Source organism: Pedobacter aquatilis (genome assembly GCF_032678425.1).
Lineage (GTDB): Bacteria > Bacteroidota > Bacteroidia > Sphingobacteriales > Sphingobacteriaceae > Pedobacter > Pedobacter aquatilis_B.
On sequence record NZ_JAVTSG010000001.1, the window covers coordinates 1,038,087 to 1,095,757 of the forward strand.

Below are 57,671 nucleotides of genomic sequence, written 5' to 3' on the forward strand. Positions count from 1 at the left end.
TATATTGTTTTCGAATCCCAGCTCCAATTGTCTACTTCATCGGCGGCATCATTAAAAGTAAGTTGCTTAATATCGCCACCCGCCAATGGCATTACATAAACATCATAATTTCCAAATTGATTAGAAGAAAACGCCATCCATTTCCCATCTGGAGATATTTTTGGATTAATTTCTTCACCTTGCATAGCTGTTATGCGTGAAGCAACACCACCGCTAACCGGCACTTTCCAAATATCACCATCGTAAGCAAATACTATTGTTTGTGCATCGGGCGTTAAAGCTGGGTATGCTGCAAAATAAGTTTGACCTTGAGAAAATGAATTAAACGGCAACAACAAAGCTATTGCTGCTAGCGATTTAAATAGTTTTTTAATCATGATTTTGTTTGTTTGGCTTTCGAAGGTTGAAAATACGCAACAGTTTTTATAATCGTAAACAATAAAATGTATTTTTGAGTGATTTGAAAGTTGTACATCTAAATACCTATGACGGAAATGGCGGAGCAGGAAGAGCCTGTTTGCGCTTAAGTGATGCCCTTAATGCAAGCGGTATCGATTCGAAAGTATTAGTTTATTACAAGTTTGGGCAAAACCCGGCGATAGATACATTTAGTAAGTCGCCATTTCAAAAAGCTAAAGCTGTTTACAATATTTTTTCTGAAAGATATTATGCCAAGTGGTTAAGCAAATCGGTTAAAACGCCTTTCAGCTTGCAATGGTTTGGTCGTTCTGTCATTAATCATCCTGATGTTAAAAATGCCGATGTTATTCATCTACACTGGGTAAATCATGGTTTTTTAAACCCTAAATTTTTAGCACAGCTTGATGAATTGGAAAAACCCATTGTTTGGACTTTTCATGATAGTAATGCATTTACCGGTGGTTGCCATGTGCGTTATGGCTGCGAAAATTTTCATCAGCAATGCGGTAATTGCCCAATTTTAAAAATAAGTGGCGTAAATGATATTTCACATAAAACATGGTTACGCAAGCAGAAAGCTTATACTGAAGTAAATTTTCATATCGTTGCACCAAGTAAATGGATGGCAGGCTCGGTAAAGTTTAGTAGTTTATTGGGCACACGGCAAACATCAGTAATCCCGAATACTATAGAAACCAAAATTTTTAAGCCTTACGTTAAATCAGAAGCTAAAAAACTACTAAAAATAAATCCTGAAAAGTTTGTTTTGATGAGTGGTTTTATGCCTTCAAAAAATGATAAGCATAAAGGAACACCTTATTTAATTAATGCGTTGGAAATTTTATCACGCCGGGCTGGAATAAATAAGGAAGATATCGAATTGGTAATTTTTGGTAATAAAGAAAATGCTGAAATGCCGACATTTCCCTTCAAAACCACCTTTTTAGGAACTATTAACAAGGATGAACATTTGGCTAAATGTTATTCGGCTGCTGATGCTTTTATAACGCCATCGCTCGAAGATAATTTGCCGAATACCGTAATGGAAAGTTTGGCTTGCGCTACTCCAGTGATTGCCTTTACAACTGGCGGAATTCCAGATATGGTTAAACACATGCAAAATGGCTATTTGGCAGAATATAAAAACGCAGAAGATTTAGCCAACGGAATTGAATGGCTTTACCATCGTCCAAATAAAGAAGAACTTCATAAGGCTGCCAGACTTAGCATTTTAACAGATTTTTCGGAAGAAGTAATTGCAGCTGAACACATACATTTATATGAAACGTTGATTAATTTGCAACCGAAGTAATTTTTGTTTGTAAACTTCATGTTTTTTAGTCCGTGAAATCAACTTATTAATATTTTTTAAATTTACGTAAAAGCTAAACTTACACACTTGCCTAAACTAACCGTAATAACAATCGTTTATAACAATGTTCGAGATGTAGAGCGAACGATAAAATCTGTTATTAACCAAACTTTTAAAGATATTGAATACATTATTATCGATGGTGCATCTAACGATGGAACACTTGAAGTAATAGAAAAATACCGTAATCATGTAGCAAAAATTGTTTCTGAAAAAGATAGAGGCATTTATGATGCCATGAACAAAGGACTTGCTTTGGCAACCGGAGATTATGTATTGTTTATGAATTCTGGTGATGAAATTTACGATGTGCAAACTGTTGAAGATATTTTCAAGACAGCAGAAGGTGCTGATATTTACTACGGCGAAACTGAAATGTACAATGATAATTGGGAAAACTTAGGAAGGAGGCGACATGAAGCTCCGGAAAATTTCACCTGGAAAAGTTTTAAATATGGCATGAGCATTAGCCATCAGGCGATATACATACGCAGAAGTATTCTTACTCCTTACGATTTAAATTACAAATACAGTTCGGATATTGATTGGATTATCAAGGCGGCTAAGAAAGCATCAAACATTGTAAATGTTCATCGTTACGTGGCTAAATATTTGGTTGGCGGAATGAGCAAAAAGAAACATCGCGAGAGTTTAAAAGAACGTTTTCAGATTTTTACTAAGTATTATGGTTTAATTCCGAATATTTTTAACCATTTTATTATTGCAGGAAATTTGGCTTTTTATTTTTTAAAGAATAGAAGAACGAATGATTAACATTTGTTAATTTTTGTAATTATTAAACTACAGAAAATGAGTTTTTTAAAACAAAATCTTATTTACTAATGTCTTAATTACATCATCCTATTAAAAAATAAATGAATTGAGTCTTTGAAGAAAGTGCTAAAGAATTTGGACGCTCTTTCTAGATTACTCAAAACGGCTGACCTTGGTTGGCCGTTTTTATTTACCTCTGCGGATAAGAAAATGGCAAACCTGCTAAATGCCTGCTAATTTTTCGATAAGGATAATCTCCAGCACCACGGCTTGCGAATTGAACAATAATTGTATTGGTTTTAGGGTCGAGATACAATCTTTGTCCCAACATACCTTCGGCAGCATAATCACCATTATCGCCTTCTTGCGGAATCCACCATAAAAAATGATGAGCAGATTTTTGCCAACCTTTTGCAGATGCAGCTTTTTCTGAATCAATATTTATGGATTGTTTTACCCAGTTTTCAGAGATTATTTGCTTGCCGTTAAAATTCCCTTTATTTAAGAATAATCTGCCGATTTTTGCTAAATCAATTGCAGTAACCTGAAAGCGGCTTGCTGTATTTGCCAATCCGTTTTTATGGTCTAAACCGAAACTTGCATTATATTCTGTGCCTAAATCTTTCCATATATTTTCTTCGAAGAAATTGGCAACAGATTTACCGGTAGCACGCTCTAAAACCCAGGCTAAAAGAATAGGATCAATACTTTTATATTGCCAAAGTGTTCCCGGTTTATTTACAAGCTTAACTTTCATCAGCTCAGCTTTCATATCATGGGTATAGAAATATTTAGCTTCATCAGAAAAGAATGCTTTTGTAATCCCCCCTAATGCATCTTGAAATTTTAAACCCGATTTCATATCAAGCAGGTTTTTAATGGTAATTTGTTGATAAGCAGAATTAGCTTTTAATTCGGGAATGTAGTTTATTACCTTTTCATTTAAGCTTTTGATGCTGCCATTATCTAAAGCCTTTCCAATCATTATTGAAATGATACTTTTAGCACCCGAAAATATTGTAGTTAAGGTACTGTCTGAATAACCGTTATCATACTTTTCATAAAGCACGGTATCGTTTCTAATCACTAAAAACGCATTAATTTCACCATTTTTAAAATAATCTTTAAAGCTGATGAATTGATTTTTTGCATCAAATACATGAAGTGTATCTAAATCATTTCTTTTGTTAGTAGTTTTAATAAAATGAAATGCAGAATCACTTTTATGAACAAGAGCTTGCGGAAAAATTTTATAGGTATTTGCATCGGGTGTTCGGTATTGTAAAACCCGAATAAGATAAGGCTTCCATGCAAAAAGTGTAATTGCAGCAATTAAAACTATGGTAATCAGAACCGCAAATATTCTTTTGAAAACTTTCATCAATAGCTTTTAAAGCAAATATAATTTTAAAAATATAAAGCTTTTGAATTTACAAAATTAGCTTGCGATGATTTTAAGAACGACTTAAAAGCGATTCATTATTCAAGTCACCCAAATCAATCTTGGGTAAGTTAATATCCGGTTTATATTTCCATCGCCTATGGCTCCATAACCAATAAGCAGGCTGCTCTTGAATCATGTTTTCTAAAAACCTGGTATGCAATTCAGTTATTTCAAACTCTGCCGTTTCTTTAGGATGTAAGCAAATCGGCACGCAATCAACTTCGTAGTAACCTCTTTTTAAATAATTTATTTTAAGGTAAAATACTGGCCGGTTAGTCTTTTTTGCGATCTTTTCTATACCAAGCTGGATAGAAGTTTCCTGATGCAAAAAGTTGGTCCAGTAAATTGATTCTTCTTTTGATGGCGCTTGGTCGCTGCCGAAAGTAAACATACTTGCACTGTTTTTATTGGCCTGTACAGCCCTTAAAGTTTGTCGCATAGAAACCATGTTGTTGCCAAATTTGCTTCTCATGTTAAAAAACCAATTATCAAAAGCTTCACTACTTAAGGGTTTGTAAATTGGGTAATGTTGACCAGAAAAGTTTAAACCGATTGCCATACAAACCCATTCATAGTTGCCATAATGCGATGAACAGAACAATACACTTTCATTGTTTTGCAAATAAGCTTCAACTAAATCGGTGTTTTTAAACTTAACACGCTTGTTTAATTGAGCTTTAGAGATACTTTTCATTTTTATCACTTCTACAAAGAGTGACGATAAAAACTTATAATATTCTTTTTCTATTGCATTTAGTTCGGCTGCAGATTTTTCGGGTAAAGCGTTATATAAATTCTCTTTAACCACCTTTCTACGATATTTAAACACGTAAAAAATTAATAAATAAAAAGCATCGGCTAATCTATATAGTAGAAATAGTGGTAAAAGAGAAAGTGCGTTTAATAAAAAAATCCCAATCCGAGATAAAATCTTATTAATCATAAGGCCTTTGATTAGTTTAACAATGCAAATTTAGATGCATGTTAAAAATCAATTGCCATGAAATTGTTAGATTTTTATTCCTTTTAGTTGTTTTGAAATTCCGCTGACGAAAATTCAATCAAGTGATTAACTTTTGGCGTTTTACGTGGTTGCTTTGTTCTGTGTACAGACCAAATTTATTAAACCTTATTGCAGCGATATACTTTTTTAATTGTACAACCATAAATTTTCATGCCATGCTGAGGCACGAAGCATCTCTGAGCGATGAAAAACACATCTTTTATGCTCCGAATTACTGAAGTTTAAAAAAGATTAAGCGGAAAGAAGGACGGACACTGAAAAGAGTGTTGAAACCTGATTTTCAAAAACCTCACCCAAGTTACTGCTTTGGCAAATTTCTTAGGTGGTAAAAACTGCGAAGGACTTAAAAACGAACCTAAATTCCCTCTCCTTAAGGATAGGGAAAGCATAAAATTTTCATCAATTGGTTGCTTTCACAGGGTGAGGTACAAAAAAAGCCCATCTCAATTAAGAAATGGGCTTCAGTATTTAAAATCCCTTTGGGGGAGTTTTTAGTTATTAGTTTTTGCTACCGTTTGCTTTACGTTGTTGTTCTGTTAAGAAGATTTTACGTAAACGCATACTTTGAGGCGTAACTTCGATGTACTCATCAGCCTGGATGTACTCCATAGATTCCTCTAAAGAGAATTTAATTGCCGGTGCAATACGGGTGTTATCATCAGTACCAGAAGCACGCATGTTAGTCAAAGCTTTTCCTTTAACGATGTTGATTACTAAATCGTTATCGCGGATGTGCTCACCTAAGATTTGTCCTTCGTAAATATCAACACCTGGATCTACAAAGAAACGACCTCTATCTTGTAATTTATCAATTGAATAAGCAGTAGTTGTACCTTTATCCATTGAAATTAAAACACCATTTAAACGACCAGGAATTGTACCTTTCCAAGGCTCGTAAGCTTTGAAACGGTGCGCCATAATCGCCTCGCCAGCAGTTGCAGTTAATACGTTGTTACGTAAACCGATAATACCACGAGATGGAATTTCAAATTCTAAGTGTTGTAAATCGCCTTTTGGTTCCATAATTAACAACTCACCTTTACGTTGAGTTACCAATTCGATTACTTTACCAGAAACTTCAGCAGGTACATCAACAATTAAAGTTTCAACCGGCTCATGTTTTTTACCATCAATTTCTTTAACAATTACCTGTGGCTGTCCAACTTGCAATTCGTAACCTTCACGACGCATAGTCTCGATTAGAACAGATAAATGGAGAATACCACGGCCATAAACCAACCATGAATCTGCACCTTGAGTTTCGACAACTTTAAGGGCAAGATTTTTTTCCATTTCTTTAATCAAACGGTCTTTAATACGTTGAGAAGTTACCAATTTACCCTCTTTACCAAAAAATGGTGAATTGTTAATGGTAAACAACATATTCATTGTAGGCTCATCAATGCTGATAACTGGTAATTGCTCTGGATTCTCGAAATCAGCAATTGTATCACCAATATCAAAACCATCAATACCAACAACCGCACAAATATCGCCAGATCTTACTTCAGTAGCTTTTACCTTACCTAAACCTTCGAAAGTATATAATTCTTTTACTCTTGATTTAACAATCTTGCCATCGCGTTTAATTAAAGTTACCGGTTGGTTTTCTTTAATTGTACCGCGGTGTACACGACCAATAGCAATACGACCTACAAAAGATGAATAATCTAACGACGTAATTTGCATTTGTAAGCTACCTTCGTTAATTGGTGCAGCAGGAATATTATCTACAACAGCATCTAACAAAGCAAAAATATCAGTAGTTGGTTTTTGCCAATCTGTACTCATCCATCCTTGTTTAGACGAACCGTAAATAACTGGGAAATCTAATTGATCTTCAGTAGCTTCAAGGTTAAAGAACAATTCAAAAATTTGCTCGTATACCTCTTCAGGGCGACAGTTTTCTTTATCAACTTTGTTTACAACCACAATTGGTTTTAAACCTAAAGCCAAAGCTTTTTGCGTTACGAAACGCGTTTGAGGCATTGCACCTTCAAAAGCATCGCAAAGTAAAAGTACACCATCGGCCATTTTCAAAACACGCTCTACCTCACCGCCAAAATCCGCGTGACCAGGTGTATCGATAATATTGATTTTTACATCTTTGTATTGAACAGAAACGTTTTTAGACACGATTGTGATACCACGCTCACGCTCTAAATCGTTGTTATCCAATATTAACTCTCCTTTTTGCTCGTTGTCACGAAATACAGAACAAGAGTGTAAAATTTTATCAACCAATGTAGTTTTACCGTGGTCAACGTGTGCTATAATAGCTATATTTCTAATCTTTTGCATAAATGCGCCTCAAATTTGGCGCAAAGATAATGTTTAGAAATGAATTTTCTACTATGTAGCCTACTATTTAATGCTATGATAATGTTGTAATTATCTCATTTATAATTAGAAAAGCAAATGCAGTAACATTTAGGTTTGGTTCGGCCCCGCTTTCCATTACAATCTTTTTAAACTTCTGTCATTCTGAGGAACGAAGAATCTGTTTCATCGGTGGCAGATGCTTCGTGCCTCAGCAAGACAAGCATATTCAGGTCACTACAAACAAAAAGTATTTTCATTTCAATCGGGTTTAAAGTATAATATGTGTGTTGCTATTAATTTTACTTGCAACCTTTGTAAGAAATTAAACATCTTTGAGCGTACACACAATTATGAAAAAATTAATATTATTTATTGCTTTGGCATTTTGCATCGCCAAAAAGAGTTCAGCTCAAAACAACGAAGTAGATAGCCTAACTTTTGGCACCGAAAAGGGATTATTAATTTTTGAAGGCTATCTAAATGGAGTTAAAACCGATTTTGCATTTGATACCGGAGCTGGAATGGGCGTATTAAACAGCGAAAATGTCAGTAACTCAAATATTAAACGAAAAGGTTCTACGAAAATAAACGATAGTCAAAAAAACTCCGCTAAATTAGATCTTGCGAAGATAAACGATTTAAAAATCGGCTCGTATAATTTTCAAAACATAACGAGTGTTGTGGCCGATATGCCGTTCCTCTATTGCAACAATGCTTATTTACTCGGTGGCGATGTAATTAACAAGTTAAACTGGAAGTTCGATTTTCAAAAAAATAGAGTTTATTTTTCTAAAAAGCCTTTTACACCTCAAGAAAGAATGACAGAAATGCCTTTTAAAATAATCGGAAATCGCCATTTTTCTAATTTAATTGCTCAAGGTTCTGTTATAGATAGTGTTCTAATAGATTTTGGTTTTGCTGGGAACTGTACAATGGATTTAAAATTTAGCAGTACCAAAGAAATTATGAGCAAAATATCGCCAGAGAATATTTATGCCAGCAAGAGTTCTTCAATGGGTTTAAATTCAATGTCGATTGGCAAAACAACTAACTCCTTTTTTCTTGATTCAGTAGTTTTTGGCGGAGTTGCTGTAAACAATTTTAAAGTAAATGCAATGAATGATACACACAATAAAATCGGATTATCATTCTTAAAAAAGAGTTTTAGTGAAATAATACTCAATAATACAGAACTAAAATACTGGCTACAACCGAACAGCATTGTCCCACAAAAACAAACCAGCTTCGATGCAGGATTTCACTTTAATGATAAAAATAAAATCGAAGTAGTTTCATTAAATGGTGCTGCAAATCACACCGCACAGTCATTAAATATCGGACAGACCATACTGGAATTAAATGGCCGAAGTGCAGAAAGCTTTACCGATAAATGTGAATTTTTAATATGGTATGCTGAGCAAGCTAAAAAGGAAGAGTTTGGTATACTAACCGATAAAGGTGAAAAATTAACGATTAAAAAATCGGTTTTTTAATCGTTAAACCCGTTATCTATTTAAACCTCAAAAGCCCAATTTAAAAAGGCGGGCATTGCATTTTCCCAAGTCGGAACATCATGCTTGCCTCCAACTTTTTCGTAATAGAAAATATGCTCAGGGCGCTTATAATTTTTCTTCATTAATGATTTTACAACATCAATTGTATCATCAATAGAATCGATAATAAAGTTTTTATTACGATCCGCCTTTTCATCTTCCGTACCGGTCATCAACCAAAATTTCATATCTGGTTTTGAAGAGGTGGTATCAATAAGTTCGTGCATAATTCTATCGGCATCGGTGTAACCATCTGCCAAATCTTTTTTACGCCACCAAAAAGCACCAGAAAAAACACCAATCGCATCAAAAACCGATGGATTTTTCCAGGCGATATCAAAGGCCGATAAACCACCTAAAGAAAAACCTGCGAAAGCTACTTTACCACTAATTGGCATCGCAATTTTTTTCTTAACAAAAGGCAGTAACTCTTTAATAACAAAATCAGAATATAAATCCGCCTTTGCACCACGACCTTTAAAATCTGGCACTCCGGCTACGCCATATTCCATTAAACGCTCAACTGAAGCTTTAATCGCCACAACAATTAAACGATGATTCCTTTTGTTATGATGCGCATCTTGCAAAATTTTCGCAAAATCCATTTTTGCAACATCCTGCCCATCGTTTAGAAGCAATAACTCTATTTTTTCATTCCCTAAAATACCTTCAGGGGCATATATATCAATTTCAACTTCGTGCTTTAAATAAGCCGAAGGAATTTTAAAATGACTGGTATTAACTTTTACTGATAAAATTGTAGTATACATAATATTCAAATCCCCTATCACCTGGCAACCGCCTCAGAATTTTGGGCAAAGTTACAAATCTTGCTAAACTATTAATTATCAGTTGCCATTTTTTACACTGAGCTTTATTAAAATCAAAACCATTAAATTTTGTAGAATTAAATTTATATCTTAAAGCATTAAATTTTTTGTATGGTTAAAGAAGAACATAAAAAATGGTACAGCCCAAATTTAAGTGCTGAAATCGACATGCTCATCTTTGGTCACGGTGGTATCCCTATTCTACTGTTCCCAACGAGTATGGGGCGATATTTTGAGAATAAAGATTTCAAATTGATAGATTCTGTTGAAGGTTTTATCAACGAAGGAAAAATCAAAATTTATTGTCCGGATGGCATTGATAAATTAAGCTGGTACAACAAAAGCATACATCCCGCAGATAGAGTAAAAAATCATATTTGGTATGATAAGTATCTTTTAGAAGAAGTAGCACCTTTAGCCAGACATGAAACCGGACATAGTAAAATCATTACGGCTGGTTGTAGTTTCGGGGGTTATCATGCTGCAAATTTTGCTTTCCGCCATCCTTGGTTAGTAAGCCATATGTTTAGCATGAGTGGCGCATTTGATATTACCGGTCAGCTCGATGGATTTTATAATGATGATGTTTACTTCAATAATCCTGTTGATAACCTAATGAACAATAGCAACCCTGAACTTCATTATATGAAAATAGTTTTGGGCACAACTGATAGAGATATGTGTAGAAATGATAATGAGAATTTATCGCGTATTCTATCTCAAAAAGGCATAAATCATTGGCTGGATATCAGGCAAAATGCCGACCATGATTGGCCGATATGGAGGGAAATGTTTCCGAATTATATTGCACAGTTATAGTTACTTAAAACAATTTAACGATAAAACAATTAACTAGTTATACATTATAACCAGTTACACAATTAAACTAAATTACGAATGAAAAAAATAGGGATCTTATTTGGTCAGGAGCGCTCATTTCCTGAAGCCGTAGTCGAAAGGATTAATCAAAAAGCGGAGAAAGGCATTACTGCCGAAGCCGTTAAAATAGAGAAGATATTGCAAAACCAATCTTTGGGTTATGCTGTAATTATTGATAGAATATCTCAGGATGTGCCATTTTATCGTGCATCTTTAAAAAACGCAGCCATTACCGGAACTGCTGTAATTAATAATCCATTTTGGTGGAGTGCCGATGAAAAGTTTTTTAACAATTCGCTTGCCGAACAAATTGGCGTTCCCGTACCTAAAACAGCTTTAATTCCATCAAGGCAACATCCAACTGGTACTACCGGAGATTCATTTTCGAACTTAACCATGCCTTTAAATTGGGATGAGATTTTTGATTATGTTGGTTTCCCTGCATATATGAAACCTTTTGACGGTGGTGGATGGAGAGATGTGTATAAACTTCACGATAAAGAAGATTTCTTTGATAAACATAGCGGAACTGAGCAACTGGTTATGTTACTTCAAGAAGAAATTATTTTCGACGAATATTTTAGGGTTTATTGTATTGGCGGAAAACATGTTCGCATCATGCAATACGATCCGCGTAACCCGCATCACTTACGCTATGCGGTGGATACAAAACCATCGAGCGAAAAATTATTAAAAACCGTTGAAGAATATACCTTAAAACTTTGCCAATATTTAGGTTACGATTTTAATACCGTAGAATTTGCCGTTCGTGATGGTGTGCCTATTGCAATTGATTTTTGTAACCCTGCGCCAGATGCAGATATTAAAAGCGTAGGACAAGAAAATTTTGATTGGGTTGTAGAAACTACTGCAAATTACGCCATTGAAAGAGCCAAAGCTCAAAAAGATGGTCAGGATAATTTAACATGGGGAGAATACATTAAAACTTCTGTTGCAGGGAAACCGCTTGTTGCAAAAGCCGCACCTAAACCAGCTGCGAAAAAAGCACCAGAAAAAACAGCTTCAGAAAAAGCTCCGGCAAAAGCTAAAAAACTGGCTGCAAAAAAATAAAAGGGATTTAGAATTTAATAACCATTAGGATGAATGAATTTACGCTTGGTATAGAGGAAGAATACATGGTAATTGATCCCGTTACCAGGGAACTTACCTCGCACGACCAAAAAATTGTTGAGGCAGCGCAAAAAATACACAAAGACCAGGTTAAAGCAGAAATGCACCAGGCTGTTGTGGAAGTTGGAACCGGAATTTGTAAAACGACAAGCGAAGCCCGAAAGGAGATATCGCAATTACGTTATACAGTTTCACAACTTGCAGGCGAGCAAGGCCTACGCATCGGCGCTGCCGGAACACACCCATTTTCGCATTGGGAAAAACAATTGATAACTGAACATCCCCGTTATAATGAAATTGTTAACGAACTACAGGAAGCTGCACGTTCAAATTTAATTTTTGGCTTACATGTTCACGTTGGCTTTCAATCTCGTGAACTAGCTATACATATTGCAAATCAGGTTAGGTATTTCCTGCCTCACGTTTTCGCTTTATCAACCAATTCGCCTTTTTGGGAATCGAGAAATACAGGTTATAAATCCTTTAGAACAAAGATTTTCGACAAATTTCCACGTACAGGAATTCCTGATATCTTTAATAGCATTGAGGATTACGACAACTACGTAAAACTCCTTATCAAAACAAATTGCATGGATAATGCAAAGAAAATTTGGTGGGATATACGTGTTCATCCGTTCTTTGATACCGTAGAGTTTAGAATTTGCGACTGCCCGATGCTAATCGACGAAACTATGGCTTTTACCGCTCTGTTTCAGGCCCTTTGTGCTAAGTTGTATAAGCTTCGCTTACAAAATATGACTTTCATTAACTACTCTCGTGCTTTAATAAACGAAAATAAATGGCGGGCTGCAAGGTATGGAATTGATGGAAACCTAATCGATTTTGGTAAGGAAATGGAAGTAAATTGCCGTAACCTGGTTTTAGAACTTTTGGATTTTGTGGATGATGTAGTTGACGAATTAGGTTGCCGTGAAGATATAAATTACGTACATAAAATATTAGAACACGGTACAGGCGCAGACAGGCAGTTGGCAGTTTACGAACAAACTGGTAACTTTGAAGCCGTGGTAGATTACATTACCACACAGACACTTATAGGTGCAAAGTAAAAATTATTATGGATAAAAGGAGCTTAAGGGTCGCCGTTATTGATATGAATAACGGTGCTCCAAATCAGGGCATGCGGGGAATACAGGAAATTTTATCCCGTTATAAAAATGAAAACAATATTGATTTAACATTCAATATTTTTGATTTAAGACAAAAAGGTGAAATTCCTGGCATTGATTACGATGCTTACATTTCAAGTGGTGGTCCGGGAAGCCCGATAGAAAGCAAGGGCGAAAAATGGGAGAATGATTTTTTCAATCTCCTTGACCAAATTGAAAACTTTAATGCTGCGCATGAAGAAAAGAAGTATGCCTTTCTAATTTGTCATTCTTTTCAGTTGGCCTGCAGAAAATACAACTTGGGTAATGTAACCGAAAGGCGTTCTAACGCCTTTGGTATTTTTCCAATTACGCTTACAAATGATGGTGAGCAAGATGAAATTTTCGAAGGCATTACAAATCCTTTCTTTTCTGTTGATAGCAGAGATTGGCAAGTTATAGAACCAAACGTAGAAGCTTTCGAGGCAAAAGGGGCAAAATTATTAGCCATTGAAAAAGAACGCAAACATGTTGATTTGGAACGTTGCATGATGTCTATTCGCTTTACTGATGAAATAATTGGAACCCAGTTTCATCCGGAAGCAGATCCTGTTGGTATGAAAATGTATCTGCTACAAGAAGAAAAGAAAAAAGTTATCATCGATACGCATGGCGAAGCAAAGTATTTTGATATGCTTAACAGTTTGGATGATCCGGATAGAATTGTACTTACTCAGAGTGTTATTCTGCCAAATTTTTTAAACAAAGCGATAGGAAATTTACAGGAGGCATAGAAACAATTATTTAAGTTGATTTTACGCACTCGTCATTGCGAGGCACGAAGCAATCTCTATCAATTTAGATTGCTTCGTGCCTCGCAATGACGATATTATTAAATGAAAGCATATGATACCTGCTCAACGTCAAGAATTTAATCAGCAATTTACCGAAGAAAAATATAAAAACTTCTTGACCGACTTGCAGGAAGGATATCCCGAAATTCCTTTTAGAGTTGCTGAAACGCCAATATTTATTCCGAAGGAATTAAAAGAAAAACTAATCGCCGCAGGCGAAGAAATCATAAAACTGATTAAACAACCAAATTTTAAAGAGCTAACTAAAAATTCTATTCCGATAGATTGGAACGTGCCAAATGAAAACGAGCAGCCTCATTTTTTAACCTTCGATTTTGGAATTTGTAAAAACGACAGTGGAGCATTAACCCCAATGTTAATCGAAATGCAAGGTTTTCCATCATTATATGGATTTCAAAATCATCTTGCTAATACTTTTAAAAAGAACTACAAATTAGATAGTTCTTTAAACTATTTTTTTAATGGTTTCGATGAGGATGAATACATTAAGCTTCTTAAAGATGTTATTATTGGCCAACATAATCCACATGAAGTTGCCTTGATGGATGTTGACGCACCTAACCAAAAAACAGCAATCGATTTCTTTGTAACGCAAAAAATGCTAGGTATTAAAATCCTGGCTTTGGAAGACATCAAGAAGATTGGTAAACAACTTTTTTATGAGGAAAACGGTCAGCAAATTCAATTGAAAAGAATCTACAATAGATTGATATTTGATGAAGTTGCAAACAACGCTGACATTTTTAAAAATAGTTTCGACCCTCGTGAAGAACTTGATATAGAATGGGTAACACACCCCAACTGGTTTTACAGAATCAGTAAATACACCATGCCATTTTTAAACAGCGAGTTTGTTCCCGAAACCAGGTTTTTGAATGACGTAACATCAATTCCTGAAGATTTAGAAAATTATGTACTAAAGCCTTTATTTTCTTTTGCTGGCATGGGCGTGATTATTGATGTAACAGAAGCTGATATTAAAAATATTTCAGACCCAGAAAACTGGATTTTACAGCGAAAGGTAACTTACGAACCAGTTGTTCAATCACCCGATGGTGGTGTTAAAGCCGAAATTAGAATGATGTATTTATGGCCTGATGGTGGCGAACCGCAGCTCTGTATAAATTTAGCTCGGTTAAGTCGTGGCAAAATGATTGGTGTTCGGTACAATGCAGATTTTGATTGGGTTGGCGGAACGGTTGGTTTTATGGAAGAATAAAAAAAATTGTTAGTCTTAGCCTGTCGAAGACACTGATATTGTCTTTCGACAAGCTCAAGATGACATCACATTAAAACCTTTTTACATTAAACTGAACTCAAAACCCACTAAGCAACTTATATTTGTATTATGAATACTCAAACGATTTTAGTCTTTTTACTTTTTGCGGTTGCATTGGTATATGTGGGCCGTTTGGTTTATAAATCTTTGCAGGTTAAAAAAGATGGTTGTGGCGGCAATTGCAAATGTGGTGTAGATTTTTCTGATATTAAACCTGTAAAAAAGTAATTCACATTCTACATGATTGATCAGTTTAGAAATTATCTCAAAGAGAAAATACAAATTACAGACGATCAATTCGACGATATATCGACCGATTTAAAGATAAAAAAGTTTGATAAAAACGAAATTATCCAATATACGGGTGATATTACAAAACACGGCTTTTTCGTTTGTAAAGGCTTATTAAGAGCATACTCTATAGATTCTAAGGGCAAGGAACATATTCTACAATTTGCACCTGAAAATTGGCTAATGTCTGATAGAAACAGTATGAATAATGAAGCTTCTGTATTCTTTATTGATGCTATCGAACAAACAGAGGTGGTAATTATGCCTAATGATTTTATGGAACAGGCGGCAATTAAAGTTCCATGTTTGCAGCCTATGCAAACCAGACTGTTAAATAATTCCATTCGATTTATGCAAAAGCGAATTAACATGCTTTTGAGCGCCACAGCCGAAGAAAGATACCTTGATTTCATTAAGTTATATCCAAATTTAACCCTACGCGTTCCTCAATGGATGATTGCCTCTTACCTTGGTATTACCCCCGAATCTCTAAGCAGAGTAAGAAAAGAATTAGCAAATAAGCATTTCAGAGCTAATTAATTATTGAATGAGAGAGTTTTGAATTAGAGAATGGTAGCAAATCATCAAAGTTCAATTACTCGATATTCTAGCCATCGAATAATTCTATCATTCACTCCTTCTATCAATCATTATTTAATTACCATACATCAATATCAAACCAAACCCCTTGCTTTACTTTTGTGTTGTAATTATTAAAAATCAAAACCAAAAGATATGGCAACTACAAAATGGACATTAGATCCAACCCACAGCGAATTACAATTCAAAGTTAAACACCTTATGATTACTACGGTAACAGGTAATCTAAAATCTTTCTCTGCTGAATTAACATCAGAAGGTGATGAATTTGAACAAGCACAAATTTCGTTTACTGGAGATATTAATTCTTTAGATACTGGAAATACTGACCGCGATAATCATTTAAAAAGTGGTGATTTCTTTGATGCGGAAAAATTTTCGACCATAGAATTCAAATCTTCTTCAATGGAAAAAGATGGTAGTGACTACATTTTGAAAGGCGATTTAACCATTAAAGGTGAAACTAAACCGGTAAAATTAACGGCAGAGTTTGGTGGTATAGCAACCGACCCATGGGGAAATACTAAAGCAGGATTTACATTAAGCGGAAAAATTAACCGTACTGATTTCGGTTTATCTTGGAATGCAGCTTTAGAAACTGGTGGTGTGATGGTAAGCGAAGAAGTTAGAATTTTGGGCGAATTACAATTCGTTAAACAAGCATAATTATTAAAATAATTCAATCGGTAAAAACGAGTCTTAATTATTCCGGATATGGAAAATAGAGCAGTTGCAGAGGTATTTGACGCACCGGCACCACATATGGTTGGCGATGGTTTTAGAGTACACAATTTTTTCCCTAGTGGATATAAAATTGACATGAATCCATTCTTTTTGATGGATTACGGCTCGAAAATAGAATTCTCTGCCCGAAAAAATCCCCGCGGTGTTGGCGTTCACCCGCACCGCGGATTTGAAACCATTACTATTGCTTATCATGGTGCAGTTGCACATCACGATAGTTCGGGAAATAGTGGTGTTATTTACCCCGGAGATGTGCAATGGATGACAGCAGCCAGCGGTATTTTGCATAAGGAATATCATGAGGCAGAATATAGCCTTAACGGAGGACCATTTCAAATGGTACAATTATGGGTTATCTCCCAGCTAAAGATAAAATGAGCAACCCGAAATATCAGGCCATTAAACAAGCCGACATGTCTGTTTTTAATTTACCGGATGATGGTGGGAAAATTGAAATTATCGCTGGAAATTATGAAGGTATACAAGGTTCAGCAAGTACATTTACACCAATTGAGGTTTACAACGCCCGGCTTCACAAAGATGGAAAAGCAAGCTTCAATTTCTCAAAAGAAAATAATACTGGCTTTATGGTTATTGAAGGTTCTATTATCATTAATGGTAAGGAAAATGCAAAAGCGGATGCGTTTGTTTACTTTAAAAACCAAGGAGAATTTATTTCAATTGAAGCAGAAGAAAATAGCGTTGTTTTAATTTTAAGTGGATTACCGATTAACGAACCCATTCACCAGTATGGTCCGTTTTTAATGAATACTGAAGCTGAAATTCATCAGGCAATTGCGGATTACAACCAAGGAAAATTCGGTTATCTAGAAGAGTAAACAGGTTTAAAATTTATAGTCCGAAAGCGGGGTAAGCAATAGTTTATCTGCTTTTTTATGTTAAGGTTATGGCCTTTCTATCAAACAAACCGCATACGCTACAACACCTTCTTCTCTCCCAACAAATCCCATTTGCTCATTAGTTGTTGCCTTTATAGAAATATCTTCAGTAGAAATCCCGATGGCCTCAGCAATATTCTGCTGCATTGCTGGTATATGAGGATTTATTTTTGGCGCTTCAAGGCAGAGCATTGCGTCAATATTCCCAACCTGCCAGTTTTTCTCATTTAATAATTTTACAGTTTCTTTCAACAAAATAATACTGCTTATTCCTTTCCATCTATCATCCGTATTTTTAAAATGAAATCCGATATCCCTCAAATTCGCAGCACCAAGTAATGCATCGCAGATTGCGTGAAGCAATACATCTGCATCAGAATGACCGTATGCTCCTTTATGATGTTCGAGTGTTACACCGCCAACCACGAAAGGATGTTCATTTTTTAGCTGATGAACGTCAAACCCGAAACCTACTCTAATTTTCATAATGAATTAAATAACTGTGGCACGAAAATGCCAAAATATTTCGAAACGAGGTTATCTAAATACCTTTTTATCGCCGAAATTAAAAAGAAGACTGAAGCGCAAAGTATTTGCCAGCGGACTGGTTTGAGCATTTGCAATTAAGTAGGCAAAATCAATATTGAAAACATTGTATTTCAAACCTGCACCTAGAGTAAAATACCTGCTATCACCTTTTTGCGGACTTTGATAATTATATCCGCCACGTACCGCAAATTGTTGATTATACCAATATTCAAAACCTGTAGAAATTCCAACTTCTCTTAGCTCTTCGCTAAAACCTCCCGGAGCATCACTAAATGAACCAAAAATTGCTGCAGGCACCGAACGGTTAGGGTTTTTTCCTTTAACAATATTATTATTAGAGTCGTAAATTGGCTGCGTTGGAACCAATAATTTGTTAAAGTCTAAAGCAAACGTGAAGGTATTGAAATCATCAATTTCTATTGTTGATGCTCCACCTAGCTTAAAGTTTGTTGGCAGAAAATAATTTTCGCCGCCATCAGAATAACTCATTTTAGTGCCAATGTTCGAAATATTTGCACCGGCAGAAACGATTGCATTTTTACCAAACATTGTGGTTGATGTTTTATACAATCCGGCAATATCTATCCCTAATGCACTGCCTGCCCGAACTTGTCCGGTTGACGAAAATTGACCAGAAGCCAGGTTTGAATAAATATACCTTAACGAGCTTCCCAATGAAAATTCTTTTCCGAAGTTTCTGGCAAAGGTAACATCAAATGCAAGTTCATTAGGATTGGCAATGCCCAAATCCTGTTGGTTAATATCCGTAAGTTGTATTTGCCCTAAAGAAAAATACCTTAACGAAGCACCAATTGTATTTCTATCATCCAGTTTATAAAAACCACTTACATAAGCCAGATTAATGTCTGGAGCCAGGCTTTTTAACCAAGGACTGTAAGAAAGCGCAAAACCATATGGTTTTTCAAGAAAAGCCAGTTTTGCAGGGTTTATGCTTGCAGAGTTTGCATCGCCAGTTATGGCAACACCAGCATCACCCATTGCACCAGCCCTTGCATCGGGTGTAATTAATAAAAATGGAACAGCAGTAATGATGTTATTGGACTCACTACCGTTTGTTTGTGTATTACCTATTGTAACTTGTGCATTCGCTTTGCCAAATACCAAAACAGCCGACAACGCAGAAAAAGCAAGTTTACAAATGTACTTGAAATTCATCCTTAGGGTATGTATTTAAGATTTCAGGTAAGTTAATACTTTTAAAAGATATAATCATCAAACGTGAAAGCTCAATTTATATTTTACAGTAAACTTACGATTTTTAGAGTTTAGACTAACTAAAACTACATTTTTTTGTCTTAAATGAACCCCTCTCTACATCAAAACCAACAATTACCTAATACAAATTGAAATAACCCTTAATTATTACTCTTCTTTTTAAACAAATTATTCAATTTATCAGCGATAGCATCTTTAACTTTTTCTGTTGCTTTTGCCCTAACCGTATCTATTTTTGCTTGTGCTTTAATTTCCAATTCAGCCTTCTTCTCGGCTAAAACTGAATTTACAGCTGCCTTGGCAGATGACTTTGCATCAGCCAAACCATATTTTAAATTAATAGTGGGCTTTAAAAATGTACCGCCTAAAACAGCATCAACTTTTACATTTTCACTCATCGCAACATTTGTTCCGGCCTTGCTGTTTAATTTACCTAACATGGTATTAACCGCTTCATTTGCTTTGCTGCCGAGCATTGCTCGTGGTAAATTTAGTGCAAGATTATAATCCATCGTTTGGTCTAAACCATTTGAACCCTGAACATTCATAACAATTCCATCTTTCTTTATATCAAAAGGCGAAACATTTAACCTTCCATCTTTGATTTTAAACTTGGTAATTACATTATTTAACTCCAATTTCTTCAGCTTATCAGAACTGAGCGACGAAGCCAATTTATTCAATGGTTCAAAACCATCTATCATGGCCTGGATAATGTTGGTTAAACCTTCAGCATTTATGGTAGAATAAACAGGCTTCATATTTTCATCCAAATCAGAGTTATATTTTAAATCTGTAGAAAAAGAGCCTTTCGTAAATTTCGCTATTGGAGCTAATAATTTAACTGTATTAAACGCTTGAAAAGCCTTTTGAATGTTCATATTATCGATACCGAAGTCAACATCTACCTTTGGCTTTTTAGGATTTATTGTAGCATAAGTTCCATCCATACGAAGCCTGCCGTCGAGCATGTTCATGCCTAAATTTTTAAAAGTGATGGTTCTATCTTTTACCAGTAATGTCCCAATCGCATTTGTAATATCATAATTATCATAAATTACCTTATTTGCCTTTGCTGAAATATTAAAGTTTACCTTATCTGGAACTTCAAATACGGTTAGTTTAGATTGCGATGCCGTTTCTGAAGTCGTCGCTTCTGCAGCTTTTGGTCCCATCAACTCGTTAACGTTAACCAAGTTCGAGCTCATGTTAAAATTACCTTGCAGCGATTGATTTTTATTAAAGAAATAGCTTAAATAATTATTCAAAGCACCATTAGCAGTAAAATCACTACTTCCAATTTTAGCAGCGAGGTTACTTAATGTAATATTTTTCGGACTAAAAATTAATTTGGCAGATGGAACGCTAACCGACATTGGCACATTTTTTCCGGCATAATTAAAGTTATTAGCAATAATTTGCCCCGATGCTTTAAATGCTTCGTATTGTTGTTTATCAATTGAAGATTTTCTACCCGCCGCCTTAACATCAGCATCTAGAATACCGCTTAAAACCATATCTTTCATCGGAAAAATAGTTGTCAACTGCTTCAAATCTAATTTTCCTTTTAAAGCCATATCCACAAAAGGATCTGAAACAGGGTTTTTGAGCTGTAATCTACCATCAACAGGAACTTGCCCAAACTCCAAATGAAATGAAGGAACATTTACAACAGTATTGTCAATTACGCCATTTGGGTTGCTGATTTGAGATTTAATCTGAATATTATTAATTGCAGAGGGCAACGATGGATATTTAATTTTGCCATTTTCTACTAATAAATTAACATTAAAAGATGGCAAAGATTTTTCATTATAAATTCCTTTCACATTTCCATTCATCGAAAATTTACCTGTTGCCTCCAAATCTTTAAAATTTGCAGCATAAATTGATGGAATTAAGGACAGAAAATTTTTGAGTTCCGATTGCTTTGCATCAAATTTAAAATCCATAGCAATATCGGTTTCATTTGGCATAGATAAGTAGCCTATGGCTGATAAAAGCAATTCATTTAACTTAATTTTATTATCGGCAAAAGTAAACTTCATATTTTTTAAATCCATTTGAATAGGAAGCTCAGCATCTAATCTAACCCCATTCAGGTACGGAATTCCACCATACTTTACCGTTAACTTTTCAATTTCTGATTGCGTATCTAGCGTAAATAAATCCTGCGTAAAATCTCCCTTTCCAGTATGATTAAAACTATCCAGTTTCATATAAAAACCTAATGATGCATCATCATAAATAACAGTGCCCTGCGCTATCGAATATTTTTGCAAAGCAGCCTTGAAGGTACTTTTTGAAGAATCTACAGGAACTTGACCAGAGTCGGGCTTCATAATATCCCAATTTGCAACACCACTCTTTAATACTTTGGCAAATATTTTTGGTTCTTCCAGATTTATGGAGTTGATTTGATAGGTTTCACCCTTTAAAACACTTAATAAATTAACATTTAATTGAAGTTGCTTAACATTTGCAAGTGTATCTTTAGCAAAACTATCTACACCACTAATAGAAAGGTTGTTGATTTTTATGCCCAGGTTGGGGAATGATGAAATTAATGATAAATCGAGTTCTTTAAAATCGACCTTGGCATTTACATTTTTATTTATGGATGATTTAATTTTCGCATTAATTTCCTTTTTGAAAAACATCGGAATTGCCGCCGCTGCTGCAATTAGAACAATAAATAGCGAAAAAACTATAATTAATATTTTCTTTAACATAACCTAAACCTTGTAAACTAACTTATTTGAAAATTACATATGGCAATAAACACACCAAATTATGTGAATAACCTCAATAAAAAATACATTTTCAGAAATTTTTAACAAAACACAATACATTGATTATTAATACGTTTTGCTTAAAAAAAGATATCCAAAACAATTATTAACACAAATTTTACTAAATCATTTAAATTTCCGTAAATTTATCGGTTGAATAAGCCCTAATCATGATATTGCATCATATGAAAAAACAATTACTATATTCTATTGCCTGCATTGCTGTTGCTACACTTTTATCTTCATGCGGAGGAAACAAAGGTGGCGTATCAAGTAAAACAGGCATTCCTTATGCTGATAAAAACAACAAGACGTATGGAAGTTTTGCTGTTGCTACTAAGTATAAACGTGCACCCGGCCCAGGTTTAATTCCAATTGAAGGTGGTGTTTTGGTTGTTGGTGGCAGTGCTATCGAAGTAGCTGGTGTTGAGCCAAACATTTACAATTACAAAAGACAGGTTACCGTTCCCTCTTTCTATATGGATGAAACGGAAGTTTCTAATACTGATTGGCTAGAATATTTACACTGGATTAGAACAAGTTATCCTGAAGACAGAGAATATTATTACAATGAACTTCCGGACACATTGGTTTGGCGTCGTGCTTTATCTTACAACGAACCTTACGTAGATAACTATTTAAGACATCCGGCTTACAGAGATTATCCTGTAGTTGGTGTGAGTTGGGAACAAGCATCTCGCTTTTGTGAGTGGAGAACTTCTCAGGCTAACGAATATATTCTTCGTCAGAAAGGTATTTTAACAGATTACAAAACGCTTGCTCAAGGTAACAACCCTGCAAGTGGTAATACAACTACCGCCGCTACAACTGCAAGACCAGATAAGCCTTTTAATACAGATGCTTACTTAAACGGCCAGTATGATGATAAAGGTAGGAATGCCCCGAAAGACTATAATGCAAAAGCCGGCGCATCTGTTGGCGCTGCAGGCGGAAGAGGTGGTAACGCAACACCAACCAGAAATGCAACTTTAGAAGATGGTGTTATTATGCAGCCATATCGTTTACCAACTGAAGCAGAATGGGAATATGCTGCACTAGGTTTAATCGGTAATACGGAATACGAAAACATTAATCAGAATAAAATTTATCCATGGAACGGTTTAGGTGTTAGTTCTGCTAGCAAAAAAACCAGAGGTTTAGTACAAGCCAACTTTAAAAGAGCACCTGGTGATTATATGGGTGTGGGCGGTTCATTAAATGATAAGGCAGATTTAACTGCTCCGGTTCTTTCCTACAATCCAAATGATTTTGGTTTGTACAACATGGCTGGAAACGTTAATGAATGGGTAAACGACGTATATCGTACAGGTACTTTTACCGATGCTGAAGCTTTTAACCCTTATCGTGGTAACCAATTCCAGGATAAACAATTGGCTGATGCTGCAAACGGCAAAATTGCTTTAGATAAATATGGCAAGCCAATTAAAGCAAATGCTTACTCAGGTAAAAAGTTAACCTGGGCAGAGAAACAAGCTTTGGCAAAAAGAGCAGATTCGATTGCTAAATCTCCAGACCCAACTTCAATGGTAACTTCTTACCAGGCAGATGAGCGTGGCTATCGCGACAGACAAAATAAATTACTAAATGATGAAGGTATTTCATTAGTAAATGATAAATCGAGAGTGTTTAAGGGTGGTTCTTGGAACGATATGGCTTACTGGTTAAATCCGGCAACCCGCCGTTTCTTGCAACAAGATGAAGCTTCTGCAGAAGTTGGTTTCCGTTGTGCGATGACCATGCTTGGAGCACCTGAAATTAGTACAGCAGGTAAGCGAAACTTTAAACAAGCTAAGCCAAAGCAATTCAATCCGAAAAGATAATAACATAAAAAGCCCCGAAAATATCGGGGCTTTTTATTTGAATGCATTTTATTTAAAAAGCAACAGAACCTGATTCTTTTCTACTTTATCGCTTTTATTAACCGATATCTTTTTCACTACGCCGTCAGTTGGTGATTTTATAATATTCTCCATTTTCATTGCTTCCAATATCAAAAGATTATCCCCCTTTTTAACTTCCGAACCTTCCTCAACAACTACATCTAAAACCAAACCTGGCATAGGCGCTTTTACTTCCGCAATTTTAGCTGATGCCATATTATCTAAACCTAGCTGCTTTAATAACTGATCAAATTGGTCTTCAACCTTAATGGAATAATTATTTCCATTAACCCGCACCACACAAGTTTTTTCAGCTTTATTAATCGCCACAACTTCTGTATTGAAAGATTTGTCATTATAAATGATGTTGGTAGCGTTATTGGAGATAACACTTAAATCAACATTTAATTTCGACCCATTTAAATAAAAATCATTTGAAGATTCTTCAAGCTCAAAATGAAAATTATCGTTAACTTTTACTTTATACATATTTATTGCGTTATGGCATATTGAACAAGGTTAGCGCCCATTTTCAGCGCTCTTGAACGGGTTTCTTGTGTATCCTCTGGGTACGTACCAAAATCTTCCCAACCATTACCTAAATCGCACTCGAAGGTATAATAACAAACCACACGACCTTTATAAATTAAGGCAAAGCCTTGAGGTCTTTTATTATCATGTTCATGGATTTTTGGCAAACCATTAGGAAATTTAAACTTCTGATTATAAATGCTATGATTAGCAGGCAATTCTACAAAGCTCAATTCGGGAAAAACCTTTTTCATTTGCGGACGAATAAACTTATCCAAACCATAGTTATCATCAATATGAAGAAAACCTCCACCCGTTAAATATTGTCGCAAATTCTTAGCTTCCTGATCGCTGAACACAATATTACCATGTCCGGTCATATAAATAAATGGAAAGTTGAACAACTCCTTACTTCCAACTTCAACAATACTTTCCTCAGGATAAAAATTCGTTTTTAAATTTGAATTACAAAAAGCAATTAAGTTCGGAAGCGCTGTTCTGTCTGCATACCAATCGCCGCCACCGCTGTATTTTAACTTCGCCATGCGATAAGATGGAGGAAAACTAAAAGAAGAGAGAATAAGGATTAAAGAACAAAGAACTAGAAAAGATAACAGAAGTAGAATAGATTTTTTCTTACTTGATTTCTTGCAATCGTAAATCGTAAATCGTAAATCGTAAATTAAACTCATCTGTTTAGGTAATTGATTTCGAAACAGGCCGCAAGTGCTGCAGTTTCTGTCCTTAATCTGTTATTACCTAAAGTTAGGGCTTTAAAGTCTTTATTCAAAGCTTCTTCAACTTCGCTAGGCGTAAAATCACCCTCCGGACCAATCAAAATTAAATATTTTTGAAATGGACTAACCAAGTCAGAAATGTATTTTTTCTCCCCTTTATCAATACAATGCGCAATTAGCTTATTGCCTTCAAATGGTTGTTTCATAAAATCACCTAAAGAAATCGCCTCATTCATTTTTGGATGATAAGCTTTTATAGATTGCTTAACGGCAGAAGTAATCACTTTATTTAAGCGGTCTTCCTTAACCACTCTGCGCTCTGATCTATCTGAAATAATTGGCGTGATTTCATCAATCCCAAGCTCTGTAGCTTTTTCCAGAAACCACTCTAAGCGGTCGATATTTTTAGTTGGGGCAACCGCAATGTGTAGATAATGATTTCTTTTCCCGTATTCGGTTTCTACCTTAATTATCTTAAGTGTAACACGCTTAGGATTATCTGAAGTAATTTCGGCTGTATAAAACCCACCTACTCCATCAACCAGATAAATTAATGCGCCAATAGGCAAACGAAGAACCCTTGCACAATGCTTACTTTCCTCTTCATTTAGTGTATAGAAAGAATCAATTATATCAGGCGTGTAAAAAATATTCATAGTTGAAATTAGTGATTATCAACCATATCTTCTTTATTGAGGACTAATTCTAACTTAACGGTTTCGATATTTTGCTCTGTTTTTTTAAGGATGGTAAACAGATAACCGTAAGATTCATTGCTCTCACCAACCTCAGGGATTCTTTCAAAAACATGAGAAACCAAGCCTCCCATAGTATCAAAATCTTCATCTTCTGGCAAATCATGTGGCAAATGCTCATTCACATCATAAACCGTTGCAAAAGCATTTACAATAAATTCGTTGTCTGAGATTTTTTCAACCAAAGGTTTTTCCTCATCGTACTCATCTTGAATTTCACCAACGAGTTCTTCAACAATATCTTCAAGGGTAACCATTCCGGCTGTACCACCAAACTCATCTAAAACAATAGCAATTTGAATGCGATTACTTTGCAGCTCACTCATCAAATCATTAATTTTTTTTGTTTCTGTAACGAAGTAAGGTTTACGAATAATATCGTTTAATGTCCAATGTTGATTACCAGATGCAACCAATGGCAAAATATCTTTGGCGTGTATAATACCAACAATTTTATCCATGATTTCATCATAAACAGGTAAACGGGAATAACCTTCCTTGATGACCTTATCGATAACATCTTCTTTGGTTGAGGATAATTCGATACCCGAAATTTTGGTTCTGGGTACCATGATGTTTTTTACAACACGCTCATTAAAGTCGAATACGTTTTTGATAAGCTCGTGCTCATTATTGTCCAGTGCACCACTTTCTTTACCTTGGTCGAGCAGGTATTGCAATTCTTCGGTACTATGCAAAGATTCGTGTCCGGCAGAAGTATCGATACCAAAAGGTTTTAAAATTACAGCTGCAAGGCTATTTAAAGTCCAGATGAACGGTTTAAATACAACGTAAAAAATTTGAAGCGGAACCGATACAAAAAGTGTAGTTGCAACGGGTCTTTGAATTGCAAATGATTTAGGCGCTAACTCACCAAAAACAATATGCATAATCGTAATAAGCGAGAATGCTACAATTGTCGATGCTGAGTGGATAAAAGCATCGCTAAGACCCCATTCCAAACTATCGAAAAGGTTTTTAAAGATGGTATGCATAACGCCTTCACCAACCCAACCCAAGCCAAGTGATGCAAGCGTTATACCTAATTGTGTTGCGGCTAAATAACCATCCAGATTATGGATAATTGTTTTAGCCATTTTACCTACTCTGCTGCCTGATTTTGCTTTTATTTCGATTTGTGATGCCCGAACTTTAACAATTGCAAACTCTGCTGCAACGAAAAATCCGTTTAAAAGGACTAAAAATAATGCGAAAAATAACCGCCATCCAACTGATGTTGTATCAGTTTCCTGTAAGGCAACCATCGCCAGGTTTGATGATGGAAGGATTGCGCTTAACTTTAAATTTAAAATCAAACAGACCGTGGGTAAATCCATTAAGCTAATTCTCTAAATGTTGTATTGTAAAGTTCTATACTTTCTCTTATCACTTTGTGCGCATAGCGAACACCTAATAAATGTTCGATAGTTACATTTTTCTCTTCTAATGCTTTGTAATCTTGAAAGAAACGAACAATTTCTTTCATCGTATGTGGAGGCAATTCATCTAAATCATTGATGTAATTAACTGACATATCGTTTTTAGCAACTGCAATAATTTTATCATCCTGCTCGCCATTATCAACCATATGCATCACACCAACAACCTTAGCTTCAATAACCGTCATTGGATAAACATCTACAGAGCAAAGCACTAAAATATCTAATGGGTCTTTATCATCACAATAAGTTTGTGGAATAAAGCCATAGTTTGCAGGGTACATTACTGATGAAAAAAGAACCCTGTCTAACTTAATTAAACCAGATTCTTTATCTATTTCATATTTGGCTTTTGAGCCTTTTGGAATTTCTATAATCGCATTTACAATTTCTGGAACGTTTGCACCAGGTGATACGCTATGCCAAGCGTGGTTTTCTTCTTTTGCCATTTTTAATTTAAATCTGTCTTTTCCTCTTCAGCGGTTGAAACTTTATTTTTTACAAAGGTAATTAATAATGGTATAGTTGTGATAAGGATGAAGCCAATAATAATATATAATAAGTAATCGTTAATTTGTTTTTCAAATCTTCTGCCCAAAAAGTAACCCAATAAGGTTAGCGAGCAAATCCAAAGTAATGCACCAACGATGTTATAAAGTGCAAATTTCTTAAAATCTAACTTTACAACACCAGCAAAAATCGGGGCAAAAGTTCTTACGATTGGTACAAACCTGCCCATTATTAATGCAAATGCGCCTTGCTTGTTGTAATAGTTCTCGGCAGCTTTCAGGTATCGTTTTTTAAAGAAAAAGCTATCTTTCCTGGTGTACAATAATGGCCCTGTTCTACGCCCAAACCAATAACCGGTAAAATTACCTGAAATTGCAGCAACACATAGGCCTGCTAACAAAACAGCGATGTTTACATCAAGTTTGCCTGTTGCCACAAACATGCCGGCAAGAAATAATAAATAATCTCCTGGAAGGAAAAAGCCAAAGAATAAGCCCGTTTCTGCGTATATAACAAATACAACAAGATAGAATCCGCCCTCCCTCAATAATTTTTCGGGTGAGATAAGATGCTGAAGGTTAGTCCAAAAATCGTGCATATTCAATTATTCGTAAAACTACAAATAATTATCTAACAAGTTATACCTATATCAGGTTTAAAATAATTGCTGGATAAATACCCAAAATCAGTGTAATCGCAACTGAAACTGCTAATACAACTTTATATTGAACTGGGGTAGATAATTCAATTTCTGCTCCATCTTTAAACCACATCGCTACAATAACCTTGAAGTAGTAGTAGAAACCTACCAAAGCATTCAGGATAGCAAAACCTACTAATAAAGTTTGATATTCGCCCATTACGTTCAGGAACATCAGATACTTCCCGATAAAACCAGCCGTTAAAGGAATACCCGCTAAAGATAACATCGCAATGGTTAATGAAATCGCCACCAATGGATTTTTCTTTCCTAAGCCGTTAAAACTCTCAAAGCTATCGCTTCCCGTTTTTTGTTTAACCAGAATTAAAACTGCAAAAGCGATGATTGACGCAAAAGTGTAAGCTGCTGCATAAACCAAAACACTGTTTTGTGAATTTGCACCGATAACAACTAGCGAGAACAACAGGTAGCCAGCGTGTGATATACTCGAATACGCTAACATACGCTTAAAGTTCTTTTGGAATAATGCGGTAACGTTACCAATAAACAAAGTGATGCAAACGATTACGATTAAAGGCACAACCCAAAAATCATGAAGTGGTGCAAAAGCATCAGCAAATAACCTTAAGAAAGCTGCAAAACCTGCCGTTTTAACCACAGTACTCATAAAGGTAGTAATTAATGTTGGCGAACCTTCGTAAACATCTGGTGTCCAGAAATGGAATGGAGCAGCACCAACCTTAAAACATAAGCCTATCATCATCAGGATTACGCCTGGATAAAAGATTGGTGAAATTGCTTTGCTGTTATCAACTAAATAAGCCTGGATTTTATCTAAGTCGAATGAACCCGTAGCACCGTAAATTAAAGTAATACCAAACAACAAAAAGCCTGTCGAAAATGCACCCATTAAGAAATATTTTAAGGAAGCCTCATTCGAAGCAAAATCTTTTTTACGGATGCCCGCGAGAATATACAAACTCACCGACATAATTTCCAGGCCTACAAACAACATCGCCATGTTTTTGTACGATACCATCATAATCATCCCCGCAAGGGCAAAAAGAATTAAGGTATAATATTCGGCAATGTTATCGCTTTTAGCGTGGAAATAGTTTTGGGTTAATAAGAAAATTAAAAGCGTTCCGATAATACAAACACCTGAAAATGCCAAGGCAAAATTATCGGTTTGCATCATGCCAAAATGAACAGCATTACCATTCCATGCGGCACCTACAAAACCCAATGCAGTTAATAAGCCAACAACGGTAAGCGGCAATAAGGCTTTCTTTACTTTAAACAAACCTGCATAAAGCACAATAAAAGCGGTTATACTAATGGTTATAATAATATTCATTGCTTATTTTACTGATGTTAATTTTTGATTTACCTGCTCTAACAAATGTTGTACAGATGCCTCTGTTAAGTGCAATAATGGTTTCGGGTAAACACCTAAAACAATAATTAAGGCACAAATTATATAAAGGACCAATTTCTCCGTTCCTTGAATATCTGTGAAAGTGATGGTTAATTCGTTTGTTTTGCCAAGCATTACATTTTGATACATGCGCAACATATAAACAGCTCCGAATATAATGGTCAATCCTGCGATAGCAGCAGCCCAGATTCCATAATTGTAAACACCCATCAATAACAAGAACTCTCCAATGAAACCATTTGTACCTGGTAAGGCAACTGTTCCTAAAACAATGATTAGGAAAGTAATGGCCAATTGCGGTGCTGATTTTGCAATACCGCCCAATTCTTCAATTTTGTTGGTTTTGGTACGAGAAAAAATGATATCTAAAACAAAAAATAATCCAACAACATTAATACCGTGACTTAGCATCTGCACCATTGCACCCTGTAAACTTTGCTGGTTCAATGCGAATATGCCTGCTGAAATTAAGCCGACGTGTGCAATAGATGAATAAGCAACTAATCGCTTTGCGTCTTTCTGCGTGAAAGCAATTATAGAGGCATAAACAATACCAATAATAGATAGCACCATGGCTAAGCATGACCAATCTTGCACACCAGCTGGTACTATAGGCAATAACCATCTGATTACGCCATAAATACCCATTTTTAACATAATACCTGATAACAACATCGTTCCCTGAGTTGGAGCAGCCGTGTAGGTATCTGGTTGCCAGGTATGGAAAGGGAAAATCGGCATCTTGATCGCGAAAGCAATAAAGAAAGCCCAGAAAATCCAGCCCTGTTGTGCGCTATCTAAGTTTAACTTATAAAATTCTGCAATTTCAAAGTTGTTCGCAGGATTTTGCAGGTATAAATAAATAATACCCATCAGCATAAATAATGAACCCGCAATCGTATAAACGAAAAACTTCATGTTAATGCGTATTCTATCTTTTCCACCCCAAAAAGCGCAAATAAAATAGATCGGAATTAAGGCCGCTTCCCATCCGATGTAGAATAAGAAAGCATCCATGGCTGTAAAAACCAACAACAAGCCACTTTGCATAAAAAATATCAGGGCAAAAAAGGCCGATTGGTTTTTATATTCTCGGTTAAATGTTGTTAATATAATAATTGGGACAAGTATGTTGGTTAATAAAACCAGAAGCATACTAATACCGTCGATACCTGCGTGAAAATTAATACCTAAATCTTTAATCCAAGGTAAATTAATTTCAAATTGCGTAATCGCGTTAGCTTCAAAACGAAACAACAACTGAATCGTTAAAAGAAGTGGAAATAGTGATAAAGCAACTACTGCACGCTTACTTGTTTTTTGATTTCCTAATAAAGCCGAAATCAAAGCACATGCTAATGGTAAAAATATAAGAATAAAAAGTTCCATCTATTTTGTTTTGAACGACTAATTAAATGTAATAAAATGTATAAGCAAGCAATGCGATGATACCAATAACCATCATAAAAATATAGAAACCTACGTTTCCGCTTTGTAATAAACGAACGCCTTTACTTGCTTCGTTTGTACTCCAACCCAATCCGTTTACAATTCCATCAATAAATTTGGTATCGATAATTCTGTAGAAAAATCTCGAAAATGCATCTAATGGTTTTGTGATGATGAAATCGTAAATCTCATCTAAATAAAATTTGTTGTATGATAATTTTGCCAATGCAGAACGAGGTGCTTCATCAGCTACAGGCACACGTGCACCTTTTACATATCTAGTATAAGCATAAAGCAATGCTACAATGGCAGCCACAACGGAAACACCCATTAAAGTGAACTCGGTAGAATGGCTTAAATCCAATTCGTGCTGAGCAACACCTGCGCCAGTCAACCAATGTGCCAACCATTCGTTTCCACCGAAAACGTGAGGAATGTTAATTGCTCCACCAATGGCTGCCAAAACAGCTAAAATTACCAAAGGAGTAGTCATTGCTGCTGGCGATTCATGAACATGACTCTCTTCATGGTGTGTTCCACGATATTTTCCGGAGAAAGTAAGAAACATCATTCTGAACATATAAAACGCTGTTAAGAATGCGGTAACTACGCCAATACCCCAAAGTATAGGACTTGCCTGAAAAGCATGTGCTAAAATTTCATCCTTCGAAAAGAAACCCGAGAATGGTGGTAAACCTGCTATGGCAATTGTACCAATCATCATCGTTAAAAATGTAACCGGAAGTTTCTTTCTCAACCCACCCATGTGGCGCATATCTTGTTCGTGGTGCATGGCATGAATTACCGAGCCTGCGCCTAAGAATAATAATGCTTTAAAGAATGCGTGAGTTAATACGTGAAAGAAAGAACCCGTATAAGCACCAACGCCTAAGCCTAAAAACATATAGCCTAATTGTGATACTGTTGAATAAGCCAATACTTTTTTAATATCGGTTTGCGTTAAGGCGATAATGGCAGCAACTAAAGCGGTAGCTGCTCCAACAATAGCAATGATATGTTGTGTATATGGTGCAAGGTCGAATAATATACTTGAACGTGCAATCATGTAAATACCGGCTGTTACCATCGTTGCCGCGTGGATCAATGCAGAAACTGGTGTTGGACCCGCCATCGCATCAGGCAACCATGTAAATAATGGCAACTGAGCCGATTTACCACAAGCACCAATAAATAACAATACCGTAATCAGAAATAAAGTATTTTGTCCAGATAACATATTTGCCGCCTGAGGAAAAACTTTAGCAAACTCAACACTTCCAAAGGTATTGAAGATTAAAAACACCCCTAACAAAAAGCCTAAATCGCCAATACGATTCATTACGAAAGCCTTTTTAGCTGCCGATGCATAAGCGCTATTTGTGTACCAGAAACCGATTAAAAGGTATGAGCATAAACCTACACCTTCCCAACCGATAAACATGACGATGTAGTTCGAACCCAATACCAATAAAAGCATGAAAAACACGAACAGGTTTAAGTAAGCAAAAAATTTACCAAATCCTGAATCATCATGCATATAGCTGGTAGAATATAAATGGATTAAGAAACCTATTCCGGTAATAATCAGAAGCATGATTGAACTTAATGGGTCAACCAAAAATGATAAAGGAATGTGGAGTGTGCCTGCGCTAATCCAATCAAATAAAAATACTTCGTGAGATTTTTGTGTATCGCCTTGTAAACTAAAGAAAATAACCACGCTGATAATGAAAGAAGCTAAGATAACGCCACTACCAATAATACCAACAAGCCCCTTAGATAGAGAGTTTCTGCCCAGTCCATTAATTACAAACCCTAAAAAAGGAAGTAACGGAACTAACCAAATCAATTGTTCTATTGTCATTCTTATTATATATTTACCACTTAAGGCGATTTAAAACATTAATATCTATCGATTTCGTATTTCTGTAAACCATTACGATAATCGCCAAACCAACTGCAACTTCTGCAGCTGCAAGCGCCATAATAAAGAATACGAAAACTTGTCCTGATGGGTCATTACTATGAACAGAGAAAGCGGTTAAAAGCAGGTTTACTGCATTTAACATCAACTCAACAGACATAAAAATTACGATTGCATTTCTGCGGGTTAATACACCAATTACACCTATCGTGAAAATAATTGCACATAAGTAGATGTAGTGATTTAGTGGAACGCCTGCCATTTGTGTAGTTAAATTTTCCATTATGCTTCTACCTCATCTCTTTTAGATAATAAAACGGCTCCAACCATTGCGGCCAACAGTAATAGAGATGATAATTCGAACGGCAATAAAAATGGCCCGAAAAGTTCCTTGCCTAAGTTTTCTACCAAACCTAGGCCTTGGTTTTTCAAAATTAAAGGGCTATTAATACTTGCTGCTTTGAACGAACCTACTAAGGTTACCACTAAACAACAGCCTGCGATTACACCCACAATTTTAATCAATGGCGATTTTACAGGCTCTGTTTCCTTGTTTAAATTGAGGAGCATCAGCACGAATAAAAATAAAACCATAATGGCACCCATGTAAACAATGAAGTTTACTACGGCCAGAAATTGTGCATTCAACAATACATAATGTACAGTGAATGTGAAAAAGGTAAGAATTAAGTACAACACGCTATGGATTGGATTTTTTGCAAAAATCACCATCAGCGAAAAGATGATACTTAATGTGGCTACGAAATAGAATACTTGTGTACTCATTAATTTATTATTTGTTTTTGTTTATTTCTTCGTCTTCATTGCGACGAACGGTTTATCCCGATTCTTCGGGAAAGCAATCTTTAATTTCGTCACCCTGAATTTATTTCAGGGTCTCAATTGAATAGATGCTGAAATAAATTCAGCATGACGATTTTGTCTATTTTTTCATCTCCAACGGAGCCTCAACCAACTTATCTTTTCCGTAAATAAAATCTTTACGTAGATAATCAGCTGGAACAATCGGTCCGTCCAAATAAATCGCTTCTTTAGGACAAGCCTCCTCACACAATCCGCAGAAAATACAACGCAACATATTAATTTCATAAGTTGCTGCATATTTCTCCTCACGATATAAATGCTTTTCTTCGTTCTTGCGTTCTGCAGCAATCATTGTAATGGCTTCAGCAGGGCAAGATAATGCGCATAAACCGCAAGCCGTACAACGCTCTTTACCGTTCTCATCACGTTTTAGCGAGTGCATGCCTCTAAAGTTCGCAGAAAATTCTCGTTCTACCTCTGGATATCTTACTGTAGCCTCTTTTTTGAATAAGTGACTAATGGTAATGCCCATACCTTTTGCAATTGCAGGCAGGTACATACGCTCCATAAAGCTCAGAGGCTTTTGTTCCAGTACTTTTTTCTTATTACTTAATGATTCCATAATTAAAACTTCTCAATAATCGCAATCACAATACCTGTTATTATAATGTTGGCAATGGCTAATGGAATTAAGCCTTTCCAACCTAAATTCATCAATTGGTCATAACGGAAACGAGGGATTGTCCAACGTACCCACATAAAGAAAAAGATGAAGAAAATGATTTTAGCAAAGAAAATAGCCGTTCCAAATAATGGTGCCCAAGTTGGTCCCAATAAGGTTGCCATATAATCCATTCCCGGATAATTATATCCGCCAAAATATAAAGTGGCCATTACTGCTGAGGATACAAACATGTTGATGTATTCAGCAAATAAATAGAACCCCAATTTCATGGAAGAATATTCAGTGTGGTAACCACCTATCAGCTCCGTTTCACACTCCGGTAAATCGAAAGGTGCACGGTTTGTTTCGGCAAAAGAACATACCATGAAAATTAAAAATCCTAATGGTTGATATAAAACATTCCAATGCCAGCCATGTTGCTGGTCAACAATTTCTTTTAAGCTTAAAGTATTGGTCATTAAAAGCAAAGCGATGATAGACAAACCCATTGCGATTTCATAACTAATGTTTTGCGATGCAGCACGAATGGCACTCAACAACGAATATTTATTATTCGATGCCCAACCACCAATCATCACACCATAAACACCTAAAGAAACGACGCCAAAAATGTATAAAACGCCTACATTAATATCAGCCACTTGTAAGGGCACCATCTTACCGCCAATTTCCATCGGGCTACCCCATGGAATAACGGCTGTACCAATACAAGCACAAAGTAAGGCTAAACCCGGACCAACAATAAATAACCATCTGTTTGATGAAGCAGGAATAATTTCCTCTTTCATAAACATTTTAACACCATCAGCTAATGGTTGCAAAATACCAAAAGGACCAGCTCTATCCGGACCTAAACGGTCTTGCAAATAGGCTGCAACCTTACGTTCTGCATAAGTAGAATACATGGCTACAACTAAACTGATGCCGAAAATTACGGCAACCAGGATAAATTTTTCTATAACAAAACTTAACTCCATTAGTATTTTACGGTTTTATGTAACTCAATTTCATTAGCCGCTTGTAATGCCGCATTTGGCTTAATTACTGGAAGTGGTTTTAATGTTTCGTAATGGTTTGACGCAATTACTGAAGTATCATCAATATGCGTTGGGTGCTCGATTGTCCAATCTGAAGTAGCCTTTTTATCGAAACGACAAGTGTTACAGATAAATTCTTCAACCTCACCAAATTGATCCTTACGAGCAGTAACACGGATAACATCCTCTCCCTTATACCAAAGTGTTACTTTACCATTGCACTTTTCGTGGTCACAATTGCGGTGTGCATCTACAGGTTTAGTAAACCAGACACGGTTTTTAAAACGGAAAGTTTTATCGGTTAAAGCACCAACCGGACAAACATCAATTACGTTTCCAGAGAAATCGTTATCAACGGCCTGTTGGATATAAGTAGAAATTTCTGAATGGTCGCCACGATTTAAAATACCATGAACACGTTTGTTTGTAATCTGATCGGCAGTGAAAACACAACGGTAACACAGAATACAACGATTCATGTGTAACTGAATTTTATCACCAATATCAATACGGTCGAAAGTACGTCGTTCAAATTCGTAACGCGTTTTCTGCAAACCGTGTTCGTAACCTAAGTTTTGTAAATCACACTCACCAGCCTGATCGCAAACCGGGCAATCTAAAGGGTGGTTGATTAATAAAATTTCCACTACACCTGCACGTGCTTCTAAAACTTCAGGCGAGGTAATGTTCAACACTTCCATACCATCCATTACAGTAGTACGGCAAGATGCAACCAATTTCGGCATCGGACGAGGGTCTTTCTCCGAACCTTTTGTTACCTTAACAATACAGGTACGGCATTTACCACCACTGCCTTCTAACTTAGAATAATAGCACATCGCTGGCGGAACAATTTCACCTCCAATTTGCCTCGCAGCATTAAGGATAGTGGTTCCATTGTCAACCTCTACTGTTATTCCGTCTATCGTAACCTTAACTTTTTCACTCATGGTTAATGATAATCTTTATTTTTTATGCCTTTTGCCGTCATTGCGAGGCACGAAGCAATCTCTTTGTTTCTTACGCCTATTGCTTTAGGATTGCTTCGTTCCTCGCAATGACGTGATGTATATTTAAAAATAATTATGCTAGATAATTACTTTTCCTCCGTCACCGGAGCCTTCTCAATCGGCACTGCATAATTTGCAATACCATAATTTTGTGTTTGACTGTTAACTGGTTCTTTAATGTGCCATTCAAATTCATCTCTGAAGTGACGGATTGCACTAGCCACCGGCCAGGCTGCAGCATCACCTAACGGACAAATTGTATTGCCTTCAATTTTACGTTGAACATCCCATAATAAATCAACATCTTCCATGCTTCCATGACCATGTTCAATTTTATGAAGAATTTTTTCCATCCAACCCGTACCTTCACGGCATGGCGAACATTGTCCGCAACTTTCGTGGTGGTAAAAACGAGAGAAATTCCAGGTATTGCGAACAATACATTGGTCTTCATCAAAAGCAATAAAACCACCCGAACCCATCATGGTTCCGGTAGCAAATCCACCTTCTGACAAAGATTCATAACTCATTAAACGCGGTTCGCCATTCGCATACTTTAAAGTTAAGTTTGCTGGTAAGATTGGCACAGATGAACCACCTGCAACAGTTGCTTTTAGTTTTTTACCATTAGCAATACCACCGCAATATTCATCAGAATAGATAAATTCCTCTACTGGCAAGCCTAATTCAATCTCATACACGCCTGGTTTAACCAAATTACCAGAAGCTGATATTAATTTTGTACCTGTACTTCTACCGATACCTATTTTCGCGTATTCATCGCCACCATCATTAATAATTGGTACAACAGCTGCAATCGACTCCACGTTGTTTACTACAGTTGGGCAACCGTACAATCCTGCAATTGCAGGGAAAGGTGGTTTAATTCTTGGGTTACCTCTTTTACCTTCAAGCGATTCCAACAATGCAGTTTCTTCACCGCAAATGTAAGCCCCACCACCCGGCTGAACATATAATTCTAAATCGTAACCTGTTCCTAAAATGTTCTTACCCAACCATCCGGCAGCTTTTGCTTCAGCAATTGCTTTTTCCAGAATACGGATTTGAGGCATCATCTCTCCACGAACGTAGATGTAAGAAACCTTTGCACCTAATGCAAAACTTGAAACAATCATTCCCTCAATTAATGCATGAGGAATGTATGTCATCAAATAACGGTCTTTGAAAGTTCCAGGCTCAGACTCATCTGCGTTGCAAACCAAATAACGTGCAACACCTTCTGGTTTAGCCAAAAAGCTCCATTTCATTCCGGTAGGGAAACCCGCACCACCACGTCCGCGTAAGCCTGATTTCTTAACTTCTTCGACAACCTCTTCAGGTGTTAAAGTTTTAAGGGCTTTTTCCACGGCACGGTACCCACCTTTTTGGCGGTAGACTTCAAGTGTATTGATGCCTGGTACGTTTATATGCTCAAGTAACAGTTTTCGAGACATTTCAATTAGTCTATAGTCTGTAGCCTATAGTCTATAGTCCAAGAATCATAAAGACTCCCGACTCCAGACTTTTGACTTAGGACTTAATTTTCAAATCTTCAATCAATTTATCTACACTATCGGTAGTTAGGTTTTCGTAAAAAGTGTATTCCGGACTAATTTGTAATACCGGCCCGAAACCACAAGCAGCTAAACATTCAACTCCTCTAAAGCTGAACAAGCCATCGGCTGTAACTTCACCCTCTTTAACACCTAACTTAGCTTCTAAGTGGTCTAATATTTTTTCAGCGCCAACTAAACAACAGGGGCCAGTACGGCAAACCTCCAAAGCATATTTACCTTGTGGCTTTAAAAAGTACATGGTGTAAAAAGTTGCAACTTCGTAAACTTCAATTGGTTGAATGTTTAAATATTCAGCAACTTTATCCATTGCAGATGTTGGCACCCAAAGAAATTCGGCCTGTACCAAATGTAATAATGGCAACAAAGCTGACTTATGTTTTCCTTCAGGATAACGGCTTTTTACTTCATCAAATTTGGCAAGCAATTCTGATGAAAATTCTACAGGTGTTTGTTCTTCTACTTTAAGCATCTAATTCTCCTGCAATAATATTCATACTACTCATGTTGATAATGGCATCAGATAATAACATACCCTCGCTCATTGGCGCAAACATTTGGTAATTTATAAAACTTGGTCTGCGGAAGTGCAAACGGTAAGGTGTACGGCCTCCATCATTAATCAGATAAAAACCTAACTCTCCATTTCCGCCTTCAACAGCATGATAAACTTCTGCCTTTGGTGCATCAATTTCACCCATCACAATTTTGAAGTGATAAATTAATGCTTCCATATTATTGTAAACCTCTTGTTTTGGAGGCAAATAAAATTCCGGAACATCAGCGTGGAAGATGCCTTTTTCTTCAGTTTTTAATTTCACAAGTGCTTGTTCGATAATGCGCAAACTTTGCCACATTTCTTCGTTACGCACCAAATATCTATCGTAAATATCGCCACTTGTACCTACCGGAATCTCAAAATCAAAATCCTGATAAGAAGAATAAGGATCAGCAACACGAACATCATAATCTACACCGGCAGCACGAAGCAACGGACCAGTCCAGCTATATTCTAACGCCGCTTCTTTGGTAACCTCAGCAACACCAGCGGTTCTATCGATAAAAATACGGTTACGCGTTAGAAGGTTTTCAAACTCCTTTAAGGCAACCGGAAACTCTTTTAAAAATTTATTGATTTTTGCAAAAGCGATATCGTTAAAATCTCTTTCAAAACCACCGATTCTGCCAATGTTTGTGGTTAAACGAGCACCACAAACTTCTTCAAAGATTTCGTAGATATGTTCACGAAACTGAAATAAGTAAAGGAATGTTGTGGTTGCACCTGTATCCTGGCCAATAATTGTATTACAGATAATATGATCGGCAATACGCGAAAGCTCCATAATGATAACGCGAAGATAATCTACGCGTTTAGGCATCTGGATATTTAATAATTTCTCAACCGTCATGTGCCATCCCATATTATTAATAGGTGATGAACAATAGTTTAAACGGTCGGTTAATGGTGTAATCTGATAAAACGGGCGATGCTCGGCTATTTTTTCGAAAGCACGGTGAATATACCCAATTGTAGAAACGCCGCTAACAATACGTTCGCCATCTAATTGCAAAACGTTTTGAAAAACGCCGTGTGTTGCAGGGTGCGTTGGACCTAAGTTTAGGGTTACCAGCTCACTTTGCGGGTCGTTATCTGTAAATACCGGATGGTTATGATTCATATAAATTACCTTCCAAAAAATTCGTCCTTTTTATCTACTCTGTTCGGGTCTTCCAACGGATATTGTTTCAACATTGGGTGAACACCTAAATCATCCATATTTAAAATACGGCGTAAATCCGGGTGCCCTTCAAATTTAACCCCAAACAAATCGTAGGTTTCACGCTCCATCCAATTCGCACCTTTCCAAACGGTGGTTGCCGTCGGAATGGTTGGATTTTGTTCTGAAATAAAAACCTTCACCCTGATTCTTACACGCTCTACCATATTGTTTAAATGGTAAACTACAGCAATACCATGGTCTTTACCAGGGTAGTGAACCGCTGTAATATCCGTTAAGAAATTGAATTTTAATTCTTCTTTAAGATGCGAAAGCACATTGATGATAACATCTTTATAGGTTACGATCGTTAACAAACCATAAGGCTCAGAAACAGCAGTAGCTTTTTCACCAAACTTTTCAGTCAGCTTAACGTGAATGTCGTTATTTAATGTCGTTTCTTCCATTATTTAATGCCGTATTGACCTAAAAGTTCTTTGTAATAATCTGAGTTTCTTCTTCTGCCAGATTCGTTTTTAACCAAATCCTGAATGCGCTGAAAACCATCTAAAATAGCTTCTGGTCTTGGCGGGCAACCCGGAACGTAAACGTCAACCGGAATAACCTCATCAATACCTTGTAAAACAGAATAAGTATCGAAAATACCGCCACTACTTGCGCAAGCACCAACAGCCATTACCCAACGTGGCTCTGCCATCTGGATATAAACCTGTTTAAGCACTGGAGCCATTTTTTTAGCGATAGTACCCATCACCATTAAAACATCGGCCTGACGTGGAGAAAAACTCAAACGCTCTGCACCAAAACGACCTAAATCGTAGTGAGAACCCATGGTTGCCATAAACTCAATTCCGCAACAAGAAGTTGCAAACGGTAGAGGCCATAATGAATTTGAACGAGCCAAACCAATCACTTTATCTAAAGAAGTGGCAAAATAGCCAGGTCCTTCGGTTCCTGGAGGCGCATCAACTATATTAATTTCACTCATGTTTATAAACAAAAAATGCTCATCCTTTTACGGAATGAGCAACAAATTTACAATATTTAAAAGGCAATTAAACTAGTTTAACTTGATTTAGAACCTTTCTAAATAAATTGAAACTTCTTTAGTAAGTGTATGTGATACACTACAGGTTTGAGCTAAAAATTGTAGAATTTGAATCAAAATTCAATCCCAAAAAATAAACTCCAAACTTAAACTAATTCCAATCCAATACTTTTTTCTTGATTACGTAAACGAAACCTAATAATAAGGTTCCCATGAAAATGAACATTTCAATCATACCGTCCATTTTAAGTTCGCGGAAGTTTACCGCCCATGGATACATGAAAATCACTTCAATATCGAACAACACAAATAGAATCGCTACTACGAAGTATTTAATTGAGAATGGCTGACGAGCATTACCAATCGATTTAACACCAGCTTCGAAAACTTCAAGCTTATCACTTGTTTTACGTTTTGGACCTAAAAAGTGAGTAGCAACCAATGTGGTTACCACAAAACCTAAAGCAACAATTACTTGAAATATAATTGGTAAAAAATCTATAGAGGTACTTTGCGCTTGCATAATTATTATTTTCTGATGCAAAAGTAAAAGAAAAAGGCAGAGTAACCAAACTCTGCCTTTTCTAAATTATTTAACTATGGTAATTATTTACCTTTTGCTTTTGGAGCTGGAGCAGCTAACTCTTTCAACTTACCTGCAGCAAAGGTTCCAGAAGGATAAACAGCCACACTCTTATCGAAGTATTCTTTAGCTTTAGTTTTATCCTTATAGAAATAATAACCGCCTAAAGTATCGTATGCCTCAGAAAGTCTTTTAGCATATGCCGCTTGAGAAGCCAATTCAGGCTTTTCTGTTACTCTTTTGATATATTCTTCATAAAAAGGAACCATCAATCCTTTTGGATCTTTATCATCATCTAACAAACTGTTAATACGAGCTCTTGTTAAATAAGCATCATAAGTATCCGGCGAAATTTGAGTCACTTTAGCAATTGCAGAATCTGCTCTAACCAAAATGTCTTTAGAAGGATTTTGTTTTGCGCTGTATTTTGCACCGTAATCAAAATAATTTGCCATTGCATTATAATAGTAATTATACAAAGAACCTTTACCATTTGGATTAGCCTTGATCGCTTTTTCATAAACCTGAGCGGCTTTAGCATATTTCTTTGCATCGTATAAGCTCTTCGCTACTTCAGATAATGCATCAGCATTTGTTGAATCTTTCTCAACGGCTTTAGTAATGTTGATTAAAGCCAAACTATCCTGACCACCTTTTAACTGCGCTTTACCTAAATAAAGATAATCGAAACCAAGGTTTTTGGTAGTATCTTTTTGTTTAGCAAAATATTCAGTCATGTTAGTTAAAGCCTGAGGATAATTTTTATTCTCATAAGCCGACCAACCTTTTAATCTTGAAACGATGATTCCTTTCGGATCGTTAGCAGGAACCTGAACTGATGATGCAACTTGCTCTAACGCCGCGAAATCTTTAGCATAGAATAAAAACTGCATGTAACGTAACTGAGATTCTAGTGATTTGTCAGTTAAGTCCATATATTTTTTATAAAGTTCTACACCTTTAGCTGCTTTTTCTTTATCAGTACCAAAGCTACTCCACTGTAAGTATAACTCACCTAATTCACGGTAAGCCGGACCATAATTAGCATCAGCAGCAATTACTTTGTTTAATTCTGCTTCACCTTCAGGGAATGAACGTGCTTCTTTATACATTTTACCAACCTGTGTACCTGCTCTTCTGTTTGTAGCATCAATATCTGCAACACGGAAGTATGGGCCAATAGCTTCAGAGTTTTTCTTTTGCAAAGCATAAGCATCACCTAAACCGATGAATACTTCAGCATCTTTGTCTTTCGAATCTAATTCGTCAGCTTTAGTTAAATTAGCCAAAGCATTTGCAAAATCTGGTTTAGAAACATCGTCGCTAGGTTTATCCTGAGCTAAATATGCCTTACCAATCGCTAAATAAGTTTTATAATCTTTCGGTGCTACTGAAACTGCTTTATCAAAATTTGTTTTAGCAGATGTTGCATTATTTGATAATAAATCAGCCTGACCTAAACCTGCAAAGTTTGATGCATTTTTTGGATCGGCAGTAGTACCTTTTGTAAATACCGCTCTTGCTGAATCGATATAACCGGTTCTTAAATACACCAGACCAAGGTTATAATAATTATCACCATTCGACGCTTGAGAGTTTACCAATGTTTTAAGCATTGATGTTGCTTTCTGGTATTGTTCAGCATCAATCGCTTTTTTCGCGTCGTTTAAACTTTGAGCAAAAACTGCAGAACCCATCAACACCAAACCTACATTCAAGGTTATTGCTTTCTTTAAAATTTTCATAGTTCTTTTTTTGTTTTTTTAATGGTTATCATTTTATATAAGCTTATGCAAAGCTTCATCTGATATTTTTTTTTGACTACCTAAAGTAATCGTGGTTCAATTTATTGTTTTTTTGTAATGTTAAGTTCTCTTGGCATTAATTTATGTGGAGCCAGTTCAGATTTAAGTACAATTAACTGTCCTCTTTGGCTCCTTAACCATGTTGCAAATCCTGTGCCTAAACCGCCCTTTCCTTCGCAATCAATAATATTAATATTTCTCAAAAACGGATATACCCCATTAGTTAAGTTTTCTTTGGTCGGTTTATAATACTTATCATCGCCTAAAGCGCCTTTAATATTCTTAACACCCAACACCTTTATCCTATCCTTATTTCTAGACATTTCCGGGTTCTTTTCAGAAAGCCAGTTGACACCTAAAATACCAATAAAACTTTTATCCTCTGCGATGAGCTTAATCACCTCATTACTCGAATTTTTAGAAAACACACCTTTTTGGGGGAACTGACTGATATGAGCCAGTTGTTTAAAGTACTTAAAAGTACTGGAATAAGCGTTATCAAATACCAATTTTTTACCCGAATCCTTGCCCTGCAATATATCAATAATTTCTTTAACGTTAATTGTACTGTCAATATTGCCTGCGTTTGTAATTAATGCGATCCCATCAACAGCGAAACGCGAAGTATTGATTTTAATCTGACGTTGGTTGTAATATTTTTCCTCCTGCTTAGTTAACATTCTTGGCAAAACAATAACCCTAACGCTATCATTCAAAAATGCCGGCATTAACTTCTCCTCAGGTTTTACCGTCGTGATAAATGTGGCCTGCGGATAATCTAATTTAAAAATATCAATTTCCTCCTGAACAATCGGACCTACGGTTTCATCAACCAATATTTTTAAAGTTCCGCTTGTTCGGGTTTCTTTAATCTCCTGCGCCTCTTTCTTACGTTTACACGATGAAAAAGTAATTAGCGCCAGTAATAATATTAAGATATTTCTCATTGATTTTAATCTCGTCTTCCTAAGCTTAACAATCTGATAAATGCATAAACAATAAGAAATATTCCAATTGCAACTTTGTACGGATAGGCAATATTTAAGGGAAGGTCTTTCCAGAAGATGCATGCTAAACCTATAACCAGGTAAAACATAAACATGATAAGGCCTAAAATGAGCAAAAACCGCTGTTTAGGCGATTTTTGCTTAAAAATATCAAAATTTAACATCTTAGTTACTAAGTGTAAAGTTTACTTGGATGTTGTACTTTACCCTAACTGGTTTACCATTTTGAATACCTGGAATCCAACGCTTACTTGCTTTAAGTACACGTACAGCTTCCTCATTGGTACCACTACCTGGGCCACGAATAACATTGATATCGGTTAATGAACCATCTCTCTCTACTACGAAAGATAATGATACCTTACCTTGCACGTTATTTTCTTGTGCCATTGGCGGATATTTAATTGCACCACTTAAGTATTTGTAGAAAGCTGGCATACCACCTGGGTATTCAGGAACCTTTTCGATACTAACGAAGTCATAAACCTTGTTATCATCAACCGCTACTGCAGCTTCTCTTTTTGGTCCTTCACCTACAGGTTCTGCGATAACAATATCAGCCGTTGGGTCACCTTTAATATCTTTCTGTCCTGGGTCAGCCTCCTTAAGTTTTTCAACTGTAGGTGGTTCATCCTGAACTTCAATATCCGGTTTTACAATCGGAGGTGGCATTTTTACCTGATCCACTTTTGGTGGAGGTGGCTCTACAGGTGGCGGTGGAGGTGTTTCCGGGTTAACCGGAGGTGGCGGCGTAAGTACTACTTCCTGTGCAAGTTCTTCTTTTTCCTCTGGTAACGAACCTTTGATAAGGCTGTAAAGCTTTGGAGAGAAAAATAACACCAGAAATACTACCGAGCCATAAATTAGTGCCTTTGTGGTATTAACCGGAGAGGTCTTACGTAACTCGTAAGCACCGTAGTTTTTGTTTTTACCTTCAAAAACTACTTCCAGCCATTCCTTTCTAAATATATCTAATTTCGACATGATTACTGGTTTAATTAATTATAAAATACCTTGTTGCGTCATGAATTGTTTTTCATTATCAAGGATGTTGTCGTCATCAATCTGACGTGCATTTACCTTTAATATTTCCAATTCATCCATAATATCAACAAAGTTCTGGAACGTAGAGCCCGAAGTTGGTTTTACCAACACAACAAATGGATCTTTTTCCGTTTCGTTTGATGCTTTTCTATTCTTTAGGATTGAAGCTTCAACTTCTTGAAATGACTCAATAGTTGGAGAACTTTTTCCTGCTTCACCCATATACCATGCAACTTTATTGTTTTTACCCAACAAAATTGTCATTGTTTTGGTTGCTTTTAGCGCCAATCTGTTCTCTGGCAAATTATCGTCTTTATCCGGCTTAGTGATATCCATTGCTTGCGGCGTAGATATACTAGTTGTTAAGATAAAGAAGGTTACCAAAAGAAACATTAAATCCACCATCGGAGTCATATCAACCCTTGGTGTGGCTTTCTTCCCGCCTGTGTTTAATTCTGCCATTTCTTATTTTCTTGGAGCTTCAGAGTTTGTTACTAACAAAAATTTATTCACTTTTTGTTTTTGCAAAACATCGATAACTTTTTTAACTACCGGATATTCTTCTTTCGCATCGCCTTTGATACTTACACGCATTGCTGCGCCGTTAAGTTCTTGTGTAGCTTTACGGGCATTTAAAACCCATGAGTTTAACTGATTGTCAGTTGAATCCGTAGGGATACCCGGTTGAGCACCTGGTTTCATACGGTCTGCACCAGACATACCAATAAACTGTTTAAGGTTTGAAACAGGAACGCCGAATGAGCCAACTACAGAAAACCTGGTAATCTCATCAGGAGTGAAAGTAACTTTGTACTGCTCTCCCATTAACTGCAACGTTCTTGCCCTTACTTTTTGTCCTGCTACTTCAAAGAAAACCTTACCTTGACCGATTGTTAAAATCGCATTATTTTCGGCAGGCACCTTAAATACATATGTAGATGAAGGTGTTGATACCGCTAATGGTTCAGGTTGCTTAGCCGTAGCAGTTAATATGAAGAACGTAAGTAACAGCGCAGCTACGTCGCACATGGCGGTCATATCTGTTACCGTACTGGTTCTTTTAACTTTAATTCTAGGCATAATATTTAATACTTTTTAATAATGATGATCTTTTTTCCGGTTTTCCATAAAGCCGGTAAAAATTATTTTCATTTTTTTATTTATGCGTAGAAGCATAAGTTTGAACGATGCTGAAACCAGCCTCATCAATAGCATAAGTTAACTTGTCAATTTTCGAAGTTAAGATGTTGTACATGATGATCGCTAAAGTAGAAACAGAGATACCTGTCATTGTATTGATAAGTGCCTCAGAGATACCTACCGCTAATGCAGCTTGATCCGGAGCACCTGAGTTAGCTAAACCAGCGAATGCACGAATCATACCTGTTACCGTACCTAATAAACCGATTAATGTACCGATTGATACTAAAGTAGCGATGATGGTTAAGTTTTGCTCTAACATTGGCATTTCTAAAGCAGTAGCTTCTTCAACTTCTTTTTGGATAGCAACGATTGATTGCTCAACATCCATGTTAGTATCCGCTTCAACTTCGCTGTATTTTTTCAAACCTGATTTAATTACTGCTGCAACTGAACCTTGTTGTTTGTCGCACTCAGCTTTAGCAGCTTCGATGTTACCTGAATTTAATAAACCTTTTACTTTGATAATGAATGTATCTAAGCTGGTTTTTCCGCTTGCTTTACCAATAACGATTAAACGCTCGATAGAGAAAACGATTGTAGTTAATAATAAACCGATTAATACTGCAACGATTGGTCCACCTTTGTAAGCTGTACCTGGATAGTTATTAGGTAATGGCAGGTTTTCATTGTTATTATCGATAAAGTTTGATGGATCTCCTAATACAAATTTCCAGATAACAAATCCAATAACGATACAAATTGGAATAACTAATGTTGCAAAAACATTTGAAGCACTTGAAGAGCTCTCTTTTTTAACAGTTGTTGGTTTTGGTGCGTTTGCCATTTTTTTGATTTTTTAGTTTTAGTTCTTGTTTTTAATTTTTTTAGCTGTTTTTTCTTTTACTATTACACACAACGTAGGCTTAGCCGATTTTGTTGCGAAAACAAATTTATAAATTGATTTTAAATTACAAATTAATAAATCAATAAACAATTAAATCGTTACTTAAATTTTTAGTTCTCAACTATTCCTTTGAGGGTATATAACAAAAAAATTGCCTCAGCCGGAGGCAATTCTTTCACAATAAAAACTAAAAAAAAAACGAATTGCAAATTTTTTGCGTAAAAAATGCATTTAAAACCACTTTTAACACATTTTTAAGGGTTCTTCTTCCAATTTATGTGTTTTTAGTTGTTCAAACTGCTTAAAATTTCTTTTAAACGCTTCCGATAATTCGTAGGCTTTTAAAAAGTATTCTTCCTGGTTGCTCCAGGTTTTAGAAGGGTCTAAAATTTCATCAGGCACGTTAACACAATGTAAAGGCATCATTAATTTAAAAACATGGTGAACTTTATAGTTATTATGTTCCAAATCGCCATTTATAGCCGCCCTAATCATCGCTCTGGTATAAGCCAGTTTCATTCTTTTTCCCACACCATACGAACCGCCAGTCCACCCGGTATTAACCAACCAAACATTTACGCTGCCCTGCTCCATTTTTTTGCCAAGCAATTCTGCATATCTGGATGGGTGCAAGGGTAGAAATGCTTTACCAAAGCAAGCAGAAAAGGTTAATTGAGGTTCAGTTACGCCAGCTTCAGTTCCGGCAACTTTTGCAGTGTAGCCACTCATAAAATGAAACATGGCCTGTTCTACATCTAGTTTTGAAATCGGAGGCAATACCCCAAAAGCATCAGCAGTTAAGAAAAAGATGTTTTTGGGAGCTGCTGCAACGGATGGCAAAATTGCATTATCAATAAAGTTTATCGGATACGCTACCCTGGTATTTTCAGTTTTCTCAATATTAGTAAAATCAACCTCCATTGTACCCGGATAAAAGTTGATGTTCTCTAATAATGAACCGTGTTTTATTGCTTTGTAGATTTGCGGTTCCTTTTCAAGCGTTAAATCAACACATTTTGCGTAGCAACCGCCTTCAAAGTTAAAAATAGAGTCATTGCTCCAACCGTGTTCATCATCGCCAATCAAAGCCCTTTCCGGGTCGGCAGATAAGGTTGTCTTGCCCGTTCCGGATAAGCCAAAGAAGATGGCCGTATCTCCTGCTGCCCCAACATTTGCCGAGCAGTGCATCGATAAAGTGTTTTTATATACCGGAAGAATAAAGTTTAAAACAGAAAAGATTCCCTTTTTGATCTCGCCGGTATAACCCGTTCCACCGATAATAATCATCTTTTTAGTAAAGTTGATTATCGAGAAATTCTCTTGTCTGGTACCATCTAACTCAGGACTTGCCAAAAATCCAGGGGCAGCAATTATCGTCCACTCGGGTATTATACCCAGTTCTTCATCCGCAGGGCGGATAAATAAATTATTGGCAAAAAGATTTTGATAGGCCGTTTCAGTGATAACCCTTATTGAAATGCTGTAATCCGGGCTGGCGCAAGCTGCACAATCCCTCACATAAAAAGTTGTTTCATTTAAATAAGTAGTGAGCTTATTTAATAAACGCTCAAATTTTTCTGGTTTAAACTTAATATTGATATCGCCCCACCAAACTTCGTTTTCTGTAATACCATCGCAAACGATAAACCTATCTTTAGGCGAACGCCCGGTAAATTTGCCGGTATCTACAGCCAGTGCACCTGACGAGGCTAAACTGCCTTCACCATTTTTTAAAGATTCTTCAATGAGATCAGCCGCAGACAATTGATATTTAACATCCAAACCGGCTTTCAGATTTAAGTAGCTTAAATCTGGCGTTTGCAATCCTTTTTTGCTCATAACAATAAGTTAGTTAGTGCAACAAAGGTATGTAGATAAAATGCAAAAAAACTAATTTTATTTAGCCTTTTTTTACATATTGTAGCTTATACACTATGATTTAAAAATCTGTAAATCAATAAATTAAATCGTTTAATTAGGATGCCATTTTTTATAAAAAAATACACTAAGTCTGAATTACCCGCCAGCTTTTTTTGCCTTATAACCTTCTTTCTGTAAGATGCCCATAACCTTATCTCTTACATCGCCCTGAATTAAAACCTCACCGTCTTTAACAGAGCCACCCACACCACATTTATTTTTTAGCATTTTACCCAAAATCTCCAGATCTTCAGTTTTACCCTTAAAACCGGTAATTAAGGTTACCGCTTTACCTCCCCTATTCTTTTTGTCGAGCATCACCCTCAAATCCTGTTGTTGATTTGGAGCGGTTACCGTATCATCCACTTCTTGTTCGAACTCAAAATCGGGGTTTGTAGAAAACATAATACCGCCCAAATCACTCAAACTATTTTTTTTCGATTTCATATCAACTCAATTTAATTAAGGAACAATAACTTTTAAGGATAATGGATTTACCACAACATTTATCTCCTTGCCCATCTGTAAAGGCTCTCCATCTACATGAACTGGACCTTCTTCTGCCCTGATAATTTTGATGCTTTTACCTTTAATAATCTCGATTAAATCGGATGTTTCGGCTGTACCCTTAAACATTACATAACTTAATGCAGGTAATTTCAACATAGAAAAAGGCTTAATGATGCAAACATCAAGTAAACCATCCTTTACCGAAGCATTAGGCGAAATGTAAACGTTATTACCATATTGAGATGAATTGGCTACGCTAATTGCAAAAGCTTTTCGCTCGTATTCAACACCATCAATATTTAAATGGTAAGTTTCGGTTTTATAATTCAGCACCTCCTTAAAAGCCAGTTTCATGTATCCGGCCAATCCGCGTTTTTTATCATGTGAGAATGCTGTACTCAAATGTGCATCAAAACCCACTCCGGCAATATTAAAAAAGCATTTATTGTTAAAGTTAGCGGTATCAATTTCTTCGACCTTTAAACGGTTTAGAAGTAAGATTGCATCCTTTAAATTTTGCGGAATATTTAAAAACCTGGCTAACCCGTTTCCAGAGCCTAAAGGGAGTATGCCTAAAACCTTCTTGTGCTGCATTACTTTAGAAGCCACCTCGTTAATGGTTCCGTCGCCTCCTGCAGCAACAATTACCTCAAAATTCTTAGCAATCGCTTCTTCTACAATTTCTGTAGCGTGACCAACAAATTCTGTTAAGCGAAAATTAGCGTTAAACTTTTCTTTATCCAGGTATTTATCAATTAATGCCGGGATACGTGTCTTCGCCTTTCCGCCGGAAATAGGGTTTATGACAAATAAAATATTGGTTTTGAGTTGCAAAGCTTGAGAATGAGGATACAAAAATAATCTATAATTTCTTGAAATAAAGAAAATATACTAATTTTGCAACATTAAAAGTGGATTGATTTGCGATGTTCTTACTTGTAGAACGGGATTGCAACCACTCAAAAAAAAGTGCTAATACCTTCCTCAATTCAAATGAACCTGTTTTCAGGGAATTTTAGCACTTATTAAACAGTTTATTCATCTTTAAATTTTTTAATAAATGTCATATTTATTTACATCAGAATCAGTATCTGAAGGCCACCCGGATAAAATTGCCGATCAAATTTCGGATGCATTAATTGATAACTTTTTAGCTTTTGATGCGGAATCAAAGGTAGCATGCGAAACTTTGGTCACAACTGGTCAGGTAATCTTAGCCGGAGAGGTTAAATCTAAAACCTATTTAGATGTTCAGCAAATTGCCCGTGATGTAATCAAGAAAATTGGATACACCAAAAGCGAGTATATGTTCGAGGCAAATTCTTGCGGTATTTTATCTGCAATCCACGAACAATCTCAGGATATTAACCAAGGTGTAGACAGAGCGAGTAAAGAAGAACAAGGTGCCGGCGACCAAGGTATGATGTTTGGTTACGCAACTAACGAAACCGAAAACTATATGCCACTTGCGCTTGATTTATCTCATGCTTTATTAAGAGAGTTGGCTAACTTAAGAAGAGAAAACGCTGAAATTACTTATTTGCGCCCTGATGCAAAATCGCAGGTAACTTTAGAATATTCTGATGATAACCAGCCACAAAGAATCGATGCGATTGTAATTTCTACACAGCATGATGATTTTGTTAAAGCTAAATCAGAATCTAAAGAAGATAAAAATGCAGCTAACGATGAAATGCTTGCCAAAATTAAAGGTGATTTAGTTTCTATCTTAATCCCTAGAGTTAAGGCTAAATATCCTCAGTATGCGCACTTATTTAATGATAACATTACTTACCACATTAACCCAACCGGGGTTTTCGTAATTGGAGGTCCGCATGGCGATACTGGTTTAACTGGTAGAAAAATCATTGTTGATACTTACGGCGGTAAAGGCGCTCATGGTGGTGGTGCATTTTCTGGTAAAGATCCAAGTAAAGTAGATAGAAGTGCGGCTTATGCAACACGTCACATCGCTAAAAACTTAGTTGCAGCAGGATTATGCGATGAAGTACTGGTTCAGGTTTCTTATGCAATTGGTGTAGCAAAGCCTACTTCAATTAACGTTGTTACTTACGATACGGCTAAAGTTGGCTTAACAGATGGCGAAATCAGTAAAAAAGTAGAGGAAATATTCGATATGCGCCCTTACTTTATTGAGCAGCGCTTAAAATTGAGAAACCCAATTTACAGCGAAACTGCTGCTTATGGCCACATGGGTAGAAAACCTGAAACCGTAAATAAAACTTTCAGAACACCAAATGGTGAAGAAAAAACGGTTACTGTTGATTTATTTACCTGGGAAAAACTAGATTACGTAGATAAAGTTAAAGCAGCTTTCAGCCTTTAATATTAATCCCATATAAAGAAAAACCCCGAAGCAATTCGGGGTTTTTTAGTTTATACGCTATTGAATCATTAAGCCATTAAACTTGCAAACCATAGATCCTAAACACACTTAATCGGATACGATTGTCATAATAACGTCTCACATCCGGTTGATGTCCGTTTAATATCCGTTCCAAAGTGTACTATTTCTTAATAGAATAGCTATCAGATTAGCTCCTTTTATAAACCTAAAGATTGTTAGATTTCAGAAAAACGTTTTCTTTTTCAGCTATATTTTGATCATCTATTGAATAAGATTTAACATCTAAAATCTTAAGCTCATCAATCACATCGACTAAATCTTTATAGCTTGATGTTGCTGTTGGCTTGACAATTACAATCATAAACTTTTTCGCATTTTGCTTGTGGAAGTTTGCGATATCCTTCTTGGTTGAGAATATCACAGCACCGAGTTTATTTACTGCTTCAATAGTTAGATTTGCTTTATCTGTTTCGCCAAGATAGTAAGCGGCTTTATTATCCTTACCTAACAAAATCGTCATTGTTCTGGATGCAGGATAAGGTTCGCTAATTTCTGAAGGAATCGGTTTACTTACATCAGCTGCCCTTAATTCGGACAGCGAAGTCGTCAGCATAAAAAATGTAGTAAGCAGAAACATTAAGTCGACCATTGCCGTTAAATCTACCCTTGGAGCTACTTTTCTGCTTTTTCTACCAGCAGCCTTGCCGCCGTTAGTCATTTCGAGTGTTGCCATAATTTTTAGGTTTTTCTAAAAGGATGACAACAAAAGCATTATTGCATAAAAAAGGCGATAAAAATCGCCTTTTAATTTTCTGAAGTAATTTTACCTGGATAGCTCGATAACGCCACAACCTACCCTCGGACCAGAGTTTCCGGTTGGTTGAGTAACATAATCATCTGTACCACCGTGTACAATAATACCTCTGCCAATAATGTTCTTTACATCACCATCTTTAATGTTCCATCTATCGGTTGTAACCGAAACAGAACCATGGCCCTTATCATCTAAAACAATATTACCAATATCGCCAGAATGATAAGCAGAAGAGCCCCATTTGCCGTGGTTTTCTTTTGTAGGATTCCAGTGGCCATGGGTATTTTCGCCCATATTGCCACAATCGCCATGCTCGTGAAAATGCACCGCCACATTGCTATCTGCCCGGCTGGCAAAATTAATTTCCAGGTCCATCTTTATCTGTCCGTCACTCAACTCATAAAACTTAGCTGTTCCGATGGTTTTGCTGTTGTCAGCAGTTTCAGTTAATGTAGCACTTGCAATCTGCTTTTCGGTTTTTGTACAGGCACTTAATAATGCAAAGCCGGCAACAGCTAACGTTAGGATATATTTTTTCATCTTATATAATTTAAGTTCGTACAAATAACAACCTGACTATCATTTGGTTTTAGAAAATGATTATAGATAAAACCATTTATGATACCACTTGTTTAATAGATAATAAAAACTAAAAACTATGGAACAGCCAATTGCAATGAATACTTTGAGTCAAATTCTAGAGAAATTGAGGCTGAAAGGAAAAGATAACGAGTTAAAGATGACCGACCATGGGAAAATGCAAAGTCAAAAAGGTAAAATTTATAAACCGGAAGATTTAACCATAGTAAAAACTTATCGTTTTGAGGGAGATTCTGACCCGGCAGATAATTCAGTTTTATACATTACTGAAGATAGTGACAAGGAAATCGGATACATTTTAGATGCTTATGGCATTTATTCCGACAATATTGGTTCATCATTCGATGATTTTTTAAAGAAGATACCAACGGCCGACCGGGATGAACAGGAGTTATTCTGTTAGCCAAAAGAAACAATAACTATAACAACAAGAATGGGCACGAGCAATCGTGCCTTTTCTATATAAGGGATTTTTTTATCTTTAAGCCTTCAAAATTTTCTACTCAATAAACAGACCTTGAAAGCTTTTAACCTGATTTTCTGCCTTATTTTTATTTTATCCGCAGCTTTACAATATAACGACCCTGACCCATATATTTGGGTACCGATTTATTTATATGGCGCATGGTTTTGTTTTCAAGCTTTCAAGGGAAAATATTATCCAAAGGCTTATCTGGCCGGAATTTTTATCTACGCAGTTTACGCACTATTTCTTTGGTTTGATAAAAACGGGGTTGTTAACTGGTACCAGGAGCACGATGCGGAAAACATCGTACAAAGCATGAAAGCAACTAAACCCTGGATTGAAGAAACGAGGGAATTTGGCGGACTATTGTTGCTGATAATTGCACTGGGAATTGATTACCTGGTTTACCGAAAACGATAACTATCCGTTTTTTGATAAAAGCGTTCGCTCAATCTTCACCATCCATGGTGATTTCTTATTTAACAATCGAAAGCTGTAAGTAAGCAATACAAAGGCAAATATTGCGACAAGAAATGTTACCATAATTTTATTATTCGCCTCAATCTGGCGATTCGTTCTTCCTTGTTCCATAAGTATAGATTAGTTTAGAGTTTAGGAAGACGTTTGAAAGCGTATTATCAGCCTTTACCCGGTGTGTATTAACTCAAATTTGAGCACTTTGTTTTAAAAAAAAATATATAATTAAATAAAGTCGATAATCTATAGCCATTAGTAGATAAGCTTTGACTTAAGTCAAATAATAGACGTTTAACATTTCTCGAAACATCTGCCAATTACGCCAAATCATCAAAACTTTTCAATTTTAAAAAGGTTATCAGTTACAATAAATTAAGGTAATCATTGAAAAATAAAAATATAGCCATATTAGGCGGCGGACCTAGCGGATTATTTATGCTCAAAAGATTGATTGAAGCAGAAGAAGCCGATTTTACCATTGATATTTTTGAGAAAAACACACAGCTTGGTGCGGGTATGCCTTACAGCACTTTGGGTGCCAATAGCGAACACATCACCAATGTATCAGGTAATGAAATCCCGGAAATGGTTACATCAGTAGCCGAATGGATTGGAACGCTCCCACCGGAAACGCTTAACAGGTTTAGAATCGACCCTCAACAATATAATGATTACAAAGTGATGCCCCGTCTGCTGTTTGGCTTGTATCTGCAAAATCAATTTGAGCTTTTGCTGGGTATCGCCAAAGAAAAAGGGATTGAGGTGAATGTATTTCTAAAAACTCAAGTAATTGACATCATCGATAATCAGGAACTTGAAAAAGTGTCGGTTAAAACGAATAACAATCAGATTAAACCATATGATAACCTGGTTATTTGCACCGGACATACCTGGCCTAAAAAACTGGAGGGCAAAGTAAGCGGTTATTTCGATTCGCCTTACCCCCCATCAAAACTTGCCTTTAAAGCCAATCATCCAATAGCGATAAAAGGCTCTTCATTAACTGCAATTGATGCCATCAGAACACTTGCTAGAAACAACGGTGATTTCAGCACGGATAAAAATGGAAAGGTATCCTTCAAAAATTATGAGGATTGCCCCGAATTTAAAATGGTCATGCATTCGAGAAATGGCATGCTGCCAGCAGTGAGGTTTCACCTCGAAGACCCACATTTGCTAAAAGATAGCCTATTGAGTAAAGCAGAAGTAGAAGCCAATATGCAATTAAACGATGGATTTCTTTCCCTGGATTATGTATTCGACCAGAACTTTAAGCAGCTTTTTAAAGAGAAAGAACCGGAATTCTACAAAAAAATTAAGGATTTACAGTTGGAGGAATTTGTAGATATGGCAATGGATTTAAGGGAAAAAACCAATCCATTTTTATTGCTTCGGGCAGAATATGTTGAAGCACAAAAATCTATAAAAAGACACGAATCTGTATACTGGAAAGAACTGCTTGCGGTGCTTAGCTTTGCCATGAATTATCCGGCGAAGCATTTCTCTGCAGAAGATATGTTAAGGCTAAAAAGAAATTTAATGCCGCTGATTTCAATTGTTATCGCTTTCGTACCGCAAAGCTCAGTTGAAGAGATGTTGGCGCTCCATGAAGCTGGAACGTTGGAAATAATTGCTGTTGATGCTAACAGTAAAGAAGAACCGAGCAAGGAAGGTGGGGTTAATTATAATTATATTGATGAGCAAGGCACATCAAAAAGTATATATTACAAAACTTTCGTAAATTGTGTTGGACAGCCACATTTATGGTATCGCGATTTCCCTTACCAAAGCTTAATTGAACAAAAGATTGTAAGCGCCGCAAAGCTAAAATTTAGGAATGAGCAGGAAGCCTTAACAGAACTTAACAAAGACAACGAAGAAGTAAGTCAGCTTAACGGAGATTATTATTTAAGCGTGCCGGGATTGAGCATTAATGATAACTTTCAGCTGCTTGATGGTTACGGTGCATTGAACGAAAGGATATACATTATGGCTGTACCTTATATTGCTGGTTTTAATCCCGATTATTCGGGATTGGATTTTGGCGAAAAGGCATCATCAATCATTATAGAAAGCCTTTCGAAAAACTAAACTTTATATAATTAGCTGTAGCATTACATAAACAAACAAATGACAGAATTACAAAACCCAAAGCTATTCATGCTCCTATTAGGCTCAAAAGCCCCACAGAGAAATGTAGAACAACATGATTATTTCTTTGGCATTGCCAACAATTTAAAAGAACTCATTCCACATATAAAAGCTTTTTGGCCTGAAGCCGGTTCAAGTATTCACATTGATGGTTGGCGGGAGGTAAATGCAGTTGATGGATATGAAGTTAAGGTTGTTCCGCGAAGCGAAATTATTCAACCTTCTGAACATAAATTATTTTTCATTAATCTCGGCGGTTATCAATCGAACAAATTAGAAGAGCAGCATTACGCGGTGCTTACCGTTCAAAACGACCGAGCCAAAGCCGTTCAGGATGCGAAGAAAACTATTTTCTTTAAGCAGAACACCATCAAAGGCGCAACCTCTCACATAGACGATAAATATGGTATTGATGTGGATGATATTCATCGCGTAGATGAAATATTGGTAATTGACCAGAAAGAACATTATCAACTCCAAATTACACCTTCAG

At 36.3% G+C, this 57,671-nt stretch carries 59 protein-coding genes (2 of these 59 cut by a window edge); 19 read left to right on the forward strand and 40 right to left on the reverse strand.

The genetic code is table 11. The features are described 5' to 3' along the window. Positions 1-377, reverse strand: partial view of a S41 family peptidase gene (locus R2Q16_RS04325; RefSeq protein WP_316735361.1) — the 5' portion only. Its footprint begins 2,812 nt before the window's first position; the window shows 377 of its 3,189 coding nt (coding positions 1-377); it begins with the start codon at positions 375-377; its stop codon lies beyond the left edge, outside the window. A gap of 74 nt (positions 378-451) precedes the next feature. Between R2Q16_RS04325 and R2Q16_RS04330 the strand changes: the two genes are divergently transcribed. Continuing rightward, positions 452-1,732, forward strand: a complete 1,281-nt coding sequence (locus tag R2Q16_RS04330; protein ID WP_316735364.1) for a glycosyltransferase — start codon at positions 452-454, stop codon at positions 1,730-1,732. A gap of 87 nt (positions 1,733-1,819) precedes the next feature. Continuing rightward, positions 1,820-2,566 (forward strand): glycosyltransferase family 2 protein, encoded by a 747-nt coding sequence (locus tag R2Q16_RS04335; RefSeq protein ID WP_316735366.1) that lies wholly within the window; start codon positions 1,820-1,822, stop codon positions 2,564-2,566. Positions 2,567-2,756: 190 nt separating this feature from the next. Here the strand turns inward: R2Q16_RS04335 and R2Q16_RS04340 are convergent, their stop codons facing one another. From R2Q16_RS04340 to typA, 3 genes are all read right to left on the reverse strand, one after another. After that, positions 2,757-3,947, reverse strand: a complete 1,191-nt coding sequence (locus tag R2Q16_RS04340) for a serine hydrolase (protein WP_316735368.1) — start codon at positions 3,945-3,947, stop codon at positions 2,757-2,759. Between the two features lie 73 nt (positions 3,948-4,020). Continuing rightward, on the reverse strand, positions 4,021-4,953 hold the full coding sequence (locus tag R2Q16_RS04345; protein ID WP_316735370.1) for a lysophospholipid acyltransferase family protein: 933 nt from the start codon (positions 4,951-4,953) through the stop codon (positions 4,021-4,023). A 579-nt stretch (positions 4,954-5,532) separates the two neighbouring features. After that, positions 5,533-7,335, reverse strand: a complete 1,803-nt coding sequence (typA, locus tag R2Q16_RS04350; RefSeq protein ID WP_316735372.1) for a translational GTPase TypA — start codon at positions 7,333-7,335, stop codon at positions 5,533-5,535. Positions 7,336-7,706: 371 nt separating this feature from the next. On the opposite strand from typA, the gene R2Q16_RS04355 reads away from it, so the two are divergent. Then, positions 7,707-8,849, forward strand: coding sequence for a retroviral-like aspartic protease family protein (locus tag R2Q16_RS04355; RefSeq protein WP_316735375.1), 1,143 nt, complete (start codon positions 7,707-7,709; stop codon positions 8,847-8,849). A 20-nt stretch (positions 8,850-8,869) separates the two neighbouring features. Here R2Q16_RS04355 and R2Q16_RS04360 read toward each other — a convergent pair whose 3' ends face one another. Continuing rightward, entirely contained in the window at positions 8,870-9,679 is an 810-nt protein-coding gene (locus tag R2Q16_RS04360; RefSeq protein WP_316735377.1) for an alpha/beta hydrolase, read from the reverse strand. 171 nt (positions 9,680-9,850) lie between these two features. Here R2Q16_RS04360 and R2Q16_RS04365 point away from each other — a divergent pair, with 171 nt between their 5' ends. From R2Q16_RS04365 to R2Q16_RS04410, 10 genes are all read left to right on the forward strand, one after another. Then, positions 9,851-10,558 carry an esterase family protein gene (locus R2Q16_RS04365; protein ID WP_316735379.1) on the forward strand — a complete coding sequence of 236 codons (708 nt, stop codon included), beginning with the start codon at positions 9,851-9,853 and terminating at the stop codon, positions 10,556-10,558. A 78-nt stretch (positions 10,559-10,636) separates the two neighbouring features. Next, positions 10,637-11,689, forward strand: coding sequence for a hypothetical protein (locus tag R2Q16_RS04370; RefSeq protein WP_316735381.1), 1,053 nt, complete (start codon positions 10,637-10,639; stop codon positions 11,687-11,689). A 29-nt stretch (positions 11,690-11,718) separates the two neighbouring features. Beyond that, a complete protein-coding gene (locus R2Q16_RS04375; RefSeq protein WP_316735383.1) occupies positions 11,719-12,819 on the forward strand; it encodes a carboxylate-amine ligase in 1,101 nt (366 codons plus the stop codon). A gap of 8 nt (positions 12,820-12,827) precedes the next feature. After that, positions 12,828-13,652 (forward strand): glutamine amidotransferase-related protein, encoded by an 825-nt coding sequence (locus tag R2Q16_RS04380; protein ID WP_316735385.1) that lies wholly within the window; start codon positions 12,828-12,830, stop codon positions 13,650-13,652. 112 nt (positions 13,653-13,764) lie between these two features. Next, complete coding sequence (locus R2Q16_RS04385; protein ID WP_316735387.1) at positions 13,765-14,952, forward strand: hypothetical protein; 1,188 nt, start codon at positions 13,765-13,767, stop codon at positions 14,950-14,952. 129 nt (positions 14,953-15,081) lie between these two features. After that, positions 15,082-15,240: a FeoB-associated Cys-rich membrane protein gene (locus R2Q16_RS04390; protein ID WP_290242284.1), complete on the forward strand. Its 159-nt coding sequence runs from the start codon at positions 15,082-15,084 to the stop codon at positions 15,238-15,240. Positions 15,241-15,252: 12 nt separating this feature from the next. Further along, positions 15,253-15,843: a Crp/Fnr family transcriptional regulator gene (locus tag R2Q16_RS04395; RefSeq protein ID WP_316735392.1), complete on the forward strand. Its 591-nt coding sequence runs from the start codon at positions 15,253-15,255 to the stop codon at positions 15,841-15,843. A 195-nt stretch (positions 15,844-16,038) separates the two neighbouring features. Further along, on the forward strand, positions 16,039-16,569 hold the full coding sequence (locus R2Q16_RS04400) for a YceI family protein (protein ID WP_316735394.1): 531 nt from the start codon (positions 16,039-16,041) through the stop codon (positions 16,567-16,569). A 48-nt stretch (positions 16,570-16,617) separates the two neighbouring features. Then, entirely contained in the window at positions 16,618-17,025 is a 408-nt protein-coding gene (locus R2Q16_RS04405; protein WP_316735397.1) for a pirin family protein, read from the forward strand. Further along, positions 16,995-17,486, forward strand: coding sequence for a pirin family protein (locus R2Q16_RS04410; RefSeq protein ID WP_316735398.1), 492 nt, complete (start codon positions 16,995-16,997; stop codon positions 17,484-17,486). Before R2Q16_RS04405 ends, R2Q16_RS04410 begins: the two co-directional genes overlap by 31 nt. Before the next feature lie 66 nt (positions 17,487-17,552). Here the strand turns inward: R2Q16_RS04410 and ispF are convergent, their stop codons facing one another. From ispF to R2Q16_RS04425, 3 genes are all read right to left on the reverse strand, one after another. Further along, on the reverse strand, positions 17,553-18,032 hold the full coding sequence (ispF, locus tag R2Q16_RS04415) for a 2-C-methyl-D-erythritol 2,4-cyclodiphosphate synthase (protein WP_316735400.1): 480 nt from the start codon (positions 18,030-18,032) through the stop codon (positions 17,553-17,555). A gap of 51 nt (positions 18,033-18,083) precedes the next feature. Beyond that, positions 18,084-19,271, reverse strand: a complete 1,188-nt coding sequence (gene porV, locus R2Q16_RS04420) for a type IX secretion system outer membrane channel protein PorV (protein WP_316735402.1) — start codon at positions 19,269-19,271, stop codon at positions 18,084-18,086. A gap of 200 nt (positions 19,272-19,471) precedes the next feature. After that, positions 19,472-22,063 (reverse strand): AsmA-like C-terminal region-containing protein, encoded by a 2,592-nt coding sequence (locus R2Q16_RS04425; RefSeq protein WP_316735404.1) that lies wholly within the window; start codon positions 22,061-22,063, stop codon positions 19,472-19,474. A 245-nt stretch (positions 22,064-22,308) separates the two neighbouring features. On the opposite strand from R2Q16_RS04425, the gene R2Q16_RS04430 reads away from it, so the two are divergent. Next, a complete protein-coding gene (locus R2Q16_RS04430) occupies positions 22,309-23,964 on the forward strand; it encodes an SUMF1/EgtB/PvdO family nonheme iron enzyme (protein ID WP_316735407.1) in 1,656 nt (551 codons plus the stop codon). Positions 23,965-24,012: 48 nt separating this feature from the next. Here the strand turns inward: R2Q16_RS04430 and R2Q16_RS04435 are convergent, their stop codons facing one another. The 29 genes from R2Q16_RS04435 to R2Q16_RS04575 form a co-directional block, all read right to left on the reverse strand. Then, positions 24,013-24,513 carry a biotin/lipoyl-containing protein gene (locus R2Q16_RS04435; protein WP_316735409.1) on the reverse strand — a complete coding sequence of 167 codons (501 nt, stop codon included), beginning with the start codon at positions 24,511-24,513 and terminating at the stop codon, positions 24,013-24,015. Positions 24,514-24,515: 2 nt separating this feature from the next. Further along, entirely contained in the window at positions 24,516-25,100 is a 585-nt protein-coding gene (locus tag R2Q16_RS04440) for a DUF4159 domain-containing protein (RefSeq protein WP_316735411.1), read from the reverse strand. Positions 25,101-25,243: 143 nt separating this feature from the next. Then, positions 25,244-25,948, reverse strand: coding sequence for a 16S rRNA (uracil(1498)-N(3))-methyltransferase (locus R2Q16_RS04445; RefSeq protein ID WP_316735413.1), 705 nt, complete (start codon positions 25,946-25,948; stop codon positions 25,244-25,246). Between the two features lie 8 nt (positions 25,949-25,956). Further along, positions 25,957-27,312: a hemolysin family protein gene (locus R2Q16_RS04450; protein WP_316735775.1), complete on the reverse strand. Its 1,356-nt coding sequence runs from the start codon at positions 27,310-27,312 to the stop codon at positions 25,957-25,959. Between the two features lie 71 nt (positions 27,313-27,383). Beyond that, on the reverse strand, positions 27,384-27,935 hold the full coding sequence (locus R2Q16_RS04455; RefSeq protein WP_231458761.1) for an inorganic diphosphatase: 552 nt from the start codon (positions 27,933-27,935) through the stop codon (positions 27,384-27,386). 2 nt (positions 27,936-27,937) lie between these two features. Then, positions 27,938-28,594, reverse strand: coding sequence for a DedA family protein (locus tag R2Q16_RS04460; RefSeq protein WP_316735416.1), 657 nt, complete (start codon positions 28,592-28,594; stop codon positions 27,938-27,940). 46 nt (positions 28,595-28,640) lie between these two features. Next, the gene (locus R2Q16_RS04465; RefSeq protein ID WP_316735418.1) at positions 28,641-30,014 is read right to left on the reverse strand and encodes an NADH-quinone oxidoreductase subunit N; all 1,374 of its coding nucleotides are present in this window, start codon (positions 30,012-30,014) and stop codon (positions 28,641-28,643) included. Positions 30,015-30,017: 3 nt separating this feature from the next. Then, on the reverse strand, positions 30,018-31,484 hold the full coding sequence (locus R2Q16_RS04470; protein WP_316735420.1) for an NADH-quinone oxidoreductase subunit M: 1,467 nt from the start codon (positions 31,482-31,484) through the stop codon (positions 30,018-30,020). Positions 31,485-31,506: 22 nt separating this feature from the next. Continuing rightward, positions 31,507-33,408 (reverse strand): NADH-quinone oxidoreductase subunit L, encoded by a 1,902-nt coding sequence (nuoL, locus tag R2Q16_RS04475; RefSeq protein ID WP_410478147.1) that lies wholly within the window; start codon positions 33,406-33,408, stop codon positions 31,507-31,509. Between the two features lie 13 nt (positions 33,409-33,421). Continuing rightward, positions 33,422-33,751 carry an NADH-quinone oxidoreductase subunit NuoK gene (gene nuoK, locus R2Q16_RS04480; RefSeq protein ID WP_010601897.1) on the reverse strand — a complete coding sequence of 110 codons (330 nt, stop codon included), beginning with the start codon at positions 33,749-33,751 and terminating at the stop codon, positions 33,422-33,424. After that, positions 33,751-34,254, reverse strand: a complete 504-nt coding sequence (locus tag R2Q16_RS04485) for an NADH-quinone oxidoreductase subunit J (protein ID WP_316735423.1) — start codon at positions 34,252-34,254, stop codon at positions 33,751-33,753. Before R2Q16_RS04485 ends, nuoK begins: the two co-directional genes overlap by 1 nt. Positions 34,255-34,411: 157 nt before the next feature. Next, the gene (locus tag R2Q16_RS04490; RefSeq protein WP_088299781.1) at positions 34,412-34,915 is read right to left on the reverse strand and encodes a NuoI/complex I 23 kDa subunit family protein; all 504 of its coding nucleotides are present in this window, start codon (positions 34,913-34,915) and stop codon (positions 34,412-34,414) included. A gap of 2 nt (positions 34,916-34,917) precedes the next feature. Next, positions 34,918-35,955, reverse strand: a complete 1,038-nt coding sequence (gene nuoH, locus R2Q16_RS04495; protein ID WP_316735424.1) for an NADH-quinone oxidoreductase subunit NuoH — start codon at positions 35,953-35,955, stop codon at positions 34,918-34,920. Further along, entirely contained in the window at positions 35,955-36,965 is a 1,011-nt protein-coding gene (locus tag R2Q16_RS04500) for a 2Fe-2S iron-sulfur cluster-binding protein (RefSeq protein ID WP_316735425.1), read from the reverse strand. The genes nuoH and R2Q16_RS04500 overlap by 1 nt, the downstream gene beginning before the upstream one ends. 146 nt (positions 36,966-37,111) lie before the next feature. Further along, on the reverse strand, positions 37,112-38,479 hold the full coding sequence (nuoF, locus tag R2Q16_RS04505; RefSeq protein ID WP_316735426.1) for an NADH-quinone oxidoreductase subunit NuoF: 1,368 nt from the start codon (positions 38,477-38,479) through the stop codon (positions 37,112-37,114). Positions 38,480-38,555: 76 nt separating this feature from the next. Next, positions 38,556-39,071 (reverse strand): NAD(P)H-dependent oxidoreductase subunit E, encoded by a 516-nt coding sequence (locus R2Q16_RS04510; protein ID WP_316735427.1) that lies wholly within the window; start codon positions 39,069-39,071, stop codon positions 38,556-38,558. Continuing rightward, on the reverse strand, positions 39,064-40,278 hold the full coding sequence (locus R2Q16_RS04515) for an NADH-quinone oxidoreductase subunit D (RefSeq protein ID WP_316735428.1): 1,215 nt from the start codon (positions 40,276-40,278) through the stop codon (positions 39,064-39,066). Before R2Q16_RS04515 ends, R2Q16_RS04510 begins: the two co-directional genes overlap by 8 nt. Positions 40,279-40,283: 5 nt before the next feature. Beyond that, positions 40,284-40,784, reverse strand: a complete 501-nt coding sequence (locus R2Q16_RS04520; protein ID WP_316735429.1) for an NADH-quinone oxidoreductase subunit C — start codon at positions 40,782-40,784, stop codon at positions 40,284-40,286. Continuing rightward, complete coding sequence (locus R2Q16_RS04525; protein ID WP_039472971.1) at positions 40,784-41,326, reverse strand: NADH-quinone oxidoreductase subunit B; 543 nt, start codon at positions 41,324-41,326, stop codon at positions 40,784-40,786. The genes R2Q16_RS04520 and R2Q16_RS04525 overlap by 1 nt, the downstream gene beginning before the upstream one ends. A 211-nt stretch (positions 41,327-41,537) precedes the next feature. Further along, positions 41,538-41,909 (reverse strand): NADH-quinone oxidoreductase subunit A, encoded by a 372-nt coding sequence (locus tag R2Q16_RS04530; protein WP_316735430.1) that lies wholly within the window; start codon positions 41,907-41,909, stop codon positions 41,538-41,540. A gap of 83 nt (positions 41,910-41,992) precedes the next feature. Beyond that, positions 41,993-43,714: a tetratricopeptide repeat protein gene (locus R2Q16_RS04535; RefSeq protein ID WP_316735431.1), complete on the reverse strand. Its 1,722-nt coding sequence runs from the start codon at positions 43,712-43,714 to the stop codon at positions 41,993-41,995. A 101-nt stretch (positions 43,715-43,815) separates the two neighbouring features. After that, a complete protein-coding gene (locus R2Q16_RS04540) occupies positions 43,816-44,721 on the reverse strand; it encodes a substrate-binding domain-containing protein (RefSeq protein WP_316735432.1) in 906 nt (301 codons plus the stop codon). Between the two features lie 225 nt (positions 44,722-44,946). Further along, entirely contained in the window at positions 44,947-45,765 is an 819-nt protein-coding gene (locus R2Q16_RS04545; RefSeq protein WP_316735433.1) for a TonB family protein, read from the reverse strand. 18 nt (positions 45,766-45,783) lie between these two features. Beyond that, positions 45,784-46,287 (reverse strand): biopolymer transporter ExbD, encoded by a 504-nt coding sequence (locus R2Q16_RS04550; RefSeq protein ID WP_316735434.1) that lies wholly within the window; start codon positions 46,285-46,287, stop codon positions 45,784-45,786. Between the two features lie 3 nt (positions 46,288-46,290). Beyond that, entirely contained in the window at positions 46,291-46,905 is a 615-nt protein-coding gene (locus R2Q16_RS04555; protein ID WP_316735435.1) for a biopolymer transporter ExbD, read from the reverse strand. Positions 46,906-46,981: 76 nt separating this feature from the next. Further along, positions 46,982-47,812 (reverse strand): MotA/TolQ/ExbB proton channel family protein, encoded by an 831-nt coding sequence (locus tag R2Q16_RS04560; protein ID WP_231458743.1) that lies wholly within the window; start codon positions 47,810-47,812, stop codon positions 46,982-46,984. 303 nt (positions 47,813-48,115) lie between these two features. After that, the gene (gene pckA / locus R2Q16_RS04565) at positions 48,116-49,711 is read right to left on the reverse strand and encodes a phosphoenolpyruvate carboxykinase (ATP) (RefSeq protein ID WP_316735436.1); all 1,596 of its coding nucleotides are present in this window, start codon (positions 49,709-49,711) and stop codon (positions 48,116-48,118) included. A gap of 177 nt (positions 49,712-49,888) precedes the next feature. Further along, entirely contained in the window at positions 49,889-50,239 is a 351-nt protein-coding gene (locus tag R2Q16_RS04570; protein WP_316735437.1) for a translation initiation factor, read from the reverse strand. A 15-nt stretch (positions 50,240-50,254) separates the two neighbouring features. Then, entirely contained in the window at positions 50,255-51,157 is a 903-nt protein-coding gene (locus R2Q16_RS04575; protein WP_316735438.1) for a diacylglycerol kinase family lipid kinase, read from the reverse strand. 205 nt (positions 51,158-51,362) lie between these two features. On the opposite strand from R2Q16_RS04575, the gene metK reads away from it, so the two are divergent. Beyond that, positions 51,363-52,649 (forward strand): methionine adenosyltransferase, encoded by a 1,287-nt coding sequence (gene metK / locus R2Q16_RS04580; RefSeq protein ID WP_316735440.1) that lies wholly within the window; start codon positions 51,363-51,365, stop codon positions 52,647-52,649. Positions 52,650-52,875: 226 nt separating this feature from the next. On the opposite strand, the gene R2Q16_RS04585 is transcribed toward metK, so the two are convergent. Together R2Q16_RS04585 and R2Q16_RS04590 are read right to left on the reverse strand one after the other, a co-directional pair. Then, complete coding sequence (locus R2Q16_RS04585; RefSeq protein WP_316735441.1) at positions 52,876-53,403, reverse strand: biopolymer transporter ExbD; 528 nt, start codon at positions 53,401-53,403, stop codon at positions 52,876-52,878. A 90-nt stretch (positions 53,404-53,493) separates the two neighbouring features. Further along, positions 53,494-54,024, reverse strand: coding sequence for a superoxide dismutase family protein (locus R2Q16_RS04590; protein WP_316735442.1), 531 nt, complete (start codon positions 54,022-54,024; stop codon positions 53,494-53,496). Between the two features lie 118 nt (positions 54,025-54,142). On the opposite strand from R2Q16_RS04590, the gene R2Q16_RS04595 reads away from it, so the two are divergent. Together R2Q16_RS04595 and R2Q16_RS04600 are read left to right on the forward strand one after the other, a co-directional pair. Further along, positions 54,143-54,487, forward strand: coding sequence for a hypothetical protein (locus R2Q16_RS04595; RefSeq protein ID WP_316735444.1), 345 nt, complete (start codon positions 54,143-54,145; stop codon positions 54,485-54,487). 114 nt (positions 54,488-54,601) lie between these two features. Continuing rightward, a complete protein-coding gene (locus R2Q16_RS04600; protein ID WP_316735445.1) occupies positions 54,602-54,970 on the forward strand; it encodes a transmembrane 220 family protein in 369 nt (122 codons plus the stop codon). On the opposite strand, the gene R2Q16_RS04605 is transcribed toward R2Q16_RS04600, so the two are convergent. Then, entirely contained in the window at positions 54,971-55,141 is a 171-nt protein-coding gene (locus tag R2Q16_RS04605; RefSeq protein ID WP_316735446.1) for a hypothetical protein, read from the reverse strand. A 270-nt stretch (positions 55,142-55,411) separates the two neighbouring features. On the opposite strand from R2Q16_RS04605, the gene R2Q16_RS04610 reads away from it, so the two are divergent. Together R2Q16_RS04610 and R2Q16_RS04615 are read left to right on the forward strand one after the other, a co-directional pair. Then, positions 55,412-57,118 carry an FAD/NAD(P)-binding protein gene (locus tag R2Q16_RS04610; protein ID WP_316735447.1) on the forward strand — a complete coding sequence of 569 codons (1,707 nt, stop codon included), beginning with the start codon at positions 55,412-55,414 and terminating at the stop codon, positions 57,116-57,118. Positions 57,119-57,157: 39 nt separating this feature from the next. Further along, positions 57,158-57,671, forward strand: partial view of a DUF1543 domain-containing protein gene (locus tag R2Q16_RS04615; protein ID WP_316735448.1) — the 5' portion only. It continues 56 nt past the right edge of the window; the window shows 514 of its 570 coding nt (coding positions 1-514); the start codon lies at positions 57,158-57,160; its stop codon lies off the right edge, out of view.

What these genes read in the sequence shown, in the direction of transcription:
- R2Q16_RS04340 (WP_316735368.1), bottom strand. Translation starts at nt 3,947, where the DNA reads ATGAAAGTTTTCAAAAGAATATTTGCGGTTCTGATTACCATAGTTTTA.
- R2Q16_RS04345 (WP_316735370.1), bottom strand. Translation starts at nt 4,953, where the DNA reads ATGATTAATAAGATTTTATCTCGGATTGGGATTTTTTTATTAAACGCA.
- typA (WP_316735372.1), bottom strand. Translation starts at nt 7,335, where the DNA reads ATGCAAAAGATTAGAAATATAGCTATTATAGCACACGTTGACCACGGT.
- R2Q16_RS04355 (WP_316735375.1), top strand. Translation starts at nt 7,707, where the DNA reads ATGAAAAAATTAATATTATTTATTGCTTTGGCATTTTGCATCGCCAAA.
- R2Q16_RS04360 (WP_316735377.1), bottom strand. Translation starts at nt 9,679, where the DNA reads ATGTATACTACAATTTTATCAGTAAAAGTTAATACCAGTCATTTTAAA.
- R2Q16_RS04365 (WP_316735379.1), top strand. Translation starts at nt 9,851, where the DNA reads ATGGTTAAAGAAGAACATAAAAAATGGTACAGCCCAAATTTAAGTGCT.
- R2Q16_RS04370 (WP_316735381.1), top strand. Translation starts at nt 10,637, where the DNA reads ATGAAAAAAATAGGGATCTTATTTGGTCAGGAGCGCTCATTTCCTGAA.
- R2Q16_RS04375 (WP_316735383.1), top strand. Translation starts at nt 11,719, where the DNA reads ATGAATGAATTTACGCTTGGTATAGAGGAAGAATACATGGTAATTGAT.
- R2Q16_RS04380 (WP_316735385.1), top strand. Translation starts at nt 12,828, where the DNA reads ATGGATAAAAGGAGCTTAAGGGTCGCCGTTATTGATATGAATAACGGT.
- R2Q16_RS04385 (WP_316735387.1), top strand. Translation starts at nt 13,765, where the DNA reads ATGATACCTGCTCAACGTCAAGAATTTAATCAGCAATTTACCGAAGAA.
- R2Q16_RS04390 (WP_290242284.1), top strand. Translation starts at nt 15,082, where the DNA reads ATGAATACTCAAACGATTTTAGTCTTTTTACTTTTTGCGGTTGCATTG.
- R2Q16_RS04395 (WP_316735392.1), top strand. Translation starts at nt 15,253, where the DNA reads ATGATTGATCAGTTTAGAAATTATCTCAAAGAGAAAATACAAATTACA.
- R2Q16_RS04400 (WP_316735394.1), top strand. Translation starts at nt 16,039, where the DNA reads ATGGCAACTACAAAATGGACATTAGATCCAACCCACAGCGAATTACAA.
- R2Q16_RS04405 (WP_316735397.1), top strand. Translation starts at nt 16,618, where the DNA reads ATGGAAAATAGAGCAGTTGCAGAGGTATTTGACGCACCGGCACCACAT.
- R2Q16_RS04410 (WP_316735398.1), top strand. Translation starts at nt 16,995, where the DNA reads ATGGGTTATCTCCCAGCTAAAGATAAAATGAGCAACCCGAAATATCAG.
- ispF (WP_316735400.1), bottom strand. Translation starts at nt 18,032, where the DNA reads ATGAAAATTAGAGTAGGTTTCGGGTTTGACGTTCATCAGCTAAAAAAT.
- porV (WP_316735402.1), bottom strand. Translation starts at nt 19,271, where the DNA reads ATGAATTTCAAGTACATTTGTAAACTTGCTTTTTCTGCGTTGTCGGCT.
- R2Q16_RS04425 (WP_316735404.1), bottom strand. Translation starts at nt 22,063, where the DNA reads ATGTTAAAGAAAATATTAATTATAGTTTTTTCGCTATTTATTGTTCTA.
- R2Q16_RS04430 (WP_316735407.1), top strand. Translation starts at nt 22,309, where the DNA reads ATGAAAAAACAATTACTATATTCTATTGCCTGCATTGCTGTTGCTACA.
- R2Q16_RS04435 (WP_316735409.1), bottom strand. Translation starts at nt 24,513, where the DNA reads ATGTATAAAGTAAAAGTTAACGATAATTTTCATTTTGAGCTTGAAGAA.
- R2Q16_RS04440 (WP_316735411.1), bottom strand. Translation starts at nt 25,100, where the DNA reads ATGGCGAAGTTAAAATACAGCGGTGGCGGCGATTGGTATGCAGACAGA.
- R2Q16_RS04445 (WP_316735413.1), bottom strand. Translation starts at nt 25,948, where the DNA reads ATGAATATTTTTTACACGCCTGATATAATTGATTCTTTCTATACACTA.
- R2Q16_RS04450 (WP_316735775.1), bottom strand. Translation starts at nt 27,312, where the DNA reads ATGGTTGCCTTACAGGAAACTGATACAACATCAGTTGGATGGCGGTTA.
- R2Q16_RS04455 (WP_231458761.1), bottom strand. Translation starts at nt 27,935, where the DNA reads ATGGCAAAAGAAGAAAACCACGCTTGGCATAGCGTATCACCTGGTGCA.
- R2Q16_RS04460 (WP_316735416.1), bottom strand. Translation starts at nt 28,594, where the DNA reads ATGCACGATTTTTGGACTAACCTTCAGCATCTTATCTCACCCGAAAAA.
- R2Q16_RS04465 (WP_316735418.1), bottom strand. Translation starts at nt 30,014, where the DNA reads ATGAATATTATTATAACCATTAGTATAACCGCTTTTATTGTGCTTTAT.
- R2Q16_RS04470 (WP_316735420.1), bottom strand. Translation starts at nt 31,484, where the DNA reads ATGGAACTTTTTATTCTTATATTTTTACCATTAGCATGTGCTTTGATT.
- nuoL (WP_410478147.1), bottom strand. Translation starts at nt 33,408, where the DNA reads ATGACAATAGAACAATTGATTTGGTTAGTTCCGTTACTTCCTTTTTTA.
- nuoK (WP_010601897.1), bottom strand. Translation starts at nt 33,751, where the DNA reads ATGGAAAATTTAACTACACAAATGGCAGGCGTTCCACTAAATCACTAC.
- R2Q16_RS04485 (WP_316735423.1), bottom strand. Translation starts at nt 34,254, where the DNA reads ATGAGTACACAAGTATTCTATTTCGTAGCCACATTAAGTATCATCTTT.
- R2Q16_RS04490 (WP_088299781.1), bottom strand. Translation starts at nt 34,915, where the DNA reads ATGGAATCATTAAGTAATAAGAAAAAAGTACTGGAACAAAAGCCTCTG.
- nuoH (WP_316735424.1), bottom strand. Translation starts at nt 35,955, where the DNA reads ATGGAGTTAAGTTTTGTTATAGAAAAATTTATCCTGGTTGCCGTAATT.
- R2Q16_RS04500 (WP_316735425.1), bottom strand. Translation starts at nt 36,965, where the DNA reads ATGAGTGAAAAAGTTAAGGTTACGATAGACGGAATAACAGTAGAGGTT.
- nuoF (WP_316735426.1), bottom strand. Translation starts at nt 38,479, where the DNA reads ATGTCTCGAAAACTGTTACTTGAGCATATAAACGTACCAGGCATCAAT.
- R2Q16_RS04510 (WP_316735427.1), bottom strand. Translation starts at nt 39,071, where the DNA reads ATGCTTAAAGTAGAAGAACAAACACCTGTAGAATTTTCATCAGAATTG.
- R2Q16_RS04515 (WP_316735428.1), bottom strand. Translation starts at nt 40,278, where the DNA reads ATGAATCATAACCATCCGGTATTTACAGATAACGACCCGCAAAGTGAG.
- R2Q16_RS04520 (WP_316735429.1), bottom strand. Translation starts at nt 40,784, where the DNA reads ATGGAAGAAACGACATTAAATAACGACATTCACGTTAAGCTGACTGAA.
- R2Q16_RS04525 (WP_039472971.1), bottom strand. Translation starts at nt 41,326, where the DNA reads ATGAGTGAAATTAATATAGTTGATGCGCCTCCAGGAACCGAAGGACCT.
- R2Q16_RS04530 (WP_316735430.1), bottom strand. Translation starts at nt 41,909, where the DNA reads ATGCAAGCGCAAAGTACCTCTATAGATTTTTTACCAATTATATTTCAA.
- R2Q16_RS04535 (WP_316735431.1), bottom strand. Translation starts at nt 43,714, where the DNA reads ATGAAAATTTTAAAGAAAGCAATAACCTTGAATGTAGGTTTGGTGTTG.
- R2Q16_RS04540 (WP_316735432.1), bottom strand. Translation starts at nt 44,721, where the DNA reads ATGAGAAATATCTTAATATTATTACTGGCGCTAATTACTTTTTCATCG.
- R2Q16_RS04545 (WP_316735433.1), bottom strand. Translation starts at nt 45,765, where the DNA reads ATGTCGAAATTAGATATATTTAGAAAGGAATGGCTGGAAGTAGTTTTT.
- R2Q16_RS04550 (WP_316735434.1), bottom strand. Translation starts at nt 46,287, where the DNA reads ATGGCAGAATTAAACACAGGCGGGAAGAAAGCCACACCAAGGGTTGAT.
- R2Q16_RS04555 (WP_316735435.1), bottom strand. Translation starts at nt 46,905, where the DNA reads ATGCCTAGAATTAAAGTTAAAAGAACCAGTACGGTAACAGATATGACC.
- R2Q16_RS04560 (WP_231458743.1), bottom strand. Translation starts at nt 47,812, where the DNA reads ATGGCAAACGCACCAAAACCAACAACTGTTAAAAAAGAGAGCTCTTCA.
- pckA (WP_316735436.1), bottom strand. Translation starts at nt 49,711, where the DNA reads ATGAGCAAAAAAGGATTGCAAACGCCAGATTTAAGCTACTTAAATCTG.
- R2Q16_RS04570 (WP_316735437.1), bottom strand. Translation starts at nt 50,239, where the DNA reads ATGAAATCGAAAAAAAATAGTTTGAGTGATTTGGGCGGTATTATGTTT.
- metK (WP_316735440.1), top strand. Translation starts at nt 51,363, where the DNA reads ATGTCATATTTATTTACATCAGAATCAGTATCTGAAGGCCACCCGGAT.
- R2Q16_RS04585 (WP_316735441.1), bottom strand. Translation starts at nt 53,403, where the DNA reads ATGGCAACACTCGAAATGACTAACGGCGGCAAGGCTGCTGGTAGAAAA.
- R2Q16_RS04590 (WP_316735442.1), bottom strand. Translation starts at nt 54,024, where the DNA reads ATGAAAAAATATATCCTAACGTTAGCTGTTGCCGGCTTTGCATTATTA.
- R2Q16_RS04595 (WP_316735444.1), top strand. Translation starts at nt 54,143, where the DNA reads ATGGAACAGCCAATTGCAATGAATACTTTGAGTCAAATTCTAGAGAAA.
- R2Q16_RS04605 (WP_316735446.1), bottom strand. Translation starts at nt 55,141, where the DNA reads ATGGAACAAGGAAGAACGAATCGCCAGATTGAGGCGAATAATAAAATT.